The organism is Neorhizobium sp. 05N33 (assembly GCF_056397445.1).
On the sequence record NZ_JBFTNK010000011.1, the window covers coordinates 111,463 to 164,490 of the forward strand.

General features: G+C 63.4%; 62 protein-coding genes (2 of these 62 cut by a window edge). 15 read left to right on the forward strand and 47 right to left on the reverse strand.

The genetic code is table 11. The features are described from left to right. From ccmI to AC1DLT_RS23610, 14 genes are all read right to left on the reverse strand, one after another. Nucleotides 1-555, reverse strand: the start of a protein-coding gene (gene ccmI, locus AC1DLT_RS23545; RefSeq protein WP_477488352.1) for a c-type cytochrome biogenesis protein CcmI. The gene continues 582 nt to the left of window position 1, outside the view; 555 of the gene's 1,137 nt are visible here — the first part of the coding sequence; the start codon lies at nucleotides 553-555; its stop codon lies off the left edge, out of view. A gap of 147 nt (nucleotides 556-702) precedes the next feature. Then, nucleotides 703-1,137, reverse strand: coding sequence for a membrane protein (locus AC1DLT_RS23550; RefSeq protein ID WP_038548951.1), 435 nt, complete (start codon nucleotides 1,135-1,137; stop codon nucleotides 703-705). 268 nt (nucleotides 1,138-1,405) lie between these two features. After that, nucleotides 1,406-2,812 carry an ATP-binding protein gene (locus AC1DLT_RS23555; RefSeq protein WP_477488353.1) on the reverse strand — a complete coding sequence of 469 codons (1,407 nt, stop codon included), beginning with the start codon at nucleotides 2,810-2,812 and terminating at the stop codon, nucleotides 1,406-1,408. A gap of 7 nt (nucleotides 2,813-2,819) precedes the next feature. Continuing rightward, nucleotides 2,820-3,491: a response regulator transcription factor gene (locus AC1DLT_RS23560; protein ID WP_038541322.1), complete on the reverse strand. Its 672-nt coding sequence runs from the start codon at nucleotides 3,489-3,491 to the stop codon at nucleotides 2,820-2,822. A gap of 49 nt (nucleotides 3,492-3,540) precedes the next feature. Next, a complete protein-coding gene (locus AC1DLT_RS23565; RefSeq protein ID WP_038541320.1) occupies nucleotides 3,541-3,807 on the reverse strand; it encodes a hypothetical protein in 267 nt (88 codons plus the stop codon). 117 nt (nucleotides 3,808-3,924) lie between these two features. Then, nucleotides 3,925-4,137: a hypothetical protein gene (locus AC1DLT_RS23570; RefSeq protein ID WP_477488354.1), complete on the reverse strand. Its 213-nt coding sequence runs from the start codon at nucleotides 4,135-4,137 to the stop codon at nucleotides 3,925-3,927. 20 nt (nucleotides 4,138-4,157) lie between these two features. Next, nucleotides 4,158-7,949, reverse strand: coding sequence for a baseplate multidomain protein megatron (locus AC1DLT_RS23575; RefSeq protein ID WP_477488355.1), 3,792 nt, complete (start codon nucleotides 7,947-7,949; stop codon nucleotides 4,158-4,160). A gap of 329 nt (nucleotides 7,950-8,278) precedes the next feature. Beyond that, complete coding sequence (locus AC1DLT_RS23580; RefSeq protein ID WP_477488356.1) at nucleotides 8,279-8,719, reverse strand: NlpC/P60 family protein; 441 nt, start codon at nucleotides 8,717-8,719, stop codon at nucleotides 8,279-8,281. After that, the gene (locus AC1DLT_RS23585; protein WP_477488357.1) at nucleotides 8,716-9,591 is read right to left on the reverse strand and encodes a DUF2163 domain-containing protein; all 876 of its coding nucleotides are present in this window, start codon (nucleotides 9,589-9,591) and stop codon (nucleotides 8,716-8,718) included. Before AC1DLT_RS23585 ends, AC1DLT_RS23580 begins: the two co-directional genes overlap by 4 nt. After that, nucleotides 9,588-10,226, reverse strand: a complete 639-nt coding sequence (locus AC1DLT_RS23590; protein WP_038541310.1) for a DUF2460 domain-containing protein — start codon at nucleotides 10,224-10,226, stop codon at nucleotides 9,588-9,590. The genes AC1DLT_RS23585 and AC1DLT_RS23590 overlap by 4 nt, the downstream gene beginning before the upstream one ends. Nucleotides 10,227-10,247: 21 nt before the next feature. Continuing rightward, complete coding sequence (locus AC1DLT_RS23595; protein ID WP_477488358.1) at nucleotides 10,248-10,778, reverse strand: phage tail tape measure protein; 531 nt, start codon at nucleotides 10,776-10,778, stop codon at nucleotides 10,248-10,250. A gap of 244 nt (nucleotides 10,779-11,022) precedes the next feature. Beyond that, complete coding sequence (locus AC1DLT_RS23600; protein WP_477488359.1) at nucleotides 11,023-11,277, reverse strand: rcc01693 family protein; 255 nt, start codon at nucleotides 11,275-11,277, stop codon at nucleotides 11,023-11,025. Further along, a complete protein-coding gene (locus tag AC1DLT_RS23605; protein WP_477488360.1) occupies nucleotides 11,274-11,621 on the reverse strand; it encodes a gene transfer agent family protein in 348 nt (115 codons plus the stop codon). The genes AC1DLT_RS23600 and AC1DLT_RS23605 overlap by 4 nt, the downstream gene beginning before the upstream one ends. Next, nucleotides 11,621-12,028 (reverse strand): phage major tail protein, TP901-1 family, encoded by a 408-nt coding sequence (locus AC1DLT_RS23610; RefSeq protein ID WP_477488361.1) that lies wholly within the window; start codon nucleotides 12,026-12,028, stop codon nucleotides 11,621-11,623. Before AC1DLT_RS23610 ends, AC1DLT_RS23605 begins: the two co-directional genes overlap by 1 nt. Before the next feature lie 106 nt (nucleotides 12,029-12,134). On the opposite strand from AC1DLT_RS23610, the gene AC1DLT_RS23615 reads away from it, so the two are divergent. Beyond that, the gene (locus AC1DLT_RS23615) at nucleotides 12,135-13,379 is read left to right on the forward strand and encodes an MFS transporter (RefSeq protein WP_477488362.1); all 1,245 of its coding nucleotides are present in this window, start codon (nucleotides 12,135-12,137) and stop codon (nucleotides 13,377-13,379) included. On the opposite strand, the gene AC1DLT_RS23620 is transcribed toward AC1DLT_RS23615, so the two are convergent. The 13 genes from AC1DLT_RS23620 to AC1DLT_RS23680 all read right to left on the reverse strand — a co-directional run bounded on the left by AC1DLT_RS23620 (nucleotide 13,341) and on the right by AC1DLT_RS23680 (nucleotide 20,913). After that, nucleotides 13,341-13,841 (reverse strand): GNAT family N-acetyltransferase, encoded by a 501-nt coding sequence (locus AC1DLT_RS23620; protein WP_477488363.1) that lies wholly within the window; start codon nucleotides 13,839-13,841, stop codon nucleotides 13,341-13,343. The two genes, AC1DLT_RS23615 and AC1DLT_RS23620, sit on opposite strands and share 39 nt — an antisense overlap. Before the next feature lie 4 nt (nucleotides 13,842-13,845). Then, nucleotides 13,846-14,121, reverse strand: coding sequence for a type II toxin-antitoxin system TacA family antitoxin (locus tag AC1DLT_RS23625; RefSeq protein ID WP_247139152.1), 276 nt, complete (start codon nucleotides 14,119-14,121; stop codon nucleotides 13,846-13,848). A gap of 68 nt (nucleotides 14,122-14,189) precedes the next feature. Further along, on the reverse strand, nucleotides 14,190-14,588 hold the full coding sequence (locus AC1DLT_RS23630; protein ID WP_477488364.1) for a DUF3168 domain-containing protein: 399 nt from the start codon (nucleotides 14,586-14,588) through the stop codon (nucleotides 14,190-14,192). Then, nucleotides 14,585-14,917 carry a phage head closure protein gene (locus AC1DLT_RS23635; RefSeq protein WP_405029390.1) on the reverse strand — a complete coding sequence of 111 codons (333 nt, stop codon included), beginning with the start codon at nucleotides 14,915-14,917 and terminating at the stop codon, nucleotides 14,585-14,587. Before AC1DLT_RS23635 ends, AC1DLT_RS23630 begins: the two co-directional genes overlap by 4 nt. Next, on the reverse strand, nucleotides 14,917-15,486 hold the full coding sequence (locus tag AC1DLT_RS23640; protein WP_477488365.1) for a head-tail connector protein: 570 nt from the start codon (nucleotides 15,484-15,486) through the stop codon (nucleotides 14,917-14,919). Before AC1DLT_RS23640 ends, AC1DLT_RS23635 begins: the two co-directional genes overlap by 1 nt. Before the next feature lie 128 nt (nucleotides 15,487-15,614). Then, a complete protein-coding gene (locus tag AC1DLT_RS23645) occupies nucleotides 15,615-16,895 on the reverse strand; it encodes a phage major capsid protein (protein ID WP_477488366.1) in 1,281 nt (426 codons plus the stop codon). Continuing rightward, nucleotides 16,892-17,473, reverse strand: a complete 582-nt coding sequence (locus AC1DLT_RS23650) for an HK97 family phage prohead protease (RefSeq protein WP_477488367.1) — start codon at nucleotides 17,471-17,473, stop codon at nucleotides 16,892-16,894. Before AC1DLT_RS23650 ends, AC1DLT_RS23645 begins: the two co-directional genes overlap by 4 nt. A 50-nt stretch (nucleotides 17,474-17,523) precedes the next feature. Beyond that, the gene (locus AC1DLT_RS23655) at nucleotides 17,524-17,859 is read right to left on the reverse strand and encodes a DUF6107 family protein (RefSeq protein ID WP_046668524.1); all 336 of its coding nucleotides are present in this window, start codon (nucleotides 17,857-17,859) and stop codon (nucleotides 17,524-17,526) included. 222 nt (nucleotides 17,860-18,081) lie between these two features. Next, on the reverse strand, nucleotides 18,082-18,387 hold the full coding sequence (locus AC1DLT_RS23660; protein WP_046668481.1) for a type II toxin-antitoxin system RelE/ParE family toxin: 306 nt from the start codon (nucleotides 18,385-18,387) through the stop codon (nucleotides 18,082-18,084). Beyond that, nucleotides 18,387-18,647 (reverse strand): CopG family ribbon-helix-helix protein, encoded by a 261-nt coding sequence (locus tag AC1DLT_RS23665; protein ID WP_477484426.1) that lies wholly within the window; start codon nucleotides 18,645-18,647, stop codon nucleotides 18,387-18,389. The genes AC1DLT_RS23660 and AC1DLT_RS23665 overlap by 1 nt, the downstream gene beginning before the upstream one ends. Before the next feature lie 54 nt (nucleotides 18,648-18,701). Then, complete coding sequence (locus AC1DLT_RS23670; protein WP_477488368.1) at nucleotides 18,702-19,889, reverse strand: phage portal protein; 1,188 nt, start codon at nucleotides 19,887-19,889, stop codon at nucleotides 18,702-18,704. A 40-nt stretch (nucleotides 19,890-19,929) separates the two neighbouring features. Further along, nucleotides 19,930-20,244, reverse strand: a complete 315-nt coding sequence (locus tag AC1DLT_RS23675) for a Dabb family protein (RefSeq protein ID WP_477488369.1) — start codon at nucleotides 20,242-20,244, stop codon at nucleotides 19,930-19,932. A gap of 48 nt (nucleotides 20,245-20,292) precedes the next feature. Further along, on the reverse strand, nucleotides 20,293-20,913 hold the full coding sequence (locus tag AC1DLT_RS23680) for a hypothetical protein (RefSeq protein ID WP_477488370.1): 621 nt from the start codon (nucleotides 20,911-20,913) through the stop codon (nucleotides 20,293-20,295). Between the two features lie 155 nt (nucleotides 20,914-21,068). Here AC1DLT_RS23680 and AC1DLT_RS23685 point away from each other — a divergent pair, with 155 nt between their 5' ends. Continuing rightward, nucleotides 21,069-21,197: a hypothetical protein gene (locus AC1DLT_RS23685; protein ID WP_258719024.1), complete on the forward strand. Its 129-nt coding sequence runs from the start codon at nucleotides 21,069-21,071 to the stop codon at nucleotides 21,195-21,197. Nucleotides 21,198-21,225: 28 nt separating this feature from the next. On the opposite strand, the gene AC1DLT_RS23690 is transcribed toward AC1DLT_RS23685, so the two are convergent. The 4 genes from AC1DLT_RS23690 to AC1DLT_RS23705 all read right to left on the reverse strand — a co-directional run bounded on the left by AC1DLT_RS23690 (nucleotide 21,226) and on the right by AC1DLT_RS23705 (nucleotide 26,626). Then, on the reverse strand, nucleotides 21,226-22,488 hold the full coding sequence (locus tag AC1DLT_RS23690) for a DNA-packaging protein (protein ID WP_477488406.1): 1,263 nt from the start codon (nucleotides 22,486-22,488) through the stop codon (nucleotides 21,226-21,228). A gap of 205 nt (nucleotides 22,489-22,693) precedes the next feature. After that, nucleotides 22,694-23,404, reverse strand: a complete 711-nt coding sequence (locus AC1DLT_RS23695; RefSeq protein ID WP_065814767.1) for a hypothetical protein — start codon at nucleotides 23,402-23,404, stop codon at nucleotides 22,694-22,696. Nucleotides 23,405-23,679: 275 nt separating this feature from the next. Then, nucleotides 23,680-25,140, reverse strand: a complete 1,461-nt coding sequence (locus AC1DLT_RS23700) for a protein adenylyltransferase SelO (protein ID WP_477488371.1) — start codon at nucleotides 25,138-25,140, stop codon at nucleotides 23,680-23,682. Nucleotides 25,141-25,237: 97 nt separating this feature from the next. Beyond that, nucleotides 25,238-26,626 carry an MFS transporter gene (locus AC1DLT_RS23705; RefSeq protein ID WP_477488372.1) on the reverse strand — a complete coding sequence of 463 codons (1,389 nt, stop codon included), beginning with the start codon at nucleotides 26,624-26,626 and terminating at the stop codon, nucleotides 25,238-25,240. Between the two features lie 207 nt (nucleotides 26,627-26,833). Here AC1DLT_RS23705 and AC1DLT_RS23710 point away from each other — a divergent pair, with 207 nt between their 5' ends. Continuing rightward, nucleotides 26,834-27,463 carry an outer membrane protein gene (locus AC1DLT_RS23710; protein WP_038541235.1) on the forward strand — a complete coding sequence of 210 codons (630 nt, stop codon included), beginning with the start codon at nucleotides 26,834-26,836 and terminating at the stop codon, nucleotides 27,461-27,463. 75 nt (nucleotides 27,464-27,538) lie between these two features. Here AC1DLT_RS23710 and AC1DLT_RS23715 read toward each other — a convergent pair whose 3' ends face one another. The 7 genes from AC1DLT_RS23715 to AC1DLT_RS23745 all read right to left on the reverse strand — a co-directional run bounded on the left by AC1DLT_RS23715 (nucleotide 27,539) and on the right by AC1DLT_RS23745 (nucleotide 36,180). Continuing rightward, nucleotides 27,539-28,669, reverse strand: a complete 1,131-nt coding sequence (locus AC1DLT_RS23715; protein ID WP_477488373.1) for an esterase-like activity of phytase family protein — start codon at nucleotides 28,667-28,669, stop codon at nucleotides 27,539-27,541. Nucleotides 28,670-28,830: 161 nt separating this feature from the next. Next, complete coding sequence (locus AC1DLT_RS23720; RefSeq protein WP_038541227.1) at nucleotides 28,831-29,031, reverse strand: heavy-metal-associated domain-containing protein; 201 nt, start codon at nucleotides 29,029-29,031, stop codon at nucleotides 28,831-28,833. A gap of 276 nt (nucleotides 29,032-29,307) precedes the next feature. Further along, nucleotides 29,308-29,757 carry a Cu(I)-responsive transcriptional regulator gene (gene cueR, locus AC1DLT_RS23725; RefSeq protein ID WP_477488374.1) on the reverse strand — a complete coding sequence of 150 codons (450 nt, stop codon included), beginning with the start codon at nucleotides 29,755-29,757 and terminating at the stop codon, nucleotides 29,308-29,310. Then, entirely contained in the window at nucleotides 29,754-32,168 is a 2,415-nt protein-coding gene (locus tag AC1DLT_RS23730; protein ID WP_477488375.1) for a heavy metal translocating P-type ATPase, read from the reverse strand. The genes cueR and AC1DLT_RS23730 overlap by 4 nt, the downstream gene beginning before the upstream one ends. A 96-nt stretch (nucleotides 32,169-32,264) precedes the next feature. Continuing rightward, entirely contained in the window at nucleotides 32,265-34,226 is a 1,962-nt protein-coding gene (locus AC1DLT_RS23735; protein WP_477488376.1) for an acyltransferase family protein, read from the reverse strand. A gap of 153 nt (nucleotides 34,227-34,379) precedes the next feature. After that, a complete protein-coding gene (locus tag AC1DLT_RS23740; protein WP_477488377.1) occupies nucleotides 34,380-35,492 on the reverse strand; it encodes a helix-turn-helix transcriptional regulator in 1,113 nt (370 codons plus the stop codon). 256 nt (nucleotides 35,493-35,748) lie between these two features. Then, nucleotides 35,749-36,180, reverse strand: coding sequence for a winged helix-turn-helix transcriptional regulator (locus AC1DLT_RS23745; RefSeq protein ID WP_038541217.1), 432 nt, complete (start codon nucleotides 36,178-36,180; stop codon nucleotides 35,749-35,751). 88 nt (nucleotides 36,181-36,268) lie between these two features. On the opposite strand from AC1DLT_RS23745, the gene AC1DLT_RS23750 reads away from it, so the two are divergent. Further along, nucleotides 36,269-37,084 carry an oxidoreductase gene (locus AC1DLT_RS23750; protein ID WP_477484412.1) on the forward strand — a complete coding sequence of 272 codons (816 nt, stop codon included), beginning with the start codon at nucleotides 36,269-36,271 and terminating at the stop codon, nucleotides 37,082-37,084. A 58-nt stretch (nucleotides 37,085-37,142) separates the two neighbouring features. Then, nucleotides 37,143-38,144 carry an NADP-dependent oxidoreductase gene (locus AC1DLT_RS23755; protein ID WP_477488378.1) on the forward strand — a complete coding sequence of 334 codons (1,002 nt, stop codon included), beginning with the start codon at nucleotides 37,143-37,145 and terminating at the stop codon, nucleotides 38,142-38,144. Between the two features lie 11 nt (nucleotides 38,145-38,155). Here AC1DLT_RS23755 and AC1DLT_RS23760 read toward each other — a convergent pair whose 3' ends face one another. Next, complete coding sequence (locus AC1DLT_RS23760; RefSeq protein ID WP_038541213.1) at nucleotides 38,156-38,617, reverse strand: YcgN family cysteine cluster protein; 462 nt, start codon at nucleotides 38,615-38,617, stop codon at nucleotides 38,156-38,158. A gap of 186 nt (nucleotides 38,618-38,803) precedes the next feature. Here AC1DLT_RS23760 and AC1DLT_RS23765 point away from each other — a divergent pair, with 186 nt between their 5' ends. Then, entirely contained in the window at nucleotides 38,804-41,017 is a 2,214-nt protein-coding gene (locus AC1DLT_RS23765) for a transglycosylase domain-containing protein (RefSeq protein ID WP_247038787.1), read from the forward strand. On the opposite strand, the gene AC1DLT_RS23770 is transcribed toward AC1DLT_RS23765, so the two are convergent. Beyond that, on the reverse strand, nucleotides 40,998-41,477 hold the full coding sequence (locus AC1DLT_RS23770; RefSeq protein WP_477488379.1) for a hypothetical protein: 480 nt from the start codon (nucleotides 41,475-41,477) through the stop codon (nucleotides 40,998-41,000). The two genes, AC1DLT_RS23765 and AC1DLT_RS23770, sit on opposite strands and share 20 nt — an antisense overlap. Nucleotides 41,478-41,842: 365 nt before the next feature. Here AC1DLT_RS23770 and AC1DLT_RS23775 point away from each other — a divergent pair, with 365 nt between their 5' ends. Next, a complete protein-coding gene (locus tag AC1DLT_RS23775; protein ID WP_038541207.1) occupies nucleotides 41,843-42,436 on the forward strand; it encodes a DUF1214 domain-containing protein in 594 nt (197 codons plus the stop codon). Between the two features lie 28 nt (nucleotides 42,437-42,464). Then, nucleotides 42,465-43,070, forward strand: coding sequence for a DUF1254 domain-containing protein (locus tag AC1DLT_RS23780; RefSeq protein WP_247139131.1), 606 nt, complete (start codon nucleotides 42,465-42,467; stop codon nucleotides 43,068-43,070). A gap of 15 nt (nucleotides 43,071-43,085) precedes the next feature. On the opposite strand, the gene AC1DLT_RS23785 is transcribed toward AC1DLT_RS23780, so the two are convergent. Next, nucleotides 43,086-43,262 (reverse strand): hypothetical protein, encoded by a 177-nt coding sequence (locus AC1DLT_RS23785; protein ID WP_155414678.1) that lies wholly within the window; start codon nucleotides 43,260-43,262, stop codon nucleotides 43,086-43,088. A 659-nt stretch (nucleotides 43,263-43,921) separates the two neighbouring features. On the opposite strand from AC1DLT_RS23785, the gene AC1DLT_RS23790 reads away from it, so the two are divergent. Then, entirely contained in the window at nucleotides 43,922-44,962 is a 1,041-nt protein-coding gene (locus AC1DLT_RS23790) for a DUF2336 domain-containing protein (RefSeq protein WP_477488380.1), read from the forward strand. Between the two features lie 4 nt (nucleotides 44,963-44,966). Here the strand turns inward: AC1DLT_RS23790 and AC1DLT_RS23795 are convergent, their stop codons facing one another. After that, a complete protein-coding gene (locus tag AC1DLT_RS23795) occupies nucleotides 44,967-45,308 on the reverse strand; it encodes a DUF1491 family protein (protein ID WP_477488381.1) in 342 nt (113 codons plus the stop codon). Between the two features lie 126 nt (nucleotides 45,309-45,434). Between AC1DLT_RS23795 and AC1DLT_RS23800 the strand changes: the two genes are divergently transcribed. Together AC1DLT_RS23800 and AC1DLT_RS23805 are read left to right on the forward strand one after the other, a co-directional pair. Beyond that, a complete protein-coding gene (locus tag AC1DLT_RS23800; RefSeq protein ID WP_477488382.1) occupies nucleotides 45,435-45,770 on the forward strand; it encodes a GIY-YIG nuclease family protein in 336 nt (111 codons plus the stop codon). 126 nt (nucleotides 45,771-45,896) lie between these two features. Beyond that, nucleotides 45,897-46,064: a Thivi_2564 family membrane protein gene (locus AC1DLT_RS23805; RefSeq protein ID WP_007772654.1), complete on the forward strand. Its 168-nt coding sequence runs from the start codon at nucleotides 45,897-45,899 to the stop codon at nucleotides 46,062-46,064. Nucleotides 46,065-46,116: 52 nt separating this feature from the next. On the opposite strand, the gene AC1DLT_RS23810 is transcribed toward AC1DLT_RS23805, so the two are convergent. Beyond that, a complete protein-coding gene (locus tag AC1DLT_RS23810; RefSeq protein WP_477488383.1) occupies nucleotides 46,117-46,509 on the reverse strand; it encodes a tautomerase family protein in 393 nt (130 codons plus the stop codon). Between the two features lie 106 nt (nucleotides 46,510-46,615). Between AC1DLT_RS23810 and AC1DLT_RS23815 the strand changes: the two genes are divergently transcribed. Beyond that, nucleotides 46,616-47,482: a LysR substrate-binding domain-containing protein gene (locus AC1DLT_RS23815; RefSeq protein ID WP_477488384.1), complete on the forward strand. Its 867-nt coding sequence runs from the start codon at nucleotides 46,616-46,618 to the stop codon at nucleotides 47,480-47,482. A 74-nt stretch (nucleotides 47,483-47,556) separates the two neighbouring features. Here the strand turns inward: AC1DLT_RS23815 and AC1DLT_RS23820 are convergent, their stop codons facing one another. Beyond that, nucleotides 47,557-48,198 carry a dihydrofolate reductase family protein gene (locus AC1DLT_RS23820; RefSeq protein WP_477488385.1) on the reverse strand — a complete coding sequence of 214 codons (642 nt, stop codon included), beginning with the start codon at nucleotides 48,196-48,198 and terminating at the stop codon, nucleotides 47,557-47,559. 146 nt (nucleotides 48,199-48,344) lie between these two features. On the opposite strand from AC1DLT_RS23820, the gene AC1DLT_RS23825 reads away from it, so the two are divergent. The 3 genes from AC1DLT_RS23825 to AC1DLT_RS23835 all read left to right on the forward strand — a co-directional run bounded on the left by AC1DLT_RS23825 (nucleotide 48,345) and on the right by AC1DLT_RS23835 (nucleotide 50,549). Next, nucleotides 48,345-48,701, forward strand: coding sequence for an ArsR/SmtB family transcription factor (locus tag AC1DLT_RS23825; RefSeq protein WP_038541186.1), 357 nt, complete (start codon nucleotides 48,345-48,347; stop codon nucleotides 48,699-48,701). Continuing rightward, nucleotides 48,676-49,164 (forward strand): SRPBCC family protein, encoded by a 489-nt coding sequence (locus AC1DLT_RS23830; RefSeq protein WP_174479276.1) that lies wholly within the window; start codon nucleotides 48,676-48,678, stop codon nucleotides 49,162-49,164. The genes AC1DLT_RS23825 and AC1DLT_RS23830 overlap by 26 nt, the downstream gene beginning before the upstream one ends. A 515-nt stretch (nucleotides 49,165-49,679) precedes the next feature. Continuing rightward, nucleotides 49,680-50,549 carry a hypothetical protein gene (locus tag AC1DLT_RS23835; protein WP_477488386.1) on the forward strand — a complete coding sequence of 290 codons (870 nt, stop codon included), beginning with the start codon at nucleotides 49,680-49,682 and terminating at the stop codon, nucleotides 50,547-50,549. Here AC1DLT_RS23835 and AC1DLT_RS23840 read toward each other — a convergent pair. The 3 genes in view from AC1DLT_RS23840 to AC1DLT_RS23850 are tightly spaced (at most 26 nt apart) and all read right to left on the reverse strand, a layout consistent with a single transcriptional unit that may run on beyond the window. Beyond that, complete coding sequence (locus AC1DLT_RS23840) at nucleotides 50,546-50,809, reverse strand: DUF4113 domain-containing protein (protein WP_477488387.1); 264 nt, start codon at nucleotides 50,807-50,809, stop codon at nucleotides 50,546-50,548. The genes AC1DLT_RS23835 and AC1DLT_RS23840 overlap by 4 nt on opposite strands. Nucleotides 50,810-50,835: 26 nt before the next feature. Beyond that, the gene (locus AC1DLT_RS23845) at nucleotides 50,836-51,759 is read right to left on the reverse strand and encodes a peptidoglycan-binding domain-containing protein (RefSeq protein ID WP_477488388.1); all 924 of its coding nucleotides are present in this window, start codon (nucleotides 51,757-51,759) and stop codon (nucleotides 50,836-50,838) included. Continuing rightward, on the reverse strand, nucleotides 51,731-53,028 hold the 3' portion of the coding sequence (locus AC1DLT_RS23850; RefSeq protein ID WP_477488389.1) for a sensor histidine kinase. Its footprint extends 238 nt past the window's final position; 1,298 of the gene's 1,536 nt are visible here — the last part of the coding sequence; the start codon falls outside the window, past its right edge; it ends in the stop codon at nucleotides 51,731-51,733. Before AC1DLT_RS23850 ends, AC1DLT_RS23845 begins: the two co-directional genes overlap by 29 nt.

A 53,028-nucleotide genomic window follows, 5' to 3' on the forward strand; every position in this document is an offset into this window, starting at 1 on the left:
GGCCCCGAGGATGCGGATCGCGTTGCGATAGGCCATTTCAGCATCGCCGAGCCGCATGGAGCGCAAATAGATCGGCGCGAGCAGGTCCCAGCCGGCACCGTCATTGGGGTTTTCGGCGAGATGCCGCTCGGCCTTGGCGACCAGCAGCGCGACATTGTTGCCGGGATTGGCAAGCCGCGCTTCGAGCGGCTGGTCCGGCAGCCCTGGATTGCCGAGCGCCAGGTAAAGACAGAGCCCGACGACGGGCGGAACCAGCGTTACGACGGCGGTAGCGAGCCGATGTTTGCGCGTCTTCGGAGCGGCAATCCCTTCGGCTTGCCCGGCACCGGCCGCAGCCAGCAGCCGGCGGCCGATCTCCGCTCGGGCGTATTCGGCCTCTTGTGGCTCGATCAGGCCCTGGGCTCGGTCCCGGTCCAGTTCGGCCAGCTGATCACGATAGACGGCGACCTCTCCGGCACGGTCAGCGGATGCCGTTTTGGTGGCTCGGGCGAAGGGCAGGATGAGGATTGCCGCAACGGCCGCCGTCAGAGCTGCGAGGATGATCCATAAAACCATAGTGGCCCATTACTGCAACGGCCCGTGCTTTCCAACAGCGCAGCCGGCGTTGACGCGAATTTGAGGCGTTTGGCCGCAAGTTCAAGCCTCATATGGGCTCAATCCGATCCGGCGGCCATGACCCATGTCAAACAGCAGCAGAGGAAATCAGGTGAGCGGCGTCCACGTGCCGTTCGAATTGCGGCAGGCAGCGCCCCGCGCCGTCATGTCGCGGCCATTCATGGTCACCGTATGGCGATACTGGCGGCAGTTCTGGGTGCCGACCTGATAGGGAGCGTTGGCGACCACCTGGCCGTTCGCGTCGTCACCCTTCCAGGTGACTGCTTCGCCGCCGGTTGCCCCTTCCAGGGCGCGATATTCCGCCTCGAGGGCGCGTGACCGGTCGCTTGCCGAAAGCGTCGCTCCGCTCCGTCCGACGATGCCCCCCTGAAGAGCGGAAATATAGGAGGTCGAAGGCGAAGGCCGCGGCGAAAGCAGGCCGCGTGCACCTCCGGGGCCGGTTGCCGAAGTCGTGCCGCAGCCGGCCAGTAGGCCAGCAACCATAAGCGATGAAACGGTATTTCGGAGGTTCAATAATCGCATCGTGTCGGAAACCGGTCGCGGCTCGCTTTCTTCGGAAATCGTGCCGAGACTGGTCCGGTCCCGGCATGGCATCATTATGGCGTCACTGGGAAAACATACAAATCCGGCGATCGTTCAGTCTCCCGCACATTAGCAGACGATCATAGGAAGGTCCGTTCGGGCAAAGATATAGCAGGCGATCCATCCGTCCATAACCAAAGGCAGGGAATAGGCCAGCGTTGCCGATCGGCAACAGTTCCGAAGGGCTGAAGTACGAGACCTGCGACAATCAAGGGGCTTCCTTGGCGACACCCGGAAGCAGAAGTTGCGCTCTGAGGCCACCGCGCGTCCCGCGCGTCAGCTCGACCGAACCCTGATACTCGCCGGTGATCTCGCGCACGATCGAAAGTCCGAGCCCGGCGCCCGGCTTGCTCTCGTCGAGCCGCCTGCCGCGTTTCATCGCCTCGCGGATCTGATCCGGCTCCAGTCCCGGGCCGTCGTCCTCGACAGAGACCTCGACCCAGGAGCGCCGCGCAGTTTCGCCTTCGCCGGCTTGAGGGCCGGATGTCGGCGTCGCGGTGATCCACACGCCGGTCTCGCAGAAGCGCGCGGCATTTTCGAGCAGGTTGCCGATAGTCTCCTCGACGTCCTGCTGTTCCATGGCAAGCGCCACACCCGGTGGAAAAACCGAGAGGTGGAATTCCTTTTCCGGATTGAGCCGGCGCATCACCCTGACCAGCCGTTCCAGCACAGGCTCGAGCTCGGTCCGGGCGAGCAGGGATTCGCGCTGGGCGGCGATGCGCGCCCGGTTCAGATAGGATTGCACCTGCGCCTGCATCCCCTCCGCCTGCGACCGCACCATGTCCGACTGCACCTTTTCCACGGCACGCGATTCGTTGAGCAGAACCGCGATCGGCGTCTTCAGCGAATGGGCAAGGTTGCCGACCTGCATGCGCGCCCGCTCGACGATGCGGCGGTTGCTTTCGATCAGCGCGTTGATGTCGCTGGCAAGCGGCATGATCTCGCGCGGAAACTCGCCTTCCAGCCGCTCCGCTTCGCCGCGCCGGACCCTTTCGAGGGAGCGCCGCGCGCCGTCGAGGGGCTGCAGCCCGTAAAGGATCGCCAGGCCGTTGACGACCAGGCTGCCGAAACCGAAAACGGCAAGCGCGATATAGAGACTGCGGGTAAAGGCCTGGATATCCTCCTCGACGACCGCAAGATTGCCCGAGACGCGGAAGCGCGCGGCGCGGCCTTCGCCATCGAGCACGACCTCCGTCTCGGCGACCAGGACATGGTTCTTGTAGGCGTCTATGGCCGGGTAGAAACGCTCGTAGCGATTGTTGAAGGGCACCGCCAAGATCGACGGCACGCTGATGTTCGAAGTGCCGAGCGAGGAGGAGGAAAGCGGCGTCGCCGCAAACGTGCCGAGCGGCTCGATGATCCAGTACCAGCCGGTCTCGGGCTGCGAAAAGCGCAGGTCGCCGAGCTGCGGGCTGCCGGCGAGCTTGTTGTCGTCGCCGATCGTGATCGAGTTGATGACGTTATAGAGCTGGGCGCGCAGGAGGTCGGTGAAGGCGCGTTCGGCCGATTGCCGGTAGAGCTGCGAGATGACGATCGAAATGACCACCAGAGCCAGCGCCGACCACAGCGTGGCCAGAAGCAGCACGCGGGCAGTCAGCGATCTTGGTCCGATCATTCGGAATTTAACGCGCATCGTTTGGCGCTTGCATCCTGTAGCCGAGTCCGCGGACCGTTTCGATGAGGTCGACTCCGAGCTTCTTGCGAAGCCGGCCCACGAAAACTTCGATCGTATTGGAATCGCGGTCGAAATCCTGGTCATACATGTGCTCCACAAGTTCGGTGCGGGAAACGACCTGCCCCATGTGATGCATCAGGTAGGACAGCAGCCTGAATTCGTGCGAGGTGAGCTTCAGGGCGACGCCTTCGACGCTCGCCTTGGAAGCCTTGGTGTCGAGCCGCACGGGCCCGCAGACGATTTCGGAGGATGAATGCCCCGCCGCCCGGCGGATCAGCGCCCGAACACGGGCCAGCACTTCCTCCACATGAAAGGGCTTTGCGACATAGTCGTCGGCGCCGGCATCGATGCCTGCCACCTTGTCGCTCCAGCGGTCACGGGCGGTCAGCATCAGAACCGGCATGCCCTTGCCTCCGGCACGCCATTTCTCGACGACGGTGATGCCGTCCATGACCGGCAGGCCGATATCGAGGATCACCGCGTCATAAGGCTCGGTTTCGCCCAGATAATGGCCTTCCTCGCCATCGAAGGCCTGATCGACCACATAACCCGACTCCTTCAGGGCGTCGGAGAGCTGCCGATTGAGATTGACGTCGTCTTCGACCACCAGAATGCGCATGCACCGCCCCTCGAATGATATGCCGGCGACTGATGCCGCCGACCCCGCTTTACATCGGAACCCTGACGGTCACCTTGCGCGGTCTTTGATTGCCATCGCCCTGGACGAGCACCGTCACGACGCAGGTCTGGCCATCGGAGGAGGGCTGAGCGGAAAGAAGCTCGCCGCCGGTTTCCCGCACCACGCGAGACGCAGCCGACCCGCAATCGCCTGCGACGAGGACGAGATAATCACGCGCGGAGACCTTCTCCGGCACGAAGCCGGAGAAACCGGCCAGGCCGGCGGTCAATATCGCGATGATTGGCAGTCGCGCCATGGTTACAATTTCCACTCACAAGACAAACAGGATTCATGTCCAAAGCATGTGATGGATTATGTAGCTAAAGGCGGCTGAATGGCAAATGAATGGTCCGTAACGCTTTCCTTCAGGAGGCTATTTTCCCCTGATTCCGCTCTGGGCCGAGACACGCCCATAAATCGCAAAAAGTCCGCCGGCGGCACCCGCAAGCGTCACCGCAATGTCTGCGAGATCGGCCTGCATATCCGCTCCGAGCTCTATTCCTGTAACCTGCAGGAGCGCGGCGGCGACCGCGATCAATCCACCCCAGACAGTCTTCGACTGGTACCATGCCTTCATGCCGTCCATGCTTATCTCCTTGTTTCAGTTTAGAACATAACGACTGTTTCAAACGGAACGCCGAGCGGAACCGCCCGGCCCATCTGTCGTATCCGCAGCGAAAGACTTGCCAGAGGTCCGCCGAAATCGGCGATCTCGTCGGCCGCCGGATAGATGAAAACCGGCCCGGCGACCTCGATCGCGCGCTTGACGGAAGCGCCGTCGAGAAGCTCCAGCCGGTAACCTTCGACCGGCTCGTCCAGCGGGATTTCCGCGCTGTCCCAGCCGTCCGCCTCGATCCTTCCGCGCCTCACCCAGGTCAGCCGGACGTCGCCGATCGCCTGCCGTTCTGCGCGGACATGCACCGGCGATAACGGCGTTTCGGCACGCACACCGCCCGAAAAGACATGCGGGCCGGACCGTCCGCCCGCCTGCCCTACGCTTTCCGCCAGCCAGTTCAGGGCCAGGCCGCGTTCGTCCGCCGCAAGCCCCAGTGGCACCACCGCCTCATCGAGCACGACGACGGCGGTCCCTGAAGCCGCGCCGGCCCGCATGGCGTCCTCGGTCCCCGCCAGCCCGCGCAACAGGTTCGACAGACGCCAGCGGTTAGGGCTGATCTCTTCGGCATCGGCAAAGCCGATCACCTCCCAGACGCCGCTATCCGCCTTCACCGCGATCCGGTTTTCGCCGTTCAGTACGGCCTGCTCGTCCGCCGACGACAGCCCGCCGAAAAACAGTTCGATCTCGATCGTCCGGCCACGATCGAAGCGCCCGGCAATGCCGCCCGTCAGCGACACGGCCAGAACGCCCAACCTCGCCGGCCGGTCGAGCGCGGCCCGCGCGCGATATCCTTCCATCGTCACGGAGGAGGACAGCGCCATCCGCCGCCATGGCCGGCAGAAACCCGCGACCCGGGCAAAGCTCGCCGCCTCGCCGGGCGCGAATCGTGGCAGATCGAGAAGATGCAGGATCGGCGCAAATGCGTCGGAGACAGCGCGGCCGCCATTCCTGTGCCCCTCGCCAGCGGCGTAGTTCGATGGCGCGAGCGGCGCGTGGTGCCGTGCGTCGATCCGCCGCACCGCCCCCTCCTCGATCCGCTCGACGATAAAGGTCCCATCTGGCCCGGCCCCATCCGGCAAAACCAGCCGCACCGCATCCCCGGGCTCGACCGCGACATCGGCCGGCGAGAGCCCGAAACTCAGCGACCGTTTCGCAATCCTGTGGGTACGCAGCAGCGTCTCGACGGCATCGAGCGACGTCTCCTCCGGCAGCACGGCGGGCAGATCGTAGCTCAGGATACGCTGGCTTTCCGCTCGTGCCCGCCGCGACCGCACGCCCGACTGTTCGTAGTCGAGCCGTGGATTGTAGGAGGTCAGCACCGCCTCCGCCGCAAAATCGCTGTCGTGCCCACGGTTTTCCGACCACAGGGCTTCGTCCTCGCTGTCGGCGACGACGGTAACCTCCTTTGCCGCCAGGCTGACCTTCAGCCGCGACCGGAAACGCAGCCTGCCGCTGTCTTCCCCCACATCCACCTGAAACACCTCGAGCAGCGGCTCCAGAAGAGCCCGCGCCGAGGTCACCTCGCCCTGCACATAACCGGTCAGGTCGCCGCTCACTTCGGAAACGTCGAAATCCTCAAAACCGTGCTCGGTCAGGATCGCGGCGATCGCATCGGCGAGCGTCGTTGCACCCAGCCTGCCGTTCAGCCAATGGCCGGCGCGCCAGTTACCGCCATCGCTCCAGGCCGAAAGGTCGCCGGGAAAGGCCGGAACAGGCCTGGCATCCCAGGTCCAGACAAACACGTGGTCCGGGTCGACCATGCCGTCCGGCGCCGCATGGCCCTGCCACCAGCCATGATGCGCTTCCAGGAGCCGCCGCTGCATGCTGTCGGACCGCCCGCCACTCGAAAAATACGGCAGCGCGCTTTCGGCCGATTTCGGATCGATGAAGACGTTCGGCTGATTGGCGCCCTTGTCGACCGCCGGACACCCGAGTTCGGTAAACCAGATCGGCTTCATGCCGGGCAGCCAGGCCGTCGGCGTTATATTCTCGGCACCGCCCACACGGTCATGATGCTTGTTCGACCACCAGCCCAAGAGGTCCTTGTAACGATAGACCCACGGCTTGCCCGCCAGTCCATCCGAAATCAGCGATCGCACCCGGTTCCGCCGGTCCGAATCGCTTGCATAATACCAATCGAAACCCTCTCCGGCCGCGATCTGCGCCGCCATCGCTTGGCGGTCATCCGCAAGACGAAAATCATCCGGATTGTCCGCGACAAGATCCTCGTCGCGCCAATCGCTGAGCGGCATGTAGTTGTCGATGCCGACCGCATCGATATCCGCCGAAGCCCAGAGCGGATCGAGGTGGAAATGCACCTCGCCCGAACCGTCCTGCGGGTGATAGCCGAAATATTCGCTCCAGTCGGCGCCGTAGGTGAGTTTCGTCCCCGGCCCGACGATCGCCCGCACATCCGCCGCAAGCCCAACCAGTTGTTGCACGAAAGGAAACGCTCCCGTCTCGTCGCGCAATTGCGTCAGCCCGCGTAGTTCCGAGCCGAGGATGAAGCCGTCAACCCCGCCTATGGCCGCCGCCAGGCCGGCATAATGCAGCACCATGCGCCGGTATCCCTCGGAACCAGCGCTGAAAGCCTGCACCTGAGCCCGCGCTTCCTCCGTCTTATCCGCCGACGCCGGAAAACAGGTGATCCGCCCGCGCCAGGGAAAGGCCGCCTGCGCCACGCCGCCATAGGGATCCGGCAGGCCGTTGCCGGGCGGAATATCCATCATCACGAACGGATAGAGATAGACCTTCAGCCCCCGCGCCCTGAGATCGGTGATCGCCTGCGCCACGCTCGCGTCGCTCGGCGTACCGCCGAAAGCCGGCCCGCTGATCTGGCTCACCAGATGCGCGCCGCCGCGCGAAATCCCGGCCACCGACCACTCCGCGCTTTCCTCCCGTCGCTCGGGCACCTCGACGCCCGGCACGATGCGGCAACGCCCTGCCCTGAGGTCCGTTCCGAACCAGGAGACCACCAGCGCCACCCGTTCGAGGTTGGGGCAGAGCGCCTGCAACTCATCGAGCGACGCATGCCAATCGGTGCCGGCCGCCAGCGTATGGCGATTGAGAATGCGCCCGCTGCCCTCGCCTGTCTTCTCCGTCACCGGCACAGTCGCATAACCATGCTCCGTCGCGCCCGGCGTGACCGTCACGGCGCGTATCTGATGTTCGAGCCTGCCGACCGGTCGTAGCACCTCGAACTGCAGGAGCGGGATGCGATTGCCGAAACTGTCGAGCGGCAGCCGTTCGAACACGACATAGGCCAGCCCGCGATAGGCCGGCGCATTGCCCTCGCCCTGCTTCGCCTCGATCAGCGGATCGGGCAATTGCTCTCCGTCGCCACGGTAGACCCGCATCTCGATTGCCGTCAGATCGAGTTCACGCCCATCGGCCCAGACCCGCCGTACGCCGGCGATCGGCCCCTCGCAGAGCCCGACCGCCAAGTTTGCGAAATAGCGGAACGTCTCCACCCGCGGCCCGCTGGTCGCCTTGCCGCCGGAGCGCTCGCGCGTTACCTGTTCCTCGAAACGCGTCGCCCAGATCAGCGTGCCGCCGATCCGCGCCGTCCCGTAGATGCGGTTGATCGCCGTTCCTTCATCAGCACCCGGAATGCGTGCAGTCGCAAGACGTGGCCCGGAGATGGTCGTGCCGCTGCCGCCGATCAGCGCCCGATCGACCATGCTGCCGGCCAGCGCCCCTGCCGCCCGCCCGATGATCGCACCGACCGGACCGAACACACTGCCGAGCGCCGCACCCGCCGCCTGGAAAAGGATAGTGGCCATGGAAATACCTCGCAGCCGCCCAGCGCTGCCACTGGATGCTCGCTCAGATTGTGATAGCGTCAGAAAATTCGGGAGCAGAAGCAGCACACGCCGCGCCAGCCGGCGTATCGGCGAGGATAGGCCGCGCCGACCCAGGCAAGGGCCTTGCTCTCGAAAATGGAGGTAATGTTTATGAGGCTCAGGCCGATTGGCATTACGCTTATCTTGAAGATGACCCGGACGGGCTGGTCTATAGCCGTCCGGATCAATTTCAACAGATAAGCAAAACGGTGGGCGGGGTAGCAGCCCCGCTCACCACTCCAGAAACATATTCCAAACGGCATTTCTTTTCAATGACACGCCGAAGGAAACCGGTGCACCCCCGCAACCCGTCGCCGCCACGATGGTACCAGCGCCGAACGCGTCACGGCCGATTGCTCATAGGCGTGGATGAAATGCTGCGGCCCGGCCAACACCCCGGCATGTTTGGCCGCGCAATCCGGCCGCCAGCGGAACAGCAGGACATCTCCCTGCTCCGCCTCAGCCAACGGCACGCTCGGCCCGAAGAGCCGCGCGGCCGCGTCCGCGAGCCGGTCTTCACCGCTCCGCTCCGCCCAATCGGGCGCATAGGCGGGCACCGTCTCCGGCTCCTCGCCGTAAAGCTCGCGCCAGATCCCGCGGATGAGCCCGATGCAATCGCAGCCGACGCCCCTCGTAGCGCCCTGATGTCGATAGGGCGTGCCTATCCATCCCTCGGCCAGCGCCACGACCCGCTCGCTTTGCCCGCTCATTCGAAGATCGGGCCCCCGTCATGGACCCGCTCCCCATCGACATAGGAATAGGCAAAATCGGCGCCGGGAACATGCGGAAAACCGCGGAAATTCAGATGGTTCGCAAAGCGCGCCTTGCAGGTTGCAAACGACTTGTCGCATCCCGCGGTCAGCGTAAACGTGTGGCCCGCCGCAACCGGCTCCTCCAGTGGCAGCCAGAAAATCAGCTCCACCGAACCGTCCGACCTCTTCTCGTGCGCGTCGACATCGACCGCCACGCCGTCCGAAAACGTCAGCACGCCGTGGCGGAAAAACCCGCTCGCGAAACCACCGAGCCCCGAGACCACAATCCGGCTCGCGTCCTTTACCGCGACCACCGCCCCTTCGCCGCGCCACAGGGCCAGGTCTACGCCGCAGCGCGTATCCCCGAGGCTCGCGTCGCAGCGTCGGTTGTAGACGCGCCCCTGCGGCTGGCTCAGCCGATGCGCCAGACTGCGCAGCTCTGCGCGAAACTGACCGCCGGTGCGGGAAACCTCGCCGATCTCCCGCACGTTCAAAAGCACGTGCTGGTCCGGTGCCGCCCAATTGACGAGAAACAGTTCCACCCGCGCACCGTCGTATCTGCCGGTCGCCAGATCCTGCTCGCCAATCGCCGCATTTGAAAAGCCACCGACGACCTCGTCGGCGCTGGCGGAAAGTCCCGTTGCCGCCTCCGCCTCGCTTGCCGAAAACCCGCTTGCCGCCAGGAAGGTCGTGCCGCTGAATGTCAGGTCATGGTCGTGTTCGGTGAAACCCAGGATCACGCCGTCGCGCCGCGTCACCCGCCATGCGTGACAGGTGGTCGTTGCCTCCTGCGCCAGATGCTCGGCCAGATCAGCCGGTATGGTTCTCATGCCAAAACCTCCGTCAGCGGAATGGTCGGGATGCGCCCGGCATCAAAATGCGCGAGGTTGACGTCGATCCGGTCGGTATCGAACCGCACCGGCACGTCGAATTCGTAACCCGCCCGCACCGCCGCCCCGGCCGGTGGAGCATGCCCGGCGGTAAAGGTGACGATTCCCGTTGCCGCATCGACGGACCAGGCTTCCGCAGGTACTGCGACGCCGTCCACCGACAAGGTGACCGAGCCAGTGACCGGCTTGACGATCCGCCTCGTCCAGCTGCCGCCGCCATCCGCGTAGGTTTTGACGAGCTGGAATGCCGCGGTCTCCCCGTCGCCCGTGCCGATTGCCTGGTCGGTCGCCGATAACGCCTCGCCCGGCGCGCAGGATTTCCAGTCCACCGGATCGCGGAACCGAAAGCCGTAAAGCTGCCCGCCCCGCGCCTCGAAAAACTCCAGCACCGCATAGAGATCGGTAAGCGATTTCACGCCCGATCCCGCATCATAGCTGCGCCTTGAATCCCGCCAGCGCTGGTTGCGCTGCTCGCGTCCGTTGGAAAGGTTGACGATATCGGTGCGCCGCACCGGCCCGCCGGTTGCCCCGAGCGCCAGGCGCAGCGGAAACCGAACCTCGTGAAAACCGCTCATCTCATCCTCGCCAAATCATCGTCACAAGCCGCGCCGGCCGCGCGAAACGCTGCGCGCCAGCATGGCGGAAATCTGCCCTTCGCTTTTCCGAAAACTCGCGGCATCGCTCGCCGTCACGTTGAAGACGATCTGCGGCGTGGCCCCGCCGGCCGACGCAACCCCGAGCGCGCCATCCGGCCCGCGTCTGAGCGGCAGGATCGCTTCCGCGCCGGCCTCGCCCATCAGGCCCATATCACCGCCCATCGGGAAGAAGCTCGGGGAGCGCACGACACCGCCGTCGGCAAACGGCGTCACCGACCCGACAAGCCCGCCGATCGCATTGCCCAGCATGTTTTCGAGCGGTCTGAGGCCAGCGGCCAGCGCGATGTCCGAAAGCCGGTTGCCGAGCCCCTTGAGTACGTCCTCGAGCCCGCGCCCGCCTATCGTCGCGGATCTGAGGGCCCCGGTCAGTGCGGCCCCGAAGCGCTGCGAGCGGACTTCGAGATCCGCCATCACGCCGATCAGCGCCTCCGCACCGGACAGGGTGCCGGCCAAGCTATTGTCGTCTTCCATGGTGAACTCCCGTTTCGTCGCCGCGGCCCTTCATAGAAATCTCTCAAGATCCGCCCCTCATCCGGCTGCCGCCACCTTCTCCCCGTTTTCACGGGGAGAAGGACGCAAGTCGCGCCGACCTTGCCCAATCACGGGCAACACGCGAGGCACGTCTCCTCTCCCCGTCAAAACGGGGAGAGGGTTAGGGTGAGGGGCAATTTTTCGGACGCGACGCCAACTGACAGAAACAAGACGAGCGGTAGACTTACCCATCCGGGAACGCCCGCATCAGCGCTTCCAACCTGGCCTTCTCCATACCTGCGCTACGTCCCCTCATCCCGCCGGTCATGGCAAAAAACTCGACTGGCGTCAGCGCCCAGAAATCCCTCGGCGGAAGCCGCAGCAGGCAGAGGCCGGCATGCATCACCGTTCCCCAAGGAAACGGCTCAAGCCTCGCCTCTTCGATCGCAGTGTCGGGAACCCCTATTGCGATCGCTCCGATTCCCGCTGCGGCCCTCAAGGGTTTGCCGTGGCCTTCCCGCCCGGCTCCGCAAACGTCGCCGCCAGCAGATCCGCGACAATCTGCGCATAGGCTAAAATTCCGCCCTCGATGCTCATTGCCGCCACCTCATCATCGGAGAAGAGATTGCCGCCGCCCCTCAGGCCGGCACCGATCAGCCGGATCATGTCCGCCGCCTTCAGCCGCCCGGAGGAAAACCGTTCCGCCAGCCCGTTGAGGTCGCCGGCTGCAAATGCCGTTTCCAGCTCCGCCAGCGCGCCAAGTGTCAGGCAGAGAATGCGGCGCTCGCCGCCGATCACCGTCTCGATCTCGCCGCGCCTGCGATTCGCGTGTCCGCCCGCCATCACAGCACTCCGAAGGTCAGGCCGCCGGCCGATTCCAGCGCCAGTTCGAAGCGGATCTCGCCATTGTGCTCGCCGGAATATTCGAGCGCCGTCACCTGGAACGGTCCGGTCAACGTGCCGAAGGCCGGGATCAGGATCTGCCAGGCCAGAATACTGCCGGCAAAGAATGCAGCCCGCACCAGCGCATCGCTTTCCTGGTCCTTGAAAATGCCGGCGCCGGTCAGAGAAGCGCGCTGCACGCCGGCGCCACCCAAAAGCTCACGCCAGCGCCCGGCGCTTTCGGCATCAGTGATATCGACGGTCTCGGCATTGAAGGCGAGCCGCTTCGAGCGCAACCCCGCCACCGTCAGGAACGCGCCGTCATTGTCGATCTTCAGGAGCAGGTCCTTGCCCTTCTGCGCCACCATGTGGAAGTCCTTTCCGCTGTTATCCGTTTGTCGCTTCCGCACCGTAAAAAGCGGTGCTAGAGCATCGGGCGCTCAACCATCCCTTTCGCGAATGCCTCCCGCCGCCATGCCCAAAATCCTCCCGCTGCGCTCGGCGCAGACGATCGCCGTGCTCGCCGTCACCCAGATCATTTCCTGGGGCACGACCTTCGATATGCTGGGCGTCATGGGCCGCATCGTCGCGCCGGAACTTGACCTTCCGAACGAGGTCGTATTCTTCGGGCTGTCGATCATGATGCTGGTGAGTGCGCTTGCCGGTCCCGCGACTGGGCGGCTGCTCGGGCGCCATGGTGCTGCAAAAGTCATGGCGAGCGCGTCCGTCATCTTCGCGATCGGCCTCATGCTGCTCGCGAGCGCTCACGAAATCCTGGTCTACGGGCTTGCGTGGATCGTTATCGGCATCGGCGGCGCGCTCGGCCTGTCGGCGCCGGCCTACACGGCGGTCGTCGAGCGCGAGGGGCTGGGCGGCAAGCGCATCATCGCCATCCTGATGCTGTTCACCGGGCTTTCGGCGACCATTTTCTGGCCGCTCCTGGCGCTGATGAACGATCTCGTCGGCTGGCGGATGACGTTTGTATTCTCAGCCCTGCTGCAGCTCTTCGTCTGCCTGCCGCTCTATCTGTTCGGTCTTCCCAAACCGATCGACCGCAACGAGCAAACCCAGGCCACGGATACGGTTCCTGTCGATTTCACACCGCCGGAACGCCGTCGCGCCTTCTTCCTGGTGGCGGCGGCAACGGCGATCAGTTCGTTCATCAGCTTCGGCCTGTCGCCCTCGCTGCTGGCCCTGCTGCAACAGGCCGGCGCCTCGCCAGCACTTGCCCTGCAGCTCGGCTCGGCGCGCGGCGCGATCGGCGTTTCCGCCCGCTTCGTCGACATGGCGCTTGGCCGACGCGGCAATGCGCTGCTCACGTCGCTCGTCGGCACCGGACTGGTTCTCTTCAGTTTCGTGCTCGCCGCGACCGTCACGTCCTCGCCCCCGGTCCTGGTGGTGTTCATGGTGCTCTATGGCTTCGGCACCGGCGTGCTCGCGGTCGCCCGCGCGCTCCTGCCGCTGTCGCTGTTTTCGCCCCGCGAATTCGGCCTGCAATCGGCCCGCCTGTCGATGCCGCAGAACCTTGCCAATGCCGCCGCACCGGTCATCTTCACCGCCCTCCTCGACCGCGTCGGCGCCACGGCGGCGCTTGTGACCGGCGCCGTGCTCTCGGCAATCTCGCTGATATTGGTGCTGATGCTGGTCGGGCTGGTGCGCAGCGCGAATGCGCGGAGCCGCCTAGCTGCTGATCGAAGCCAGGATATCCTTGACCGGTAATAGCAAGGTCCGGTCCAGTCCCTTGGCCTGGCGGAAACCGTATCTGAGGTAAAACCTTGTTGCCTCATCGTCGAGCGCATGAACCATCACTGCCCGGAACGCCACCACTTCAGAGGTCGCAACCACGGCCAACAGAGCATTCTTCAGCAGTTCGCCGCCCAGCCCTTGTCCATGATGCCTCCGGTCCACCGCAAGCCGAGCCAGCAGAGCCACAGGGATCTCGCCCGGCGCCTGATGGCCCTTGACCTGACGGGGCGCTTTTTCACGCGAAATCATGCCGGCGCAAAGCGAGTGGTAACCGACCACCCGAAAATCGGCGTCGGCAATCACGAAGGTCCGTGTGTAACCCTGCACCTGATTGTGAAGCGCCATCTCCTTCAGGAAGGCATCGAGCACCGGCTTGCCGCTGTCGAACTCCCCAAGATGATGATGCTCACTCAGCGGGGCCGGTTTGCGATACATGGCCTCAGTCGAGCCATTCGCGGTTCGACTTCAGCAGAGCCGCGAGCTTCTCATTGACCTGAGCAGGCTCGCCAAGCAGATCCTCGACGGCATCGAAGACAGTCGCGTCGACACCAATGAACCGCTGGTCCAAAAGCTCCTTTTGGGCCGTTGCAAAGGCCGCTTCCGTCATGAATGCGGTCAGCGACTTACCGGAAATCTCGGCCGCCCGGGCAATCACGTCCCGCGTGCCGGCATCGATCCGCAAATTGATCGTTTCGCTTTTTCGAAGAGCTACCATTGCCATCACCCCAATGCACATACATTGTATATACATCTCCGGTGAAATATTCAATGATCAGGCTTTCATTATTCCGTCACCGCCCGAAACCGCATCTCCGCCAGATAGAACTTCGTCTTCGGCTCCCGCCGCGTCCTTGTGCCGACCTGCAGCAGGTTCACCAGCACCGCACCGTCGAGCGGCAATGCCGCATCGTGGAGCAGGCCATGCACCAGGCCGGCGATCTCCTGTGCCTGCCGCCGTCCCTCGCCGTCCGACCAGATTTCCAGAACCAGAAGATGTTCCTCGCCGGCCTCACTGGCGGTCGAAAAATCCCTCGTCTCCATCTCGCCGAACACAATGCAGGGCAGTTTCGGCCGCGGCAGCAGCCGGTCTCGGATGCCGTCCGCGCCGATGATCGCGGTCAGCGCCGCATCACTGGCAAGCGTCTGGTGGATCGCCTGCAGAAGCGCGTTTCCCGCCGTCATCGGGTTTCCTCCTCGCATTGGCAGACGAGATAACGCCGCGTCTCGTCCGGATCGTGCACCAGCTTCACCAGGAAGGTCCGCGCGCCCTTGCGAAACCGCTGGCCGGCTGAAACGCCGTCGCGGAACCGTGTCCAGATGCGGTGGCTGATGGTGCCGGTCTCTGCAGCCGCCTGTTCCGCGACCAGGAACGAAACCGGCTCGATCCGTGCCCACAGCGAGAGCGTCACCTCCCAGGCCACCGTCGCGCCGCCCTGCCCGTCCGGCACCGCCCGGGGCGCCTCGAGGTCGAGCCTTGCGGTCATCAACCCCGGATCGAAGAACAGGACCATCAGAGCCTCCGCATCCGGAAAGGCGCGATCAGCCGCTCATAACCCTCGGGAATGCCGGCCGGCTGGTTCTCCGGCGAAACGACGCCGCGGAAGGCGAACATGTGGCCGATATGGATCGACATCGCCCGTTTCAGCGTGTCCGGCACATCGGTGCCCGCCTCGCCGAAACCGGCCGAAAAGTCGATCTCGATGCCGTTGATCGACCTGCCCGGCGCCGGTGGGTGCCGCAGCCAAAGCCGCGCCGGACGGCCCTTGCCGTCGAGCAGATGATCTTCCAGTGGAACTTCAAGCGCAGTGCCGTCAGCGTCGTAAACCGTAACGTTCTGAATCTCTTGCACCGGCGATCTCGAAATCCGGATCACCCCGTCCGCCGGCCAGCGGTCGAGATAGAACCGCCAGGTTTGAGAGATCAGGCAAAGCCCCGTCTCCCGCTCAAGGTGCTCGCGGGCGGTGCTGATCAGCGAGGCCAGCAGCGCATCCTCGTCGCTTCCATCGAGACGCAGATGCGCCTTCACCTCGGCAAGCGTCAGCGGCTCCGCGGAAGGCGGAGTGGTTTGGGCATAGGTCATGGGGATCCTGGAGTAAGTAGTGGTTAGTCGGTAGTGGGTAGTAAGGCGCAAGCAGAGGCCGTGACGTGGAAAAGGCGGCCAACTGATTGGCCGCCCTACTCACTAATCACTACCCACTTTGCGGCGGCTCATGCCGCCGCAAACTTCACCACCTTGATCGCCTCGAAATTCTGCACCCCGCCGCCGACGCGCTTGGTGGTGTAGAAGAGCACATAGGGTTTTGCCGAATAGGGATCGCGCAGGATGCGCACGCCCGCCCGGTCGACGACGAGATAACCGGAGCGGAAATCGCCGAACGCGATCGACAGCGAGTTCTCCGCCACGTCGGGCATCTCTTCGGCTTCGGCGATCGGAAAGCCCATCAGCGAGGCCGGTTGGCCGGCTGATACCGGCGGGCGCCAGAGATAGTTGCCGTCGCCGTCCTTGAACTTGCGGATGTCGCCCTGCGCCTTGCGGTTCATCATGAACGTGCCGTTCTGGCGATGGCCGGCCTTCAGTGCATAGATGACCTCGATCAGCGTGTCCGAAGGCCCGGTCGTTTTCCAGCCTCCCGCAACGCCGGTAGCGATATGGCCGATATTGCCCCAGCTCCAGAAGCCTTCCGCCACCGTCGGATAGGACAGAAATCCTTTCGGCTTGTTGGTGCCGTCGCCGCGGATGAAGGCATCGCCTTCCTGCTCGGCAAACACGATGTCCACCTCGCCGGCGATCCAGGCCTCGATATCGACCGCCGAGTCGTCCAGCAGCGACTGCGTCGCAGCCGGCATGGCGTAGAGCTCCATGGTCGGGAAGGAGAGCTCGGTGAGCTGCGGCGTATTGGTCTGCGGCCGCGCCGTGGTCTCCGCCACCCAGCCGGTCGAAAGCCCGGCTGCCGCGAACGGCTTCTTCAGCACGGCGGAAGATACGGTACGCACGGTCGAGAGCGCCCGCATCGGCGAGACCGCCGAAATCCGCCGGCCGATTTCCGTGTCGGTTTCCGGCGGGACGAGATAACCGCCGTCGGCACCGGTCCCGCCCGAAAACGCCTTGGCCTCCAGCTCGCGCAGACCGTTCTCCTCGCCACGGCGGACATAGGCGTCGAAGGCCGCCTTGTGCTCCACGGCCTCTGCCGAAAGCTCCGAACCGCCGCGGCCGAGTTGCGGCCTTGCCTTCTTCAGCACCAGCTGGTCGAGCACCTTCTTCTGGTCGTCGACCGCACGGTTGATCCGGTCCATCTTGTCGCGGGTCACGACGTCGGCGGTCAGCTTCTGCTCGATCTCGCCGAGGCGCCGGTCGTTGACCTCCTTGAAGGCCTCGAACGCCTCCATGAATTCGTCGAAGGCCGCCGTCACCGTTTCCGGCATTCCCTTGACTTCGGGGGCTTTCACTTCGGGCGCCACGCTTGCCATCGTTCTCGCCTGCTCGGTCATATCGCTTTTCCTTTGAAGGTTGATTTCATCATCATCTTCGCCGCCCGCCGCATCTGGCGGACGAGTTCGGTTTCCCTGTCGCGGAAGAACCGCGCATGCTTGACGTTGGAGACCCGCGCAGACGGCAGCATCGGAAAGGTCACCACCGAGATTTCCCAGAGATCGGCCTCGAGGATTTTGCGCACGCCCGTCTTGGCGTCGGTGCGGGCCTTGACCGTGCGAAACCCGATCGACAGCCCGTCGAGCGCGCCCGATTTCATCAGCGCCAGCACCTCGCGGGAACGGGCGACGCCCGGAGACAGCATGCCCTCGACATAAAGCCCGCGGGCATCCTCTCGGATCGTCTTCCAGGCGCCGATCGGCTCGGAAGGGTCGTGCTGGTAGAGCATCCGCACCCCCGGCGCGCCCCGTTCAACGAGGCAATTGCGAAAGGCGCCGCGCTCGATCGTATCCTTGCCGAGGTCGACTTCGCCGAAGACGCTGGCGTAACCGGAGAACACCCCGTCGCCGGTGAGCCCAGCGAGTTCCAGATTGGCAAATTTGCGCGCGTTCGGGCGCGGCCCGCGATAAGCGTGCATCGGTATTCTCCTAACGATTGAATTGGAGCCAGCCCGGGCGACGACCGAAGTTATGCCCCGCCGCCCCGTCCCCCATATCTGACGGCGATCCTCGCCAGCGCGCCCAGCACCCACCAGGCACAAAGACTGGCCGCCGCCGACCCCGTCAGCATCACTTCCGCTCCTGAAAGCTCCCCGCCGATCCCCAGCCTTTCCACCAGCCAAAGCCCGGTCGGCCCGCCGAAGATCATCCCGCAGCTCAGGCCCGTCAGAAACCGGCTCGCCGCCTCGCGACGGCTCTTCGGCAGCAGATAGATCAGCGACACGCCGGCTCCCGCCGTGGCGCCCACCGCCTTGGCGGCCCAGATGCCGGCCAGGGCGCCGGGATCATTTCCGAGGTCAGCCATTTTTAATCTCTCTTGTTTATGATGCGCGCATATGGACCGAACGGCGCTGCTGCCATGCACCAGCCGTTCCGCGCTCGACGCAGAGTCGGCGGATCCAGTTTCCATGAATGTTCAGAATCGCTTGGGGCTACCTGCTGGGAAGTTGAGTCCGGCACTTCGCAAGTTGAATGAGTTCGGAGACCTATTCAGCAGACCTGCAGAAAGTGTGCCTCCTCGACGATTTCATTCGAAGTCGTCGTCTTCGTCCTTTTCGAGATCCGCTGGCCCCTGCCGCGCATGCATGATGGAGACAATCAGTATCCGATCCGCCTCGATGACATAGTCCAGATGATAGGGCGCCGATACGAAACGGCGAATTCCTTCGACCGGCGCCACAGCGGTCCCGACACGAGGATGATCCGCAATCAACCGTGCCGCCCTCTTGACCTGTTCCGAAAAGGCAATGGATGCCCGTCGGCTGAATTGGGCAAGATACGCCCTTTCCCGTTGGACGTAGCGTATCGCTTCTTCCGACAGGAACACCTTCATCAGGCGGCGTCCTCGCGGTTGAGACGGTCAAGCTCAGTGAAAAACTCCTCCGCCTCCACGAAGCGCCCGGCCTCGATATCCTCCCTGCCACGCCGGATGCTCAGGATTTCACTCCCCTCCGCCATCAGGTAATATTTCAGCGCCCGGACGATCACCCAGGATCGGCTTCTGTCCGCTGTCTCCGCGATCTTCTCGATGTCCTCAAGGATGTCGAGCGGCAGGCGCAGCGTGATCGGGTCTGAAAGAACGGGCTTGGCCATCAGAGCCTCCATTTGTAATACGAGGTATTACAATCTACACCCGTTGCTTACGGATTAATACCCTACCGCCTCGCGCTTCTCCTCGTCGCTCAGGAACGCCGCCGCCCCGACCCTCGCCCACAGCGCCTCGCGCTCGGCGGAAAGGCCGGCGATCCGGTCGAGATCCGGCTCCAGCCGCAGCCGATCGCCATAGGCCTCCGACAGCCAGGCCGAAAAGCTCGCGGCGGTCCGCGAAATCAGCGGCAGTACGGTGAGGCGGTAGAAGGCGCGGTTGGCCTCCTGGTAGTTGGCATAGGTGTTGTCGCCCGGAATGCCGATCAGCATCGGCGGCACGCCGAAGGCGAGCGCGATGTCGCGGGCTGCCCCATTCTTCGCCTCGATGAAATCCATGTCCTTCGGCGACAGGCCCATCACCTTCCAGTCGAGCCCGCCTTCGAGCAGCAGCGGCCGGCCGGCATTGACCGCGCCGGAATAACCCGCCTCCAACTCGTCCTTCAGCCGCTCGTACTGGTCGACGGACAAGTTGCCGCCATCCTTCGGCTGGTAGACCAGCGCGCCGGAAGGCCGTGCGGAATTGTCGAGCAGCGCCTTGTTCCAGCTCGCCGCCGCATTGTGCAGGTCGAGTGCAGCACCCGCCGCTCCGAGCGGCGGAAAACCGCAATGGTCGTCGAGCGGATGAAACAGCTTCAGGTGCAGCAGCGCCAGACCATCGCTCTCGGCCGGAAGCCGCCGCGTGGTGCCGCCGGCGCGGTAATCGTAACCGGCCACCCAGCCGTCGCGGCCCTCGACCACGCTTACCCGGTCGGGCCGAAGCAGATGCAGTTCGCGCAAATCGCCGCCGATCGACAGCGGCTCGACATAGGCATTGCCGGAAAGCGCCAGGTGCCCGTAGAGAGCCTCGAAGAAATCTGGCCCGCCCTGCCGGCTGTTCGGCCGCTGAAGCAGCGCCAGCGCCGGATGTTCGGCAAGCTCCGCCGCCCCGTCATAGACAAGCCACGGCACGGCTGCGGCGGCTTCGGCGATCATCCGCACTGCCCGATAGGCGACCGGGTTCTTCATGAACCCTGCCCGCGCCAGCGCCGCGTAGGACCGCCCCGACCATTGCGCCGCCCCCTCGCCGGAAACGATCGCAAAACCGGAGGCCGTCTTGGTTTCGGGCTTTTGGGTGTCGGTCCCCTGGATTTCGGGCAGGGCCTGTCGCCCACCCGCGGAAAACCACGGGCGCCGGAATGGAGATTTCATCGTGACTTGTCCTTTTCGCTCGCGGGCGCCAAGGCCCGCTTCAGGGAAGCGGCAGGGGCGATTTCACCGCGTTTTCACTGTCGAAATCGGCCGCCATGCGGATTTCGCGGATCGGGCGGACGATATCGATCGAGGCCTGGTAGGCCGGATGCGACTTGTAGGCGGCCAGCGCCGCCGCATCCTCGAACTCGCCGTAGACGACCAGATCGACCTCGTTGCCGAGCTGGTCGCTCTTCACATTGGTGCCGATCTCCAGGGTCAGCGCATGCGGGTTGCCGGTCAGAAGCGAAAGACCTGCCCGGACCCGGTCGATCTCGCCTGCCTGCGCCGTGAAAAATACGATGTGGCGTATCATGGAACCTCCAGCAATGCGGAGGCCTGCTATCATGGCCTGCAGTGGGCTTCAATGCGGCTTGGTGTCCAGCGCCTCGGCGAACATTTGCGCATGCCGCGCCACCAGCTCCGCCCGGTCGTTGCCGTTGATGATTTTTCTGGCGCCCAGCCAATTCGCCCTGCCCCGCCCGAAATAATCGCCGAGCTTGCAGCCGGTGAAACTGCCGCGCCGCATGCCCTCGATCAGGATCGCGACAGAGACCGGCATTTCCATCGCCCGGCCCGGATCCGCCACCAGGTCGATCCCGGTCACAGCCGACATCGCCGCGTAGTTCCGCCTGTGAGTGAGCTGCACCAGCCCGCGGCCGAGCCAGCTTTTTCCGTCCGCGTCCGGCCGCCAGTAGGGCGTCTTCACCGACCCGAGCCGGCCCGCGGCAAAAGCCTCGTCCAGCCGCGCAATCGCCGACCTGTCGCTGGAAGCCAGGGTCTCGCGAACGGGTTGCATCGTGGCGGCCGTCTCGTGAAAGGCGGTGGCCAGCACATAGGCGAGCGGCTGCGCCTCCCCCTGGCCGTCTCTTTCCCGCCAGGCGTCGAGAATCGCCGTCAGCCCCTCCATCTGGGCGGCGGCGAGCCGGCCCTTGAAGAGCTTCGCCCGTACCAAATCAAAGAAAGCATGCCGGTTGTGAGCCATGTGGAGCCTACTCCCATACCGCGTTACCGGGTTTCAATCGGTTTAGAAAAACTAAATCGTTTTAAGCCTTTAGGCGGCAGTTTACTTTTTTCTAATGATGTGGAACCAACGGCTCCACACGACGTTCTTGTCGGCTTTCTAAACAACAGGAGATCATGATGATGCAGCAGCCTGCACCGGCCGCCCCTTCCAAGCCGATCCCGCAGCATGTCGTCGAGCGGATCGAATCCGAATGGAAGCAGATGCGCGAAAGCGCCCAGCCAAAGCCGGTCACCCCGCGCTGATCATCATCACCTGAGCGGCGAGCCGCGCTCAAACACCGCGCACGCGCGGCTCCCCATGACCTTCCAGCATCAGCGCCGTCAGCGCCCAGACCAGCGCATCGAGCCGGTCGGGCGAGCGGCCTGAAGACAGGCCGTCCGGACCGAAATCGCACATCTGGTCTTCAAGCTCGGCAAACCTCCCGGCATGCGCCACCCGCCCCTGTTCGTAGAGGGCGGCCACCGGTTCGGCGCGCAGGAATTTTCCGCGCGTCGCCCTGACCATCGTCACCGGCAGGCCTGCATCGACGCTTCTCAGCATCGCCGTCACCATCTCGCCGCCCTGGTTCACCTCGGCCACCACGCGGTCCGCCTGGAAGCGCACATAGGCCCGCGCCACCGCGTTCGCCCAGCCGGCCGGGGTTTTGCCTTCGACCGAACAATCCGCCAGCACCACCGCCCGGCCGCTCGCCTCCAATCCGGCGACGACGATGCCGCAGCAGGAATGTTCGCCCGAACCCGAAGGCGGATCGACGGCGACGACGATGCGCCGGAGCGCACCGGTAAAGCGGATCGTGAAGGCTTCGAGGTCGGCGCGTTTCCACAGCGCGTCCTCGCGGTCCTCGATCAGCTCGCCGGCCAGTTCCTGCCGTCCGAGCCTCGTTCCTCCATACCGCGCCTCCAGCGCCGAAATGAAGCCGGGTGAAAGGTTGCCGGCATTGGCCTGGGTCGAGATCCGCACAAGTTGCGTGCCGGGATCGGCGATCAGCCGTTTCAGGATCGGCACCGGCCGCGGCGTGGTCGTCACCAGCTGGCGCGGATCGGCCCCGAGCCTAAGCCCGAACTGCAGCATGTCGAAGGTTTCCTCCGCATGCCGCCATTTGGCGAGTTCGTCGCACCAGGCGAAATGAAACTGCGGCCCGCGCAGGCTCTCCGGGTCTTCCGAGGAAAAGATCTGCGCGATCGCCCCGTTCGGCCAGACCAGTCTTCGGCGCGAAATCTCGAAATCCGGCCGTTTGCTTCGGGCAACCCGGCAGATGCCGGACACCCCGTCGATCATCACCTCGCGGGCATCGCCCAGCGTCTCCGCCACCAGCGCGATCCTGAGATCCGACCTGCTGCCGGCCGAGGCCAACCCATGGATCCATTCCGCGCCGGCCCGCGTCTTGCCCGAGCCGCGCCCACCCATGATCAACCAGGTGCGCCAGTCGCCCTCGGGCGGCTTTTGGTCGCGACGGCCCTTTATATCCCAGTCGCGTTCATGATCGAGCGTGAAGCCAGATAGAGACGTGTCGGGCTCGTCATTCCGCTCCAGAGCGTGCTCGCTTCCAGGAGCAGACCCGTGCGGCAGACCGATCTCCCCCCTTGAGGGGGAGATGCCCGGCAGGGCAGAGGGGGGTGCTGCGGCACATTCTTCGACAGTTGAGTTCGCGGCGCCACCCCCCTCTGTCACCTTCGGTGACATCTCCCCCTCAAGGGGGGAGATCAGAGGGCGTTTGCCGCGCCCGGCGTTTCCTTGCTCAATCACGCTTCTCAAGGCCGTGCTTTTCACAACGGCTTCGCAATATTCCTCCCGCGCAGCCGTGATCGTCCGCAGACCCCGGTTCAACCCCGACGCCCCCTTTGAGGCTTTGACCGCGATCTTCTCCTGCGCTCGCAGCAAGGTCCGTTGGCTCGGAGGACGCGTGTCCAAACCTCTCCAAAACGAGGGGCGGCGGTCCATCCCGCTTCCATGCTTCGAAAAGCCGATAGGCGTTTTCATTGGCGCGATCCTCGATCATTTTCAGGAAGCGGACCTTGGCCTCCTCATACCCACCCTCGTCCGCATCGCGCTCGGCGGCCTCGTCGCGGTCGCGGGCGAGCTGGCGTTGCAGGCTGTCGACCTTTTCGAGCGTGCGGACGATCAGAGACATGGCGTCGGTCGCGGCCTTCACGTCGGCACGCGCCAGTTTCTGGGCGGCGTCGTCGCCATCTGTGAGCGCCGCCTCCGCCGCGGTCCGCATCCGCCGGAAGGTCGAAAACTGGTCGCGCATTTCGACGGTCATCTCGTTCAACAGCCGCCGCAGCTCCTCGCCCGGAGAGAATGCGCCCTCGGCCGACTTGATCTCCAGCAGCACGCCGCGCACGGCGTCCGAAAGCACGGAATCGTCCATGACGACCGCGTCGCCATAGACGGGCGCCTCCGTCCAGAGCCCGAAAAGTGCCGGATCGAACGTCTCGAATTCATCCATCTGGGATATCCCCGGGGCCGAAATAGGAGCCAAAATTTCGGCGCAGAAAATCCCGCCGCCCCCGTTTCCGGTCACCGCGCGTCCCCACTGCCGATTGTCGAGATAAAAAGAAGGCCCGGCTTTGGGACCGGGCCAATTTGACTGGAAGTCTTGCCACCGGCCGCCCGAAGGCCACTTGCCGGCGCAATCCTTCGACTGTGCCTAGAGCCTATCAAACAACCGTCACGCCGTCAAGGACTATTTTCCTAATTAGCAAAAATTAATTTACGGCCGAATCACGTCCCGCAGAACGTCTGCGTCACCCGCTCCTCAGGCTTCGGCGGCTGCATGTAGCTCACGAATTCCGGCCGCTCTTCGAATGGCTTTTCCAGTGCCTCCAGCAACCGTTCGAAGAAGCTGAAGTCGCCGTAATTGGCGGCCGAAAGGGCTTCCTGGACCTTGTGATTGCGGGGGATAACCGCCGGGTTGACGGCGCGCAGGTCGTCAGCCAATTCGCCGACCGGCCATGCTTCCGTGGTCAACCGCCCGCGCCAGTCCGCAAGCCAGGTCTGCGCCTTGCCGGGATCTGCAAAACACTTAAGGAAGGCCTCTTCCTCGCCCTCCGCCGCATCGGCAAGCCGCCGGAAGGCCAGCGTAAAATCCGCCTGCCCCTCGTGCATGGCCGCCAGTAGCGCCTGGATCAGCTCGCCATCGCTGTCAGCCTCGGTCGCAAGGCCGATCTTCGTGCGGAAGACGCCGATCCACTCTTTCTGGAACCGCTCGCCGAACGCCTTCAGCACGGCGTTCGCAGCCTCCACGGCCTTTTCCTCGTCCTCGTCCAGCAGCGGCAGCAGGCATTCCGCCAGCCGCGCGATATTCCATTGGCCGATGCCCGGCTGGTTGCGATAGGCATAACGACCGCCCTGGTCTATCGAGGAAAACACCTTCATCGGATCGTATTCGTCGAGAAAGGCGCAAGGCCCGAAATCGATCGTCTCGCCTGAAATCGTCATGTTGTCGGTGTTCATCACCCCGTGGATGAAGCCGATACCCATCCAGCGGGCGATCAGGTCCGCCTGCCGTGCCGCTACGCCCTGGAGCAGCGCCAGATAGGGATTGTCCGTCGTTTTCAGCTCTGGGTAATGCCGCTCGATCACGTAGTCGGCGAGCAGTTTGATCCCGTCATTGTCACCGCGGGCGGCAAAGAACTGGAAGGTACCGATCCGCACATGGCTTGCCGCGACGCGCACGAAGACCGCGCCCTGCTCCACCGTCTCGCGATAGACCTGCTCGCCGGTCGCGACAGCCGCAAGCGCCCGCGTCGCCGGCACGCCGAGCGCGTTCATCGCCTCGGAGACGATGTATTCGCGCAGGACCGGCCCCAAAGCCGCGCGTCCGTCGCCGCGACGGGAATAGGGCGTCGGTCCGGCGCCCTTCAACTGGATGTCGCGGCGTTTGCCGTTGCGGTCGACGACCTCGCCCAGCAATATCGCCCGCCCGTCGCCGAGCTGCGGCACGAAATTGCCGAACTGGTGGCCGGCATAGGCCATGGCGATCGGCATGGCACCGGGCGGCACGACATTGCCGGCAAGGATCGCCGCCAGCCGGGCGGGGTCGGAGAAATCCGCCTCGACGCCCAGTTCCTCTGCCAGTTCCGCGTTGAATTTCAGGAGCTTCGGCCCCTCCACCGGCTCGGGATAGACGGAGGCGAAAAACCTGTCCGGCAGGCGGACGTAGGAATTGTCGAACTGGAACACGGGAAGGTCTCCTTTGGCCGCCGGGATGCGGCGACCTTTTCTCCAAATATGGGAAATCTGTCCCGCCGAACAAGCGAAATGCGCTTTTGTTGCGCCCTCAAGCCTTGGTAAGCCGCACGCCGAAGCCAAGGAGAAATGTCAGCAGCGCACCGGCCGCCGCAGTCCCGTAGAGCCACAGGGCCGGCCCACCGGCGTTGCCGTTTTCCAGCGCCGAAACCAGTCCGGTCGCACTGGCGATCATGCCGGCGATCCCCGCGCCGATCGCGTAACCGGCGGTCGAAATCGTCGGCAGCAAGGCACTTGCGAGATCGCGCTCCTGCCTTGCTGCCGCTTCCATCGCCGCCTGGTTGACGCTTGCCCAGGCGACGCCGAAGCCCGTACCGATCGCCACCTGGCCCGCCAGCAGCAGCGCCAGAGAGCCGCTCGCGAACGCTGCCGCGAGGCAGAGGAAACCGGCCAGTTGAAACAATGCGCCTGCGCGCATCCACCGATGCCGCGGAGCAAGCGCCGTAATCCTGCTCGCGACCACCGCGACCGCACTCCAGGAGAGCGCCATGGTCACCACCAGATAACCGACCACCGCCGGCCGGAAACCGAAGACGGCGTCGATCATCAGCGCCAGGTAAACGCTGCCGACCGAATGGCTCGCCGACATCAGGAACAGCACCCAGAACCCGTGCCCGAGCACCGACCCCAACCGGAAGGCGCCCTCCGGAAACAATCTTGGTCCGATCCGTCCATCGAGCTTCAGCGCCGGCAGGAACAGCCCTGCGCCCGCCACCACCGCCACCGCCTGCATCGCCCCTCCGGTCACCACCGACGACAGCGACAGGACGAAGGAGGCCGCAAGGCAGAGCGAAATGGTGGCGGCGGAGAGCGGCACCGGCGCCGCCTCGGTCACCCTCACCTTCGCGGTCAGCGCAAAGACGGCCAGCAGAACCACGAAAGGCGAGACGGCCAGGAACGACGCTCGCCAGGAATAGGCCTCGGTCAGAAGCCCGCCCGCCAATGGTCCGGCAATCGCCGCCACCGCCCAGACGATCGCCTCCACCGCAAACACCTTGGCGATCAGCGCGGAGGGAAAGTTGGCGGGGATGAGGCTGTAGCAGATCGCCACGATCAGCCCATCGGCAATGCCCTGCAGCAGGCGCCCGGCCATGATCCAGGAAAAGGCCGGCGCCGACAGTGCCAGCAGCCCGCCAGCCGCAAAGATCAGCGCCGAAAGGACGAGAATGAAGCGCGCCCCGAACCGGTCACGCATCGCCGCCGCACCCGTGCCGCCGGCGATCGAGCCGAGGAAATAGAGCGTATAGGCCCAGCTGAAATAACCCGTGCCGCCGATTTCTCTCGCTGCCGGCGGCAGCGCCGCAACGATCGCGAACTGGTTGAAGGCATGCAGCCCGATCCCCGCCGAGATCAGCCCCAGCATCGCCCCTTCGCGGCCTCTGAGAAGCCTCGACCAGCCCACATTGATGTCCTGCAACACGCCCTGCCCCTTATCCGGTTTTTCAGTCCCAGGCACGCTACAACCTCAAGTCTGATTGAGGTCAAGGGGGAAGCCGAAAATTAAACCTTCGCGTTTTCAGTATCTTAAGGCGTAATTGCAGATTCTCTCCGATGTTGTATTTTAGCTACAGCTTTCCAAGCAAACCGCTCTATTTGCGTTTTTGCCAACCAATCGGAGGGAATATCCATGAAGGCTCTTTTCATCCTTGCAGCGTCGGCCGCCATGACCGCCTCTTCCGTTGCTTATGCAGCCGACGCCGTCGAACAGATCCCGCAAGCGCCGCAAGCCGTCGAAACGCCCGTCGTATTCTCCTGGAACGGCCCCTATATCGGTGCCCACACGGGATATGCCTGGGGCAGCGGCGATGCCCCCGGCGGCGGTTCGGACGATTTCGACAGCTGGAGGCTTGGCGGCTTCGTCGGTTATAACTGGCAGTTCTCCAGCGGTTTCGTCGCCGGTATCGAAGGTGACGTCAACTACGACTGGAACAAGAACAGCTATGCCGGCGGCATAGACGTCGACACCGGGTTCTCCGGTTCGGTTCGCGGCCGTGTCGGTTACGCCATGGACCGGGCGCTGATCTTCGCGGCAGCCGGCTGGACGGCCACCACCGCCCATATCGACGGCGGCGGCTTTGACGACGACGACATGCTCAACGGCTGGACAGTCGGCGCCGGCGTCGACTACGCCTTCACCGACAATATCTTCGGCCGCCTCGAATACCGCTACAACGACTTCGGAAACGGCAGCCTTGGCGGCGCCGATTTCGACTTCAGCCAGCACGTGATCAACGTCGGCATCGGCGTGAAGTTCTAAGCCGCGGCTTCGGGATACGTTCAATGCTCCACCTTGCGACAAGGTGGAGCAAGATTTTGACGGTCGCCTGCTTCATCAGGGGCGTGCCAGCACCTTGAAGGCGATGAACTGCGTCTTCTGTTCCTTCGAGAAATTGTTGTCGGAAACAAAGATCAGCAGGTCGCTGCCATCGGTGCCCTTGGCGAAGGTGACGGCCTCGATATTGTCCGGCTGCAGGCCGATCGCCCGCATGTCGAGCACTTGGGCCTTGCGCACCGGCACGATGGCCGCGTCGGTATTGGCGAGTGAAGGGATGGCCGAGACATCGGTGGCGCCCTCGGTATCGACCATGAAGACCTTGATCGAACTGCCGAACCCTTGCGCAAAACCGCGCTCGACCACCAGCAGGCGGTGGTCATCCAGGCTTAGGATCTCCGAAGCGCCGTTGTCGTTATAGCCCTTGTCGACGGTCGGCGCCTGGGGGATCGGCGCGATCGGATAGACATATTCGGCCTTGGGCCTGCCGGTTGCCGCGTCGTAGCGGATCATGCGGGCGAGTGTGCCGCGGCTAAGCCCGGAGATCGGTCCGTCCTGGAACAGCGCCGATTCGACCTCCACCATCAGGTCGCCGCCGGGCAGCGTCGCGAGCCCTTCGAAGGCGAGGTTGTCGCGGATGCCGGCGGACTTGTCGGCGGTCGGCATAAAAGCCTTGGGAAGCTCGAATTCGCGCAGGAAGGCGCCGTCCGGGCTGGCGACACGCACGAAGGGCGGCAGAAGCTGCTTCACGTCGCCTTCGCTCGACCAGTAGATGCCGTCCTTGCCAAGCCGGATCGATTCCGGATCGACGCTCTTGGCCGCAAAAGCCTCGCCGTTCTTGTCCTTCAGGGTCACGGTCTTGACCACCTTCACATCGGTGATGCCGGCCGAGCTCGCCTCGATCGAAAGCTCGTAGAACCGGGCCGGGGCCCGCTCCGAACGGTCGTCGGAAATGGCGATATAGCGATTGCTTGCCGGGTCGTAATCAAGACCGGACAGGCCACCGAACTCGACGCCATCGAACAGCGTGCCGGTCGTAATGCTAAATTCGCCCACGAAGGAAAGCCCGATCGCCGCCTTGCAATCGCCGAACGGGCAAGGAGTTGCGACCGTCACGCCGGGCTCTACGGCATGGGCAACGGGCGCGAAGAGGAGGACGAGGGCAACGGTTGAAAGCAACGCTTTGAGCATGATCGGTGTCCGGCAATTCGAGGCGGGTGAAAAACGGCGACCCGCCTCACGAATGAAAGCCGATCCCGCAGTTGCTCTTCCTCTGCCACGCGAGTTTTGCGGACGTATAACGGCCGGCTGTCAGAATCTTGAAATTTTCATGACGGGTGGTGTGGGAGACCTCAGACCGCGGCCCGTTCCGGTGAATACCCCGCCTCGCGGATCGCCTCTTCAGCCTTCGCCGCGTCGCCTTCGATCGCCACCGTCTTGGCCGTCAGATCGATCGCCACCGCCGCGCCCGGCAGGGCTTCCGCCAGCGCGCCGCGCACGGTCTTTTCGCAATGGCCGCAGGTCATGTCCGGCACGGTGAAAATCGCAGTCATCCGAATCTCCTTGTTCGATAGATGTGTTGTGCAGCTTCCCATGGAGGGAAGGTCAAGTGCATTTGAGGAATGAAGCCGGTGCGGCATTCTCCCAGTGATCTCCCCCCTTGAGGGGGAGATGTCATCGAAGATGACAGAGGGGGGTGGCGATGGTGCGGAGAATGCAGTGGCCGAAGAATATGCGGAGCGGTCACCCCCCTCTGCCCTGCCGGGCATCTCCCCCTCAAGGGGGGAGATTGGATGTGGCGCGGTCTTGCCTCATCCTGGCGTGAAGGCTCAGGCATCCTGTCTCGTCTTTTTCCTCGCCGCCGGGACGGGCTTGTCACCGCCCACCGCCCCATCCCCCGCCAGATCATCCAGGATCGGGCAGTTGGGGCGGTTGTCGCCGCCGCAGCAGTTGGCGAGGTGTTTCAAGGTCTTGACCATGCCCTGCATCTCGGTGATGCGCCGTTCGAGGTCGCCGATATGGGCGGTCGCCACCTCCTTGACGGCAGCACTTTCGCGGCTCTTGTCCTGCCAGAGTTTCAAGAGCGTCTCGGTCTCTTCGAGCGAAAAACCGAGATTGCGGGCGCGCTTGATGAAGCGCAGGATATGCACTTCCTCCTCGCCATAGACCCTGTAGTTGTTGCCGCTGCGGCCCATCGGCCGGATCAGGCCGATCTCCTCGTAATAACGGATCATCTTGGCCGACACGCCGGACGCGCTGGAGGCCTCGCCGATATTCATTTCGTTTCTCCCACTTTCACGGTCTTCAGCCGCAGCGCGTTGCCGAGCACGAAGACGCTCGACAGTGCCATGGCGCCGGCGGCGATCATCGGCGACAGCAGCCAGCCGAAGGCCGGGTAAAGCACCCCGGCCGCGACCGGCACCAGCGCGACGTTGTAACCGAAGGCCCAGAACAGGTTCTGCTTGATGTTGGTCATGGTCGCCCGGCTCATGGCGATGGCCGAAACCGCGCCCGACAGATCGCCGCCGACCAGAACCACGTCAGCGCTTTCGATCGCCACGTCCGTGCCGGTACCGATGGCGATGCCGATATCGGCCTCGGCGAGCGCCGGCGCGTCGTTGATGCCGTCGCCAACGAAGGCGAGCTTTTTCCCGTCGACGCGCATCTCGTGGATCGCCTTCACCTTGCCTTCCGGCAGGACCTCGGCGACGACCTTGTCTATGCCAACCTGTCTTGCGATCGCCTCCGCGGTGCGGCGGTTGTCGCCGGTCACCATGGCCACTTCGACGCCCATCGCCTGCAACGCCCTGATCGCGTCGCGGCTCGAGGGTTTCAGCGGATCGGCAACCGCGATCACCGCTGCCAGCTTGCCGTCGACAGCCGCATAAAGCGGCGTCTTGCCCTCGTCGCCAAGCCTGGCGGCGGCTTCCGCAAACACCTCGACCGACAGCCCCAGCTTTTCCATGAACCGGTCGGCGCCGACCGAGATCTTGCGGCCGTCCGCTTCCGCCTCAATGCCGTACCCGGTCACCGATGCGAACTTTTGCGCCTTCGGCACGGCCAGACCCTTGGCCTCGGCCGCCTTGACGATCGCCTCGGCGATCGGGTGTTCGGACTGCGCCTCGACGCTCGCAACCAGCGCCAGCACCTCGTCCTCGACAAAACCTTGCGCCGTCACAAGGTCGGTCAGTTCCGGCCGGCCCTTGGTGACGGTGCCGGTCTTGTCGACCACGACGAGCTGGACATTGCGCAGCTCCTGCAGCGCCTCGCCCTTGCGGAACAGCACCCCGAGCTCGGCCGCGCGGCCGCCGCCGACGACGATCGAGGTCGGCACCGCAAGCCCCATGGCGCAGGGGCAGGCGATGATCAGCACGGCGACCGCATTGACCAGCGCGTGGGTGAGCGCCGGTTCGGGGCCGACGAAGAACCAGACGACAAAGGTCAGGACCGCGAGCGCGATCACCGCCGGCACGAACCAGGCGGTCACCCGGTCGACCAGCGTCTGGATCGGCAGTTTCGAGCCCTGCGCCTGCTCGACCATACGGATGATCTGCGCTAGCATCGTATCGCGGCCGACCTTGTCGGCCCGGAAACGGAAGGCGCCGGTCTTGTTGATCGTGCCGCCGACCACGGTTGCGCCGGCCGCCTTTGCGACCGGCAGCGGCTCGCCCGAAATCATCGATTCGTCGACATTCGAGGAGCCTTCGATGACGGTCCCGTCGACCGGAATACGCTCGCCCGGCCGGATCACCAGCACGTCGCCGGCAACCACCTGTTCGGTCGGGATATCCAGCAGCTTGCCGTCGCACTCGACGCGGGCAGTCTTTGCCTGCAGCCGGCTCAGCTTCTCGATCGCCTCACCGGTGCGGCCCGTGGCGCGGGCCTCAAGCAACCGGCCGAACAGGATCAGCGTGACGATCACGGTGGCCGCTTCATAATAAACGAAGCGGGCGCTCTCCGGCAGCAGGTCCGGGGCAAACGTCGTCACCAGCGAATAACCGTAGGCCGCCAGCACGCCGACCGCGACCAGCGAATTCATCTCCGGCACGCCGCGCAGCAGCGCCGGCAGGCCGAGCTTCAGGAAGCGGAAGCCAGGGCCGAAGACGACTACCGTCGCAAGTGCGAAATAGACATAATAGAGGTTCTGCGTCTCGATCACGCCCATCAGCCAGTGGTGGAACGGATCGTAGACGTGGCCGGCCATTTCCAGCACGAACAGCGGCAGGGTCAGCACGAAGGCGATCGCCAGGTCGCGCTTCAGCACGCCCTCCTCGCCCTGGTGCATATGCATATGGTCATGCCCGCCGGCATGGCCCGCCTGGTCGTGCCCCATGGCGGCATGGTCCATGTGGGCTTCCGGTGCGGGATGCCCGTGGTGGTGCTCGTGCCCGGCATGCGCCGTCGGCGCCACAGGCGGCATCATGCCCGCCTCACGCATCGCATGGTCCATGGCGCCTGGCTGGATTTCGTAACCGACCTTCCGGATCGCCTTCGTCAGCTCCTCCGGCGAAAAGCCCTCGGCCGATTCCACCGTCAGTTTCTTGGTCGCGAAGTTGACGGCGCTCCTGTCGATGCCCGGCACTTTGGCCGCGGCGTTCTCGACGCGGCGCACGCAGGAGGCGCAGGTCATGCCCTCGACGGGAACGGTAAAAGGCTCGGCCTTGTGGATCGGTTTGACGGTCTCGTTCATGGGCGCAATCTCCCCTTTTTTGCCGGGATGTCTCATTGTCCCACGCTATGTGGAGCTTCCCATCATGGGAAGGTCAAGGGGTGCCGACGGATATTCTCAAGGGCGACAGATACCGGCGGGTCGGGCAGCCGGGACAGGACCATTATCGCAGCCCTCAGTCGCCGCCTTCACGATAAGATCGTACAGATGGTACTTCTTTCCGAGCAGTCGTATTCCGCCCTGGGAATAGTGCCCCGCATCCGCATAAAGGGAGACGCCATCCTCGGAAACCCGGCAGGTCGTGCCGTTGCACCGGCCGGCGGCCAGATCGATCACCGGATAGTCCCGCGCAACGATATTCATGATGTCCATCGCGACGCGGCCTCGCCGGTTCACGTCGTCAGCGGACAGATCGCAGCGGTCGGCCGCGATCCCCAGCAATCTTGACCGGGCAACACAACCGCCGACATCGGTTCCCGTCAGCGGAGGCTGCGCGAAAACCACCGGGCTCAATCCCATTTGCCGCAAGTGGGACAAGGACCCCAGGAAACTGTCCAGAAGCAGCGCCCGGCTTGCTGGAACACTCTGCCCGTCCTTCCGAACGAACGTTTCAGACTCGGTGTAGATGTCGAGATTGACGCCTATCGCGACGTATCGAAGCGTCCTGGTTGTCGCCATGGCGTCAAGGACATCCCTGTTCCGGGACAGGCAACCTTCGGGCGACCTGCGACCGTCGCTGGCGACCGGGTAGGTAATGTCGGTGAACGGTCCGCAAAGGCTTTTGGTGAACTGCACGAGTTTGACATCGGGGGCCGACGCCAGGATACCTTCCACAAGATGGGCGCCGAAGGAATCCCCCCACACCGCGATCTCGGGACTATCGGACGTGGAGCATTCGGGCGCCATCTTGCCGTTACAGTTTTTGCTCAGCCCCGTGCTCACCTCGGTCATCTCGTATAGACCCGGCGCCCTGAACGCGGCACCGTCAGTCGTTTCAAACATGATCCCGGAGGCGATGCTGGCGGCTACCGCAACGCCGGCGAGGGCAAGGAAACCCTTCGTCGGAACGCGGTTCCTGTCGCGAAACGGCCGCTCGACGAGATAGTAGCTGGCGACCGCAAGCAACGCCGCGACGCAAAGCAGAAGAGCGGACGTTGAAGCGCTCAAGTCATTGGTGAACAACCGCAAGCGCGCGAAGGCCAGGACGGGCTGATGCCAGAGATAGAGGCTGTAGCTGATCAAACCGACAAACACCAAGGCTCTTGCGGAAAGAAGCCGTCCAGTCAGATTCTCTGAAGACGAAAATAGAAGAACCAGCGCGGTTCCGACCACGACAGGCAGCGTCTGCCAGCCCGGATAAGACGGTCCGCCTTCAACGAAGAAGCAGGAGAGGACGATCATCGCGAGACCGCAAGCCGCCGCCAAACCGCCGTAGCGGGCTTTTTCTCGATCGAAACTCGCCAGGCTGATGCTGGCGCCAACGCCAAGCTCCCAGAAGCGCGTGGGCAGAAGATAGAAATTCGCCGCAGGATCGAACAGCGGCACGACCTGCGTGGCAAGGAAACTCGCTGCGCTCAACAGGAGGATGGCCGCCAGAACAAACTGGCGGCGAAACCGGCGCAACGCCATCAGAACAACAGGAAATATGATGTAGAACTGTTCTTCGACCCCGAGGGACCACGTATGCAAAAGCGGCTTCAGGTCGTTGCTTGCTTCGAAATAGCCGGTTTTACTCCAAAAATAGAAGTTCGAAACGAACAGATTCACCTGATAGAGGCTGCGGCCGAAGTCGCGCAGCTCATAGGGAAGCATCCAGGCCCATGCAAAGGGCAGACAAGCCAGGCAGACGCAAACAAGCGCCGGAATGATGCGTCGCAGGCGCCGCTCGTAGAAGCGGACGAGGCTGAACTTCCGCGCTTCAACTTCGTCATACATGATCGACGTAATCAGATAACCGCTGATGACGAAGAAGACGTCGACGCCGACAAATCCGCCGCGGAAACCCAAACCACCGTGGAATATAAGGACAGGAACCACAGCGACGGCCCGCAAGCCGTCGATTTCCGGTCTGTATTTCATTCTACAACCCAATGCGGCATCAATTCACGACAGCCGAGAGCATCGATCGATTGCACTCGCTCCTGCCTGAGCCAATTGCGACTTCGCACATGCGTGCACGTCATCCAGCAAAGGAATGTGGCCGATTTAACCCGGGCGCGTTTTTCGAGGCGTTCACGGTTCCGGCCGGCCGCCGCTGAAGCTCGGCGCATTCAGCCCTGAAAGCAGCAGAACCAGTTCCGCCTGGCGGGTGGTGCCGGTTTTCAGCATGATCTTCTTCAAATGCGAGCGGGCGGTTTCGAGCGAGATGCCGAGCGAGGCGGCGATCATTTCCGGCGTCTGGGCCATGGCGATGGCGCGCGCCACACGGGCTTCGGCAGGGGTGAGGTCGAAGAGGCCGCAGAGCACCCGCATGTCCGGCGGGCCGACCTGCCCGACCTGGGTGACGGCCAGCACCGCCATCGAACGGGAGAAGATGTCGCGCGCCGCGCGGCGGACCGGCAGCAGATGCAGGATCAGCGGTGGCAGGCCGGCGCGTCCCGCCATCGGCAGGGACTGCACGGCCGGCGCGGCCTGCGCCTTGTAGTGCGCGATCGCCTCCTCCAGCAGGGCGTTGGCGCCCACCCCTTCCAGGACCAGCCGATCGCCGGCGCCGGTGCGGATGCGCGGGCTTAAGCCCTCCATCTCGGGGTTCATGGCGATCGCCCGGCCGGCGTCGCCGATCACCGCCGCCGGCAGTCCGAGCATGGACAGCGTTTCGGTCATCGATCGCGCCTCGTTGAAGGCGAGCCGCGACGACATATAGGCAGCCCGGGCAAGATCCGGCTTCAAGAGATCGAGGCGCGCCAGCTGTTCGTCGGAAAAATGCGTCAGCCCTTTGGCGCGCATCAGGGTGATGACGATGACGTGCCCGGTCGGCTCCTGGAAGGCCCAACCCGCCTCCCATTGCATGCCGTGCGGCTCGATGATGTCGCGCTGGATCGCATCATTGGCAAACTCCTCCGCGCTCAGGAGATCGGTCACGCGGACAAACGAAAAGGGCGAACGTTGCATGGCCCGAAGCGGCCGAACATTGTCGAGCCGGGTGTCGCTTCGCACGAATTCGGCAAAGGCGTCCGCGATGTTGGGAGTGGTGACGTAGCGATGATTGCCGCTGCCGTCGACTGTGAAGATCGAGGCGGTGCTGGATCCGGCCTCCAGGGCTATCCTCTCGCAAGTCTCCGTCCAAAGCTCCGGAACCAGGGCTGCCTCGTAGAGGCGGTCTGCCAGCGTGCCTTCTGCATTCATCTAGGTGCCATCGCAATGAATTCGGGATGAAACGGGACTTGCGCGGTAATCTTTGACGTTTCTGCAAGTCTTGGCGGTACCGGAAGAATTGCATGAAGCTCCGATTGTTCTCCTTAACTTACTTGATTGACAAGTAATAAAGCTGTGTTTCGAGCGACTTCCAGCGCGCTCCTCGCTCGCCAAGCGAGCAATCGGGCGCTGGACGCGAGCTTTCAACCGGAGTTGCCGGATGTTGCTCCATCTGCCTTGAAGGGGCTTATTCGGGTGCGGCGATCCGGATAGGGCGTGTTCCGACCGGAGCGCCGGTCGCGCGATCGATGGTGACGGGATCGATTTCCGTTCCGGTTTCAGCGTCGAAGAACCGGGTCACCTTGCCCCCGCCGCGATGCTTGCGTCCCCACGCGCCGATCGCAAACAGAACCGGCAGAAAGTCGCGGCCGGCTTCCGTCAGCACATATTCGTCCCGTGGCGGACGGTCGGAATAACGGCGTTTCTCCAAAAGCCCCTCCTCCGTCAGGCCCGAAAGTCGTCCCGTCAGCATGGTCGGCGCAATGCCGAGGCTTTTGCGAAACTCATCGAAACGGGTCAGCCCCGCATGGGCGTCGCGCATGATCAGCATGCTCCACGCGTCCCCCACAAGCGCCAGGCTCCGGGCGATCAGGCAGGGCTGGTCGGAAAGATTCTTCATGTCGATATCTTTTTAGTAGTGACTTGATACGGATTTGATAGTAACTGATCGCTCCACGATGTTCCATCACAAAATGAAAGCGGAGCCAATGAGCAAGAAAAAACGTGGCGTTGCCCTGGTTACGGGTGCCTCCTCAGGAATAGGACTGGTGACGGCGCAGGCGCTGCGGCGGGATGGCTATCTTGTCTTCGGCACCAGCCGCAAGCCGATGCCCGACACGGCGGACGGGGTGACGATGCTGGTCTGCGACGTGACCGACGATGCATCCGTCAAAAATGCCGTTGACGAGGTTCTGCGCCGCGCAGGGCGGATCGATCTTCTCGTCAACAATGCCGGGGTCGGCCTGCTGGGCGGCGCCGAGGAATCCACGATCGACCAGGCGAAGGCCCTGTTCGACGTCAACGTGTTCGGAACCATTCGGATGACGAACGCCGTCCTGCCCATGATGAGGGGCCAGCAGAAGGGCCGCATCGTCAACCTGAGTTCGATACTGGGGATGATCCCAGCTCCTTTCAACGGCCTCTATGCGTCGACCAAGCACGCCGTCGAAGGCTATTCGGAGTCCCTCGACCATGAAGTGCGAACCCAGGGCATCCGCGTCGTGCTTGTCGAGCCCGGTTTGACGCGCACCGCCTTCGAGGAGAACCTGACACGCGCGGACCGCCCGCTTTCCGTCTATGATACGGTTCGCGCCGGTGCGGAGCGGCTGATGCGCGAAGCCGTCGCGAAGGGAGATGCACCGGAGGTGGTCGCCGAAGCCGTCCTGAAGGCCGCCAATGCGGCATTGCCCAAACGGCGCTACACTGCCGGAAAAATGGCAGGACAGGTCCGCTTCATACGTCGCTTCCTGCCCGAAACCATCGTCGACAAGAACCTTCGGAAGTTCAACGGGCTTCCGGCCTGAGCATTCACCGCAGAGCCCGCCGGCGATGCCGGCCACCACGGAAACGGAAGTTAGTCCGATGAAATCATTCCTGATCGATCGCTATCGCAAAGGCGGCGCTCTGCGGTTTGGCGAAATACCCGAGCCGGCATTGCGCGACAACGATGTCATGGTCGAGGTTCACGCCGCCAGCGTGAACGCCCTCGACAACAAGATCAGGGACGGCGAATTCAAGCTTATCCTGCCCTATCGCCTTCCGCTGGTGCTGGGCAATGACGTTGCGGGCGTCGTCGTCCGGGTCGGACCCAAGGTCCGGAAGTTCAAGCCGGGAGACGAGGTCTATGCCCGTCCGGCCCAGGATCGCATCGGGACATTTGCCGAGTATATCGCCATCGACGAGGCTGATGTGGCAATCAAGCCCAGCAACCTCACCATGGTGGAGGCCGCCTCCATTCCGCTTGTCGCGCTGACGGCATGGCAGGTCCTTGTCGAGCGGGCCAACCTGCGGAAGGGGCAGAAGGTCCTGATCCATGCCGGGTCGGGCGGCGTCGGCACCATCGCGATCCAGCTCGCCAAGCATCTCGGAGCCCATGTGGCGACGACCACAAGCACGGCCAATGTCGCTCTGGTGAAAAGTCTCGGGGCGGACGTCGCGGTCGACTACAAGAAAGACGACTTCGAGAAAGTGCTGCAGGGCTATGACGTCGTGCTGAACAGCCTCGGCAAGGATACGCTGGAAAAATCCTTGAATGTATTGAAGCCGGGCGGCAAGCTGATTTCGATTTCCGGTCCGCCCGATCCGGATTTCGCCCGGCAGAACGGCTCCGGCTGGCTGCTTCGACAGGCCATGCGCCTGCTGAGCTTCGGCATCAGGCGAAAAGCGGGACGCCGGAAGATCGGCTATTCGTTTCTTTTCATGACGGCGAACGGCGGTCAGCTCGCACAAATCACCTCGCTGATCGAGGCCGGTCATATCCGCCCGGTGATGGACCGGGTCTTCCCGTTCGAGAAGACCAACGAGGCGCTGGATTACGTCGAAAAGGGTCGCGCGAAGGGGAAGGTCGTCATCGCCGTGAAGTGACGCCGCGTCCTCTAGCGTTCCTCGCCCACCGTCAGCGGCCAGTCGACCACGTAGTCTTCGAAATCTTCCACATCGACCTCGTTTTCGCTGACCGTGCGACCGCGGGCGGAGATGCCGGCCTGGTGCACGGTGTCCGGATCGCCCGAGACCAGCGGATGCCACCAGTACAGATCCTCGCCGTCGCGGATCAGGCGGTAACCGCAGGTCGGCGGCAGCCATGTGATCTCGTTGACCGTCGTCGGGGTGAGCTGGATGCAGTCCGGCACGGTCGCCTGGCGGTGCTGATAGTCCTTGCAGCGACAGCTTTCCCCGTCGAGCAGGCGGCAGGCGACGGAGGTGAAGACGACGTCACCGGAATCCCAGTCCTCGAGCTTGTTGAGACAACAGAGGCCGCAACCGTCGCACAGGCTTTCCCATTCATTTTGGGTCAGCTGGTCGAGCCGCTTGGTTTTCCAGAAAGGTTCGTCGGTCATCGTGGATATCACATTTGCGGCAGTTCGGAACAAATCCCGATATCTGCATTTTACCTGTTGCGATTTTGATATCGCGCATCAACCATTTGTCAGCTAAAGCTGATTAACGGTGAGAGGCTAGAGCTCTTGATCCCTTGCAGGGACCACGTCAAGCACATCTCATCGAAAGGGCAGGGAATTCCGAAGGTGCAGGACGAGCCAAAGTCATCCGACGACCGGCCGCGCGGCAAGCGCCACCTGCTGCTGCGCATCGATTCCTGGATCGATTCCACCGTCTGGAATCTCGGTTTCCGCCTTGCCGAAATCTGGGAAGAAATCACCATCTTCTTCCGCCGGTTTCGCGTACGCGGCTGGAAGCGCATCGGCTTCGAGCTTGCCGGCGAGGCGATGACGCTCGGCACCGCCGGTTTCGTGCTGCTCCTGGCGCTCGCCCAGCCGGCGTTCGAGGAAACCCACGAGGACTGGCGCAATCGCGGCGATTTCGCCGTCACCTTCCTCGACCGCTACGGCAATATCATCGGTCATCGCGGCATCATCCATGAAGATTCGGTGCCGATCGACGAATTGCCGGACCACCTGATCAAGGCGGTGCTGGCGACCGAGGATCGCCGCTTCTTCGACCATTTCGGCATCGACTTCTTCGGCCTTGCCCGCGCCATGAGCGAAAACGCCAAGGCCGGCGGCGTCGTGCAAGGGGGGTCGACCCTCACCCAGCAGCTCGCCAAGAACCTGTTCCTCACCAACGAACGGTCGATCGAACGCAAGATCAAGGAAGCCTTCCTGTCGCTGTGGCTGGAAGCCAACCTCTCCAAGAAGGAGATCCTGTCGCTCTATCTCGACCGCGCCTATATGGGCGGCGGCACGTTCGGGGCGGCGGCGGCCGCACAGTTCTATTTCGGCAAGAACATCACGGAGGTGAACCTTGCCGAGAGCGCGATGCTCGCCGGCCTGTTCAAGGCGCCGGCCAAATACGCGCCGCATGTCAACCTGCCCGCCGCCCGCGCCCGCGCCAACGAAGTGCTTTCCAACCTCGTGCAGAGCGGGCTGATGACCGAGGGCCAGGTGATCGCCGCCCGCCGCAACCCGGCGACCGTCGTCGACCGCGCCGACGCCAAGGCGCCCGACTATTTCCTCGACTGGGCCTTCGATGAAGTGCAGCGGCTGGCGCAGGCCGGCAAGTTCCACGAACATTCGGTCGTGGTGCGCACGACGATCGACATGGGCCTGCAGCAGGCCTCGGAATCGGCGATGGAATCGAGCCTTCGCGAATACGGCGAGAGCTACAAGGCCAAGCAGGGCGCGCTCGTGATGATCGAGAACGGCGGGGCCGTGCGCGCCATGGTCGGCGGCCGAGACTATGGCGAGAGCCAGTTCAACCGCGCCGCCAGAGCGCTGCGCCAGCCGGGTTCGTCCTTCAAGCTCTATACCTATTCGGCGGCGATGGAGAACGGCTTCAAGCCGGAATCGACGATTTCGGATGCGCCGATCACCTGGAACGGCTGGTCGCCGCAGAATTACGGCCGCGCCTACAAGGGCAAGGTGACGCTGCTTTCAGCCATGGCCCAGTCGCTCAATACCGTTCCGGTCAGGCTTGCCAAGGAATATCTCGGCACCGACTTGATCGTGAAGACCGCCAAGGCTTTCGGTGTCGAAACGCCGCTCAGGAAAGACAAGACCATCCCGCTCGGCACTTCGGAAATGACCGTTCTCGACCAGGCGACAGGCTATGCGGTGATGCCGGCCGGTGGCATGCAATCGCGCCGCCACGGCATCGAGCAGGTTCTCGGATATGGCGGCGACGTGCTCTACGATTTCAACCGAGACGAACCGCCGGCCAAGCGCGTGCTCTCCGAACAGGCGATGTCGTCGATGAACCGCATCCTGTCGCAGATCCCGGTGATCGGCACCGCCCGCAAGGCAGCCCTCGACGGCGGCATCGTCACCGCCGGCAAGACCGGCACCTCGCAGAGTTATCGCGACGCCTGGTTCATCGGGTTTACCGGCAATTACACGACCGCCATCTGGTTCGGAAACGACGACTTCACCTCGATGAACAACATGACCGGCGGTTCGCTGCCGGCCGCGACCTTCAAGACGGTGATGGATTATGCCCATCAGGGGATCGAGCTGCGCGCCATTCCCGGCATCGATAATCCGCTGCCGACCGGAGACCACAAGGGAAATGCGGTCGCCAAAAAGAAGGACGGCACCCCCGATACCGGATTGCAGGCGCTCGTCCGGCCCCGCTCGCTATCGGCCGAATCCACCCGGCTGCTGCGGCAGATTGCCGGAAAGCTGAAAGAAGCCGGCCGGCTTGGACCTGCCACCGCCAAGGTGGCCGACAAGACCACGACGGGATCGGTCACCGAGGCGCTGCCCGTCAGTTCCAAAAGCCCCTGAGCCCCTGGCTTCCGAGCTTGCCACGCACGGTCGCGGCGACGCAGAGCGCCGTCACGCCCTCGTGCAGGCCGCCCTGCATCAGCTTTTCAAATGCGATGCGGTCCCTTTCAGCCAATCCGTCATCGGCTCGCGACACCCAGCTGCGGAATAACGCGGTGCGTTCGCCCTGATCGATATCCTGGCCCATCAGGTCGAAGAAGCGGACATAGGTATCGACCGCGAGGTCCTTGACCGGCGGGCTTGTCCAGCCTGGCCGCGCCGCCTGCGGCAGGCAGGTGTCGATCGCCTCGACGACCGCGCGGCGTGCCTCGGTCGGCTGGCTTTCGGTCAGCGTCATGAAGTCGGCGGAAATGGTCTTCGGGCTCGCCGGCCCCTTTTCCTGCTTCAGATGGTAATAGGCACCCGAAAACCCAGCCGCCACGGCTACCAAGGCGCCGGTCGCCATCATCCATAATCTCATCGTCTTTGCCCCGGAACGTTGTCTCGGGGCGACGGTAGCCAAGGAACAGGCTTGGCGTAGTGCGCGCGGATTCTAGTCACAAGAACCGCTTAAAGTAACGTTATCAAACGGTTAGCGGATGGCGTCGGTTGTGCGGGAATAGAACGAAAGGCGCCCAAGCTGGATAACTTTGGCACAGGTGACGGTGCGCATCTCGGTCGGGCGCGGAATGGAGACCGGTTGCCCAGCCCGTAATTCGGTCGGTCCGGCAAGACTGATTCGGGTCAGGCGGACGCCTGTACCGGAAAGACACAACCCACCCATTCCTTCCCAATAGAATCAATGCTAACCCTCTGACATAGCTGTCCGAGGGCCAAAGCAAACCCGTGTTCCGTGTTCCCTTCCTCATAGCGATCGCGCTCACCATCGCCTTCGGCGGCGGGATATGGTCCACCCTCGTCGCGCTGGATGCCACGATCGGTTTCGGTGCGATCAAGCTCGGCTCATGGGAAGCCTTTCCGCAGGCGCAGACAGCGCAGGCGGACCCTTATGCGAAGTCGCACCGGGCCAATGCCGGCAAGCTCATCTATGCGAGCGCCGAGGGCCTCACCTTCATTGCCTCGGTCGACGAAAAGGGCGACCGCCTGACCGGAAACTGCTCCTACCGCCTCACCGGCCGCACGCCGCCGGCGCGTTTCTGGACGCTGTTTGCCGCGGCCCCCGGTGCCGCCCCGCCCTTGGCGCAATCGGACCTGCCGACTGCGCTCAACTCCCGCATCGTGCTGCGCGACGGCGACAGCGACGGCGGTTTCGACATCGCGATTTCCGCAACCGCCAAGCCAGGCAACTGGCTGGCCGTCGCAGCGCCTGGCGCGTTCCGGCTGACGCTGACGCTGTTCGACACGCCGACGGCCGGCAGCTCCGGCCTGATCGACCTCACCATGCCGCGTATCGAGAAGACCGGGTGCGGCAATGTCTAGAAGGCTTGGATTTAGACGTTTGAGGTCGGTGAGTTCGAGAGCTGCGGAGCCGGTATCCCGGGGGTTCGCGCTGAAGGCGCTGCTGGCGGTAATCACCGGCTTGATCGGCGCGGCGCTGCTGCACCTGATCATCGTGCTGGCGCTGCCGAGTTTCAGCGAGCGAGACGCCTATACGCGGGTGCTGGCGGAAGGGGAGATCTTCCGCTTCTATCGGCTGGGAGAAAAGCCGGATCGCGCCGGGCTTGCCAAGGATGATCCGTTCGTCGATGCGACGGTCTGCGCCTTCGATATCTCCGACGGGCCGGTCCGGCTGACGGCCGCCAATGGCGGCGTGCCCTTCTGGTCGCTCGGTGTCTACGACCAGTCGTCGAACGAGGTGTTCAGCATCAATGACCGGACATCGGCCGGCGGCGTGCTGGATGTGGTGATTGCCTCCCCAGCGCAGACGACCGCATTGCGCAAGGCGCTGCCGCAGGCAGTCTCGCAGTCGATCCTGGTGGAAGCCAAAGAGACGGCGGGATATGCCGTCCTGAGAAGTCTCGTCCCGCAACCGAGCTTTGCGGGTATCGTGTCGCAATTCCTGAACCAGGCAACCTGCGCACCGTTCGAATGGCGCTCCCGAAGCCGGTTCTGATGTCTGTCTTGCCGGCTATTCGGCGCGCACCGCGTGGTTTTCGGCCTTGCGGTCGCCCAGGTCTTCGAAACGCTCGTAACGCACGCCGGTGAACAGCAGGAGCTGTCCGGCATTGTCGCTTTCGCCGATCTTGATCTGCGGCCGGCGCTGATGCTCGCTGCGCCATCTGTTCAATATTACGATCTCTGCCATGCTCGTCTCCGCTTAAGGAATTCGAGACGGATGAAGACGGACCGATCTCACCCTGCCCTCTCCAAGGGCCTGACGCATCCCGAGGTAGAAGTTCGGGCATCCGCGCCTTTCTCGCCTGTGCGCCTTGTTCGAAAGCGCAACGACATTTCGACATGGACGGCCGGTTCCGCCTGAACCGGCCGTTATGGAGAAGGTCCCAGGGACGCGGGGCCATCCGGTACTTGAAACCCGGCAAAACACACGCCGGTTACCCCATGATTCAGCCAGACCACCGTTAACAATTCCTTACTGCTAATATAGCAGTTGCTACCGGTGGATGTCTGTTGTCCGCAGCCAAAACGCAGGAGCCTCGGTTTGGTTCACCGCCTCCGCAGGCGCCGATCGCAGCCGCAATTTCCTGGCCGAAACAGGGAAACTGCAAGAAATCACGGACGTATCAAAACGATCCATTTTCACAGACCGTTAACCCTCCAAGAGTTAGCATCCGGTTAAACCAAGGCGACACCATTCTGCAGATGCTCTCACAGCTGCGTGAGCGGGCGGGCGCCACCGGGAGTTTCCCAGGCAAGGTACGATGAGAGCGCCAGGCGGGCTTTTCCGGCACACCTGATCGGCGTTCGGCACTCCGGATTTGTTTTGCGTTGATTGCGAGTTTGCCAGTGACGAATGAGTTTCGAGACCTTGAAAGGCCCCAGGCCATGCGTAAGAAGGATGTGGTGCTGATGGCCACGGTGACGAGCTTCGAAAGCCTTCCGTACCCTTCGCGGTCGGAGCTTCGACAGTTCGCCGAGCTCTTCGCCCCCCTGTTTTCCGCCTCATCGGAAGAAGCCCGCCGCGATGCGGTCGCGGCCCTTTCCCAATGCAAGACCGTACCGCCGGCCGTCGCCTTCTTCATTGCCAGCCAGCCGATCGCGGTCGCGGCCCCGTTCCTGACCTCCTCGACCTGCCTTTCCGACGATGCGCTGATCGCCATCGCCCGCACCCAAGGGGAAGCGCATGCCCGTACCATCGTGCGCCGCGAAGCGCTGTCGCCGACGGTGATCGACGCGCTGGTGGGCTTGCGCTACGACCGCAATACCCGCCGCGATGCGCCTGAAAACCTCGACGCGCTCGTGCCGCGCCGGCCGACGCCGGAAATGGTCGACGAGGCCGAGCGCAATACGCGCGAGGAACTCCTGCGCAGCCGGATCAAGGCGCTTGCCGGCCATGTCGACCGGCCCGCCGCCGACCGGCTGGGCTTGCGCAATCTGTCGCCGATCCAGGAGGCGCTGCTGGTGCGGTTCGCCCGCAATCGCGAGACCGGGCTGTTTGCGACCGTGCTTGCCGATACGCTTTCGGCCAGCCGTTGGCTTTCGGAACGGATCCTGCTCGACATTTCCGGCCAGCAGCTCGCCGCGACGCTGAAGGGCCTGGCGATGGAGAAGGACGATGCGCTCTTCATCCTCCAGCGGCTTTACGACCATCTGGCAGCCGAGCAGGACAGCGTGACGAGGAGCGCCTCTCTCTGGGATGCGCTCGACGAGGACGAATGCGGCAAACGCGTCGAGGCCTGGCGCCGCGCCGACAGCTATACCTATCCGGAACCGCAGCATCAGCCGATGTTTGCCGACAATCGCGCAGAGGACAGCCGTGAACCGCGGGTGATCCGCACCACTGCCAGCGTCCGCAAGCCGCTCAACGGCCTCTACCGGGTGCGCTGACCGGTCAGGCCGGCTTCACCACCTCAAACAGATCGGCGACGTCGTCAATCTCCAGTTCCAGCAGCCAGAGATCCGGATCGAAGCGCATTTCGCGCGACAGCATCTCGCGGATGGCTTCCGGCTCGGCGCGTTGCGCCCTCACCTCGAATTTGCGCCCGCCATCGTCCTCACCGAAGAAGTTCTGCGGGGCCGGCGCGTAGAGCGTTTCCAGCCCGTCGCGGAAGCGCTGGCGGATGAAGATCGCGCCCGCGGCCTCCGCTCCCTTCTTTTCGACGGCGGCAAAACCGCCGAGCCCGAAGACGCGGCGGATCATGGCGGAGACGACGATTTCGGATTTCAGACGCATGGCTCCTCTTACGGCGCTTCGCGCCCGGGCGCAAATTCGCCTTCGCTGAATTTTACCCGGATATAACCATTGCCATAATATTACCCGGATGATATTAGCTGCGCTTCCACCGAGGAAGGCAAGGACATGAACACCATCGACAGGAAAGCGGCGATCTCCGCCTACAAGGAACGCAAGGCTCCGGCCGGCATCTATCTCATCCGGTTTGCTCCAACCGGGCAGGCATGGGTCGGCCGGGCGGGCGATCTCGACAAGATCCGGAACCGCATCTGGTTCACGCTCCAGCACGGCAGCCATGTCAACAAGAACCTGCAGGTGGCCTGGAATTCGAACCGGGCGGAGGACTTTGCGCTGGAGCGTCTGGAAGAGATCGACAAGGAGCTGACCGGCTATCTGCGCGACCGGACGCTGAAGGATCGCCTCATCCACTGGGCTTTCGAACTGGGCGCCGAAACGGTGTGAGGTCATCCGGCGGAAGTCCCTGAGAAGAAACGGGAAATCGCGATGCCGCGGCCTTTCCTTTCGCCGAATGCACCATATCTTACGCATCGGTGCCGCACGGCACTGTCATGAAAAGGAGTTTGGGGCTTGGCTACTTCCGCATTGATCAGCATTCTGATCACCTTCCTGGTGATCGTCCTGGTTCTCTATCTCGTCGCGCGCCTGCCGATCGATGGCCGCGCGAAACAGATCGCGCAGATCATCATCATCATCATCGGCATCATTTCGCTGCTGAAATATCTCGCCGTTTTCTAAGGCAGAGATGCGCCCGGCCATGCCGGGCGCCATCCAGCCGGCGCGATCAAGATCACGCCGTCATTGCATTTGTCCGCCGGTATTCCTGCGTCACCCCGCCAAAACCCCAGGCGTCCGCCTCGACCTCGCGGACGATGACATAGGTGGCGGGCGGTATCCCGCCGAGGCTCTTTTTCAAAAGCGCGTCCATCGCCTCGATGAAACGCTGCTTCTCCTCGGCCGTGTTGGTGCCGAGCGTGACATTGGCCTCCACATGCGCGGCCACTTCCAGCGGCTCGCCCCCGACGGTCCAGCCGGAAAGATCGACCTCCTCCACCAGGACCGCGGTGACCTCGCGGCGCTTGCGCATGATCGTGTTCATCAGCACCGTGGTTTCCTGCTGCAGCAGGCGCCTTGATTCCAGCTCGATGCTTTTGCCGGCGATGATGACGTGAACGAAGGGCATGACGTTCTCCTTTTCGGATTTCTGTTGACGCCGCTATCTTCTCTCCGCACAATCATTTTGAAAATCACGAAGTTTCAAACGTATGCTTTGGTAAAACTCAACGGTTATGCTACCCATCAATCTCGACATCGACACTCTGAGAAGTTTCGCGCTCGGCCTGGAGCTTGGCAGTTTCGCCAAGGCTGCCGACCGGCTGGGCCGTTCGCCTTCGGCGATCAGCCTGCAATTGAAGAAGCTGGAGGAACAGGTGGGCGAAACCCTGCTGCAGAAGCAGGGGCGTGGACTAGTCCTCACCGAAGCAGGCGAGATCCTGCTCAGCTATGCCAAGCGCATCCTGGAGCTCAACGACGAGGCGCGGGCGGCGGTGCGCGGCGGCGGCAAGCTCGAAGGCTGGGTGAAGATCGGCGTGCCGCAGGATTTCGCCGAAACCTGGCTGCCGGACCTGCTCGGCCGCTTTTCGAAGATCCATCCGAAGGTACGGGTCGAGGCCCGGGTCGACCGGGGTGTCGCGATGGTGCAGGCGATCGACAAGGGTGAACTCGACGTGGCGCTGACCTGGGGCACGCTCGCCAGCCCGCGGGCGGAGATCGTCGCAAGGCGGGAAATCGCCTGGATCGGTCCGGATGGTTTCCGGCATATGCCCGGAGAGACGCTAGCAATCGTCGCCTTCGATCCGCCCTGCGCCTTCCGCAAGGCAGCCATCGACGCGCTCGACCGCGGCGGCATCCCTTGGCGGCACGCTTTTGCCAGCCCGAGCCTTGCCGGCCTTTGGGCAGCGGTCACCGCCGGGCTCGGAGTCACGCCCCGGATCGTCGAGGGCAAGCCGCCGCAGCTTGCCGCGCTTGATGCCAAAGAAGCAGGCCTGCCCGATCTCGGCGCGATCGAGCTTGCGCTGCACGTCGCCGAAACCCGCCTCGCGCCGCCTGCCGAAGAGCTGAAACGGCTGGTGCTGGAAGCGGTGGCGATGCGTTGAGCGGCGAGCTCTCGCGCTGATCACCTTGCTGTCCGATGGACGGCCGATGACTGCCCCAGGTGACGGGCTAGCGGCTATCGTTGAAACGTAAGATGGATGGTGCCGCTCTCGGCCGTTTCCGCCTTGACCGTATAGCCCGTTTCGAAGCCGCGCAGATCGTCCCACAGGCGGATGCCCCGCCCGAGCAAAATCGGCGCGATCGCGACATGGAGGCGGTCGACAAGACCAGCCTTGAGGTAGTCGCGAACGACGGTAGGGCCACCGCCTATCCTCACGTCCTTGCCGTTTGCGGCGCTCACGGCCTGCTGAAGCGCATCAACCGGAGTGGCATCGAGGAAGTGGAACGTGGTGCCGCCGGCCATCTCCAGGGAGGGCCGCGGCTTGTGTGTCAAGACGAAGACCGGGCAGCGGAACGGTGGCTCGTCGCCCCACCAGCCACGCCAGTTCGGATCGTCGGGAAAGTTGTGCAACCCGAACATGCCGGCGCCCATGATCTCAGCACCCACATCGGCGAAGTACGCCTTCGCGTATTCATCATCGACACCTGTGGTTCCCGCTCCCGAGGTATCCTTCAACACGCGCTCCCGGAATGTTCGCGTCGCAGCATATGCGCCGACGAGACGCGACCAGTCCTCGCCGAACGGGGTTTCGGGCGTCTGGTCCGTCGTTGTCGCGAAACCATCGAGCGAGATCATGAGATCGACACGAACTACCACCGGATCCTCCTTGCGTGTGGTTGCACCTTGACCGCCTCATATTCAGAGCCAAATACTAAGGCATTTGCCTTTGTATCCAAGGCCTGATACTAAGGCAAGCACCTTTTTATCCTTGGCCGGCGCACCCGCCGATTTGACCGACGCACATGCCTTATCATTCGACTCCGCTCGACCTCGCCTTTCATGCTCTCAGCGACCCGACCCGCCGCGCCGTAGTGTCGCGGCTGGTCGAGGGCGAGTTACCGGTCAGCGCTTTGGCCGAGCCTTTCGACATGGCGCTGCCCTCCTTCGCCCAGCATCTCAAGGTGCTGGAAGATTGCGGGCTGATCGTCAGCCAGAAGCGTGGGCGCAGCCGCTGGTGCCGGCTGGTGCACGCGCGCTTCGACGAGGCGGCGGACTGGATGGTATCGGAGCGCCGGCGCTGGACCGAGCGGTTGGATCGGCTCGAAGTCTACCTGGATAAAACCGAAGAGGACGATGAAGGACATGGCAAAGCTGTTTGAGACATGGTCGCTCGACCGCGAAATCGTGCTGGTGAAGCTGCTGAACCACCGCCGCGAGAAGGTCTTTGCCGCCTGGATGGACCCCAAGGCATTGGCCGAATGGTACGGCCCGGCCGGTCTCAGCATCGAGACCCACGAAGCCGATATCCGCGAGGGCGGGGTCTGGCGGTTCGACATGGTGGGCGTGTTCGAGGGTAAGGAACAGCGCTTCCCAAACCTGATGCGCTTTCTGGAGATCGTGCCGAACGAACGGATCGTGATGGACTACGGCACGCCCGACCCTGACGACCCCGACCGTTTCCGCGCCACGGTGACCTTCGATGAGCAGACCGATGGCAAGACGGTCCTGACCATGCGCCAGCTCCACCCCAGCGCCAAACGGCGTCAGGTGGTCATCGGCTTCGGCGCGGTCGAATACGGGCTGCAGACGCTGGATGGTCTCGCGGCCTGGCTCGACCGCTGAGCGGTCTGCCAAAGTGCCGCGTGCGCCTGCCGATCGATGGCCGCGCAAAACAGATCGCGCAGATCATCATCATCGGCATCATTTCGCTGCTGAAATATCTCGCCGTTTTCTAAAGGTGATTCCCTGCAAATTGAGAAATTGCCTCTCAGCCTAGCCCTCTCCCCGTTCCGACAGGGAGAGGGGACGTGCCACGCGCTCCCTTGAGAATGTGGCAAAACGAGGCGGCATATGTCCGGCATTCGGCAGCAAATGCCGCCAGACGTGGGGCTACCGCGGCGACTTTGCGCCAATAGCGGACGAAGCCTTTATCACAAAGATTGACTGTCAGGATAACGAGCTGAATTGGCAGTAGTGGTCGCCTCCCAGAGGCCGCGCAGATCAGAGCAGATCTGGCAAAAGCTGATGCCGAATATCAACAGGGATGCGCTCAAGCCGCCAGATTGAAGACACTTGGTTATTGACAGCCCTCTGGGTTCGCGACACGCTTAGATGGTGTTGAACAGAGCAAAACTTGAATGCAAGCATTTCAGTCTCACGTATCATTTGCATGTCCTACCTGTGAGAAAATATCGTCTGGTCCAGTCGAAATTCCAGAGCCGGATTGGTCGGCAGCAGAGAGTTCCAGTGACCTGAATTCCGAGGGTCAAATCTATGTCACATGCACCCAATGTGACGAGGAGTTTCCCGCATATGTCGTCAACAGCGCCGGAAACGTCCACATCAAATTCGACGACCATCCCGACATAATGGTGTCAGCGGATGACGCATTTTATTCATTTGAAGAAGGCGTATGGCCAGAACCGGAAATTCCTTCTGACCCTTCGTCAGTTTTTGCAGGTCTCCGCACCGAGGTCCACGTCTGGCTCAGGGAGCACCGTAACGAATTCGGAGGTGCCCTTATCAATCGAATGCTGTTCGCGTCGTTAATCAGCGGTCTTGAAGCTTTTTTGAGCGACACACTTCTCAATGCTGTTTCTGAGCAAAAGGAAGCTCAGTTGCGTCTCGTGAAGCATGACAAAGACGTTCTTACAATGAAGTTCACTCTAGCAGAGGTTCTTGAAAAACCTAATCTAGTTATCGAGACCATAACTACGCATTTACGCGATATCAGCTTCCATAACCTCCCCAGAGTGAATGCTCTCTATCGTGCTGCGTTAGATATTGATTTTTTCAAGATGCTCGAAAAAGAAGAGGTTGCAGCGCTAAACAAGGCAGTGGAACTTCGACATCACGTCGTTCATCGTAATGGGCGCGATAAGGACGGAAATCTCTTGGAAAACTTCACGCCTGCTTACGTGAGATCTGTTTTAGAGCTGACCGACGCCTTGGTTCGCAAACTGGATGAAGCGGTGAATCCGGTTGATGACGATTCCATCCCTTTTTAGCTCGAGCGTACAACCGGCAGGTCTTCTAGCTTCGTGGTATAGCGTGGTGACCTTCGGTCAAACTGCGTCGGCCACGCCTTCTTGATGCCAGCTGAAGCCGGGACCAACGTTCTTCGTCCAAATTTCGAGTTGATAGTGTCTAGCGCCGCCTTCGACCGATCTGATTGGACTCGTGAAGTTGGCGGTGGGCAACGTGCTGTGACCGCTTTGGGCCGAAAAGCAAGTCGCTGGTGGCCCTCGCCGCTGGAAACATCGAACATTCGGGAGATTGAGAGCGACGGCGCCCCTACAGCGCGCCGATCGACTTCAGCTTCTTCAGCACCAGTTCATCGGGTTCGCCGGTCTCGGGCAGGCGGTAGTGGCGCTGGAAGCGGCGGATGGCGGCCTTGGTCTGGGCGCCGGCAACGCCGTCGACCCCGACATCCGCATAGGCGATGTTCGACAGGCCGCGCTGGATCTGCAGCACCAGGTCCGTGGGCTGAACGGGAGCGTTCGGCTTCTGGGAGACCGGGGTGGCCGCGGGCCTGCCCGAATTCGACGCTGCGTTCGGGATATTGGCGGGCGGCGTCATCGTCGGCTTGCGCTCGGAGGCGCGGATCGCCGCGGCAACCGGGTCTTCGCCGTGCGCATTGGCGCTCTCRACCGGGCGGGCCGGCGAAACGGGCCGTGGCGGCTGGACCGATGACGGCGCAGGCCTCGTCGGCGCAGCCGGCGTGGCCCGTGCTGTCTCGGCGGGTTTTGGCGCCGCGGGCTGCGTGTCATGGGGTGCGGCCGGCTGGGAGGCCGCCTGCTGCGGCGGCTGCGGGCGCGGCATCGGCGCGACAACGGTCGGCGCGGGCACCTCCGTCTGGGCCGGTGGTGCGGTCGGCACAGCGGCTGGAGCCGGCGCTACGACATTGGGATCGGCGCGCTCGATGCGGAAGGTGGTGACATCGGCGGGTGCGGTGCGCCTTGCCGGACGATAACCGGCAATCTGATTCGGGTTCTTGGCGTCGCGGGTCGCGAGAAACGGGGATGGATGGCCGCCCGGCTGATACCAGAGCGCATTGGCGGCGACGAAGGAGAAGACGACGCCGAAGGCAGCGCTGCCGAACAGGGCCTTCGGCCGGCGCGCAGCAGCCCGCGCTCCCGCCAGAGCCAAGCTCGACAGAATGCCAGGCTGCTTGACAGTTTTTTTCCTGTCAGGCGATTTTCGCTTCCGCGCGGTCATCGATAAAATCCTGTTCGTCCATCATGGCCGCATGCCGGGCTGCCCTCAGCCGCGGCGGGAATTCGACTTTCTCCTCCCGGGAATCATCCCGTTTTGCTTCGACGCCGGAGCCGTCCGATGGCAGCGAGATCGTCACCACGGTCCCCTCGCCCGGACGGCTGGCAATCGCGAAACGACCGCCGTGCAGCGCCACCAGACCTTTTACCAGAGAAAGTCCGAGACCGGTACCTTCGTAGGTGCGGGTATAGGCGTTTTCCACCTGCATGAACGGCTGGCCGATATATTGCAGCTTTTCGGCCGCGATGCCGATGCCGGTATCGCTGACGGAAATCTTGACGTCATCGCCCTCAAGCACGGCGTCGATCGACACGACGCCGCCGGGACCGGTGAACTTGATCGCATTGCCGGCGAGATTGATGAGGATCTGCTGTACGGCGCGACGGTCGGCGATCACTTCGCCAAGCCCGCGCGGGGCGCGGCTCGTCAGCGTCACGCCTTTTTCGCGGGCGGTCAGGTCGAGCATGGCGCGGCAGGTTTCCACGGCTTCCGCGATCGCGAAAGGCTCGGCGAGCAGTTCGTAACGGCCGGCCTCGATCTTCGACATGTCGAGCATGGTGTTGACGACGGAGAGCAGATGGCCGCCGGACTGGCGGATCAGCCCGACATATTCGCGCTGGCGGTCGTTTTCGAGCCGGCCGAAATATTCGCCGATGAGCACGTCGGAAAAACCGAGAATGGCATTGAGCGGCGTGCGCAGTTCGTGGCTGACGGCGGCGAGGAACCTCGACTTCGCCTCATGGGCGGAGCGCGCCTCGGCGACATTGGCCGCGGCTTCCAGGCGGAGCTGTTCTTCTTCCGACATGTCGCGTGCCTGCGCCAGGACGTAGAGGAGTTCCCCTTCGCCGTCGCGGATGGCGGTCATGTCGAGGCGAACCGACAGGAACTGGCGGCCGGCCGCCGAGAACGGCCGCTCGATGCGGATTTCGGCAAGCGCGCTCGGCGCACCCTGGCGCAGCATGTCGAAAGCCTGGACGAGGCCGATCCGGTCGGACACGTGGACGCGCTCGGCAAATGGCTCGCCGGCCGCTTCACGCAGGCTTGGCGGAAACAGATGCTGGTCGCGACCGCCGGTCTTCACCAGCAGGCCATGCGGATCGAGAATGAGCGACAGGCCCGGCATCGCATCGAAGGCAACCTCTTCCGGCTGCGGCGCGGCAATGGAAGCCACGGCATGGCGCGGAAAGGCAAAGGAAGCGGCAACGGCCAGAA

Bases quoted from the DNA above. Each gene is read 5' to 3' on its own strand.
- AC1DLT_RS23550 (WP_038548951.1), bottom strand. From the start codon at position 1,137: ATGCGATTATTGAACCTCCGAAATACCGTTTCATCGCTTATGGTTGCT.
- AC1DLT_RS23555 (WP_477488353.1), bottom strand. From the start codon at position 2,812: ATGATCGGACCAAGATCGCTGACTGCCCGCGTGCTGCTTCTGGCCACG.
- AC1DLT_RS23560 (WP_038541322.1), bottom strand. From the start codon at position 3,491: ATGCGCATTCTGGTGGTCGAAGACGACGTCAATCTCAATCGGCAGCTC.
- AC1DLT_RS23565 (WP_038541320.1), bottom strand. From the start codon at position 3,807: ATGGCGCGACTGCCAATCATCGCGATATTGACCGCCGGCCTGGCCGGT.
- AC1DLT_RS23570 (WP_477488354.1), bottom strand. From the start codon at position 4,137: ATGGACGGCATGAAGGCATGGTACCAGTCGAAGACTGTCTGGGGTGGA.
- AC1DLT_RS23575 (WP_477488355.1), bottom strand. From the start codon at position 7,949: ATGGCCACTATCCTTTTCCAGGCGGCGGGTGCGGCGCTCGGCAGTGTG.
- AC1DLT_RS23580 (WP_477488356.1), bottom strand. From the start codon at position 8,719: ATGAGCGGGCAAAGCGAGCGGGTCGTGGCGCTGGCCGAGGGATGGATA.
- AC1DLT_RS23585 (WP_477488357.1), bottom strand. From the start codon at position 9,591: ATGAGAACCATACCGGCTGATCTGGCCGAGCATCTGGCGCAGGAGGCA.
- AC1DLT_RS23590 (WP_038541310.1), bottom strand. From the start codon at position 10,226: ATGAGCGGTTTTCACGAGGTTCGGTTTCCGCTGCGCCTGGCGCTCGGG.
- AC1DLT_RS23595 (WP_477488358.1), bottom strand. From the start codon at position 10,778: ATGGAAGACGACAATAGCTTGGCCGGCACCCTGTCCGGTGCGGAGGCG.
- AC1DLT_RS23605 (WP_477488360.1), bottom strand. From the start codon at position 11,621: ATGGCGGGCGGACACGCGAATCGCAGGCGCGGCGAGATCGAGACGGTG.
- AC1DLT_RS23610 (WP_477488361.1), bottom strand. From the start codon at position 12,028: ATGGTGGCGCAGAAGGGCAAGGACCTGCTCCTGAAGATCGACAATGAC.
- AC1DLT_RS23615 (WP_477488362.1), top strand. From the start codon at position 12,135: ATGCCCAAAATCCTCCCGCTGCGCTCGGCGCAGACGATCGCCGTGCTC.
- AC1DLT_RS23620 (WP_477488363.1), bottom strand. From the start codon at position 13,841: ATGTATCGCAAACCGGCCCCGCTGAGTGAGCATCATCATCTTGGGGAG.
- AC1DLT_RS23625 (WP_247139152.1), bottom strand. From the start codon at position 14,121: ATGGTAGCTCTTCGAAAAAGCGAAACGATCAATTTGCGGATCGATGCC.
- AC1DLT_RS23630 (WP_477488364.1), bottom strand. From the start codon at position 14,588: ATGACGGCGGGAAACGCGCTTCTGCAGGCGATCCACCAGACGCTTGCC.
- AC1DLT_RS23635 (WP_405029390.1), bottom strand. From the start codon at position 14,917: ATGGTCCTGTTCTTCGATCCGGGGTTGATGACCGCAAGGCTCGACCTC.
- AC1DLT_RS23640 (WP_477488365.1), bottom strand. From the start codon at position 15,486: ATGACCTATGCCCAAACCACTCCGCCTTCCGCGGAGCCGCTGACGCTT.
- AC1DLT_RS23645 (WP_477488366.1), bottom strand. From the start codon at position 16,895: ATGACCGAGCAGGCGAGAACGATGGCAAGCGTGGCGCCCGAAGTGAAA.
- AC1DLT_RS23650 (WP_477488367.1), bottom strand. From the start codon at position 17,473: ATGCACGCTTATCGCGGGCCGCGCCCGAACGCGCGCAAATTTGCCAAT.
- AC1DLT_RS23655 (WP_046668524.1), bottom strand. From the start codon at position 17,859: ATGGCTGACCTCGGAAATGATCCCGGCGCCCTGGCCGGCATCTGGGCC.
- AC1DLT_RS23660 (WP_046668481.1), bottom strand. From the start codon at position 18,387: ATGAAGGTGTTCCTGTCGGAAGAAGCGATACGCTACGTCCAACGGGAA.
- AC1DLT_RS23665 (WP_477484426.1), bottom strand. From the start codon at position 18,647: ATGGCCAAGCCCGTTCTTTCAGACCCGATCACGCTGCGCCTGCCGCTC.
- AC1DLT_RS23670 (WP_477488368.1), bottom strand. From the start codon at position 19,889: ATGAAATCTCCATTCCGGCGCCCGTGGTTTTCCGCGGGTGGGCGACAG.
- AC1DLT_RS23675 (WP_477488369.1), bottom strand. From the start codon at position 20,244: ATGATACGCCACATCGTATTTTTCACGGCGCAGGCAGGCGAGATCGAC.
- AC1DLT_RS23680 (WP_477488370.1), bottom strand. From the start codon at position 20,913: ATGGCTCACAACCGGCATGCTTTCTTTGATTTGGTACGGGCGAAGCTC.
- AC1DLT_RS23685 (WP_258719024.1), top strand. From the start codon at position 21,069: ATGATGATGCAGCAGCCTGCACCGGCCGCCCCTTCCAAGCCGATCCCG.
- AC1DLT_RS23695 (WP_065814767.1), bottom strand. From the start codon at position 23,404: ATGGATGAATTCGAGACGTTCGATCCGGCACTTTTCGGGCTCTGGACG.
- AC1DLT_RS23710 (WP_038541235.1), top strand. From the start codon at position 26,834: ATGAAGGCTCTTTTCATCCTTGCAGCGTCGGCCGCCATGACCGCCTCT.
- AC1DLT_RS23715 (WP_477488373.1), bottom strand. From the start codon at position 28,669: ATGCTCAAAGCGTTGCTTTCAACCGTTGCCCTCGTCCTCCTCTTCGCG.
- AC1DLT_RS23720 (WP_038541227.1), bottom strand. From the start codon at position 29,031: ATGACTGCGATTTTCACCGTGCCGGACATGACCTGCGGCCATTGCGAA.
- cueR (WP_477488374.1), bottom strand. From the start codon at position 29,757: ATGAATATCGGCGAGGCCTCCAGCGCGTCCGGCGTGTCGGCCAAGATG.
- AC1DLT_RS23730 (WP_477488375.1), bottom strand. From the start codon at position 32,168: ATGAACGAGACCGTCAAACCGATCCACAAGGCCGAGCCTTTTACCGTT.
- AC1DLT_RS23735 (WP_477488376.1), bottom strand. From the start codon at position 34,226: ATGAAATACAGACCGGAAATCGACGGCTTGCGGGCCGTCGCTGTGGTT.
- AC1DLT_RS23740 (WP_477488377.1), bottom strand. From the start codon at position 35,492: ATGAATGCAGAAGGCACGCTGGCAGACCGCCTCTACGAGGCAGCCCTG.
- AC1DLT_RS23745 (WP_038541217.1), bottom strand. From the start codon at position 36,180: ATGAAGAATCTTTCCGACCAGCCCTGCCTGATCGCCCGGAGCCTGGCG.
- AC1DLT_RS23750 (WP_477484412.1), top strand. From the start codon at position 36,269: ATGAGCAAGAAAAAACGTGGCGTTGCCCTGGTTACGGGTGCCTCCTCA.
- AC1DLT_RS23755 (WP_477488378.1), top strand. From the start codon at position 37,143: ATGAAATCATTCCTGATCGATCGCTATCGCAAAGGCGGCGCTCTGCGG.
- AC1DLT_RS23760 (WP_038541213.1), bottom strand. From the start codon at position 38,617: ATGACCGACGAACCTTTCTGGAAAACCAAGCGGCTCGACCAGCTGACC.
- AC1DLT_RS23770 (WP_477488379.1), bottom strand. From the start codon at position 41,477: ATGAGATTATGGATGATGGCGACCGGCGCCTTGGTAGCCGTGGCGGCT.
- AC1DLT_RS23785 (WP_155414678.1), bottom strand. From the start codon at position 43,262: ATGGCAGAGATCGTAATATTGAACAGATGGCGCAGCGAGCATCAGCGC.
- AC1DLT_RS23795 (WP_477488381.1), bottom strand. From the start codon at position 45,308: ATGCGTCTGAAATCCGAAATCGTCGTCTCCGCCATGATCCGCCGCGTC.
- AC1DLT_RS23800 (WP_477488382.1), top strand. From the start codon at position 45,435: ATGAACACCATCGACAGGAAAGCGGCGATCTCCGCCTACAAGGAACGC.
- AC1DLT_RS23810 (WP_477488383.1), bottom strand. From the start codon at position 46,509: ATGCCCTTCGTTCACGTCATCATCGCCGGCAAAAGCATCGAGCTGGAA.
- AC1DLT_RS23815 (WP_477488384.1), top strand. From the start codon at position 46,616: ATGCTACCCATCAATCTCGACATCGACACTCTGAGAAGTTTCGCGCTC.
- AC1DLT_RS23825 (WP_038541186.1), top strand. From the start codon at position 48,345: ATGCCTTATCATTCGACTCCGCTCGACCTCGCCTTTCATGCTCTCAGC.
- AC1DLT_RS23830 (WP_174479276.1), top strand. From the start codon at position 48,676: ATGAAGGACATGGCAAAGCTGTTTGAGACATGGTCGCTCGACCGCGAA.
- AC1DLT_RS23835 (WP_477488386.1), top strand. From the start codon at position 49,680: ATGCAAGCATTTCAGTCTCACGTATCATTTGCATGTCCTACCTGTGAG.
- AC1DLT_RS23840 (WP_477488387.1), bottom strand. From the start codon at position 50,809: ATGTTCGATGTTTCCAGCGGCGAGGGCCACCAGCGACTTGCTTTTCGG.